The following is a 46408-nucleotide window of genomic DNA, read 5'->3' on the forward strand; positions in this document are numbered from 1 at the left end:
TAGACAATGCCAGCAATCAAAGCTCCGTAGGAGCGACCTGTAAATCAACAATACCAAAAGGTCACTCCTAAGGAGTTCTTTTTCAGATTAACTCTCATTTTCTATTAACAGAACGTTCCTACGGAACTATAAAAACTTAACCGATTTTTATGATTTGGTTGTGTTTATTTAATCCAAAATCATATTCCAATTCGATTTAATTTTCCGTAATTTTGTGGGTCTTATTTTTACTATGGCTACAACAACCGACATCGATATCAAGAAATTTCTTTTCGTTAAAAACGCGCACCTTAACAACCTGAAACACATAGATGTTCTCATCCCGAAGAATAAACTGATCGTGATCACAGGCGTCTCGGGAAGTGGAAAATCTTCCCTGGCTTTCGACACCATTTATGCCGAAGGACAGAGGCGTTACGTGGAAAGTCTGAGTTCTTATGCGCGCCAGTTTTTGGGAAAATTAGAAAAACCAAAAATTGATGATATCAAAGGTTTGGCACCGTCTATTGCGATTCAGCAAAAGGTGATCTCGTCCAATCCGCGTTCTACGGTTGGAACTTCTACGGAGATTTACGATTATATGAAGTTGTTCTTTGCGCGCGTTGGCAGAACTTATTCCCCTGTTTCCGGCGAAGAAGTGAAGAAAGACAACGTCACAGATGTGATCGATTTCATCAAGAATTCAAAGAACGATTCGACGTTTTTACTTTTGGCCCCTTTGACATTTGATGCTGATAATTTTGCGGAACAACTGAAGACGTTGAAAGTTTCCGGATTTACAAGATTGGAAGTGAACGGAAACGTGGCAGGGATTGAGGATCTGGAAAGTTTCGGATTTGTGCCAGAGAAAGATATGGCGATTAATTTGGTCATCGACAGGTTCAATTATGAGGAAGATGAGAGTTTCCTTCAGCGATTGGCAGATTCTATCCAGATGGCTTTCTACGAAGGTCACGGCTACTGTTCTTTGAAAAATACAGACACCGGAAAAGTACGGGATTTCTCGAATAAATTTGAAGTAGACGGCATTGTTTTCAATGAGCCGACTGTCCATTATTTCAGTTTTAATAATCCTTATGGCGCTTGCCCGACTTGCGAAGGTTACGGAAAAGTGATTGGAATTGATGAAGATTTGGTGATTCCCAACAAAAACCTGTCGCTTCACGAAGATGCAGTCGCGTCTTGGCGTGGCGAAAGTATGAGCGAATGGAAAAAGGATTTCATTAAAAAGAACAAAGACTTCCCTATTCATAAGCCTTATCACCAGTTGACCAAAGAACAAAAACAGTTACTTTGGAGAGGTGATAAAACGAAAACATTTCCAAGCATTGATAATTTTTTCAAAATGCTGGAGGAAAATCTTTATAAAATACAATACCGCGTGATGCTTTCCCGCTATCGTGGGAAAACACTTTGTCCAACTTGCGAAGGATTAAGATTAAGAGAAGAAACAAGCTGGGTGAAAATTGACGGTCATAACATTCAGTCGTTCATAGAATTACCTTTGGACGAATTTCTTCCATTAATCAAATCATTAAAACTCAACGAGCACGACAGAGAAATCGCCAAACGATTGACCTACGAAATCGAAACCCGATTGGAGTTTTTGACGAAAGTTGGTCTCGGTTATTTAACCTTAAACAGAACTTCGAACACACTTTCCGGTGGTGAAAGTCAGAGAATTAATTTGGCAACGAGTTTGGGAAGTTCGCTCGTTGGTTCGATTTATATTTTGGATGAGCCGAGTATTGGTCTGCATTCCCGAGATACGGAAAATCTGATTGGCGTTTTGAAACAACTTCGAGACCTAGGCAACACCGTAATCGTCGTAGAACACGATGAAGACGTGATGAAAGCAGCGGACCATATCATCGATATTGGACCGGAAGCAGGTTACCTTGGCGGTGATTTGGTTTTCAACGGCAACTATGAGGAAATGATGAAATCCGATACTCTGACCGCAAAATACCTAAGTGGCGAAATGGAAATTGAAGTGCCTAAAAAACGCAGAAAAACAAAAGAATACATCGCCATCAAAGGTGCGCGTCAAAACAATTTGAAAAATATCGACGTGAATGTTCCATTAGAATGTTTGACAGTCATTACGGGCGTTTCGGGAAGTGGAAAATCGACTTTGATGAAAGAAGTGATGACGAATGCGATCCAAATCCAATTGGGAATGGGTGGAAAAAAAGCGGATTATGACTCCGTGGACTTTCCTTCAAAACTGATTCAAAACATCGAACTGATTGACCAAAATCCAATCGGAAAATCTTCCCGTTCCAATCCTGTCACTTATTTGAAAGCTTATGACGACATCCGTGACCTTTTCGCAAAGCAAAAATCAGCGAAAGTTCAAGGTTTGAAACCGAAACATTTTTCCTTCAATGTGGACGGCGGACGTTGCGACGAGTGTAAAGGTGATGGTGTTATCACGGTCTCAATGCAGTTTATGGCAGACATCGAGCTGGAATGTGAACATTGCCACGGCACGCGTTTCAAGAAAGAAATTTTGGAAATCAAATACGATGAGAAAAATATTTCCGACATCCTTCATATGACGGTTGACGAGGCGTTGGAATTTTTCTCAGAAAACCACGAAGAAAAGATTGCGACCAAAATAAAACCTTTGCAGGATGTTGGTTTGGGTTATCTTCAGCTGGGGCAATCCTCTTCTACCCTTTCCGGCGGTGAGGCGCAGCGTGTAAAACTGGCATCTTTTCTTGTGAAAGGTGTGACGACGGATAAAACGCTTTTCGTCTTCGATGAGCCATCAACAGGATTGCATTTCCACGATATTAAGAAATTATTGAAATCGCTTCAGGCTTTGATAGAACTGGGACATTCGGTGGTTGTGATTGAGCATCAGCCAGATATTATCAAAACAGCAGATTACATCATCGACATCGGTCCAAATGCTGGAAAATACGGTGGTGAAGTTGTTTTTGCCGGAACGCCAGAGGATTTGGTGAAAGTGAAAGGTTCGGCTACGGCGAAGTATATTGCGGAGAAATTGTAATATTATCGTTTTATGAATATTGAAACATTTTCAGATTTGATAAAATTTCTACCAACTGAAATGAGCTCCTTTAGAATTAAAAAGAGTAATTGGAATGTTGCTTCACAAATGAAGATTATTAATGATATTTTTGAAGAAAATGAGTTTAAAAAAATTTCCCGAAGCGAAATTAGAGCCGAGAGGAAAAACTTAAATATTTTCGTAATTAAAACTTTAATGTGGGGATACCCTACGAAAGGAAGAGGTAATAATATTGAAAATCTTTTAGATGATGAAAACTTCAGTAAACTTCAAACACTTCTTCACAAATATTATAATATCAAAACGATACCTTACAATCTTTTAGTTTCTGATTTAAAATATTACAAAATAAAAGGATTAGGAATATCAACCCTTTCCAAATTTTTATATTTCTTAGACATTAAAATTGATGGCTACAAATGTGTAATTTTAGATGATAAACTTATTGATATAATTAACAATTCAAATTTCAAAGAAGTACAGCCTCTTAAAGGAATTACAAGAGAGTTTGCTTTAAAACAAAGTAAAAACAAACTTAACTACGTTAATTTCTTGGAGACAATAAATAATATTTCTTTGAAGTTAAATGTAGAACCTGAAAATGTAGAGATGTTTTTGTTTTTCTTCGGAAAAAGTCTATAATGAGACTTATCCACAAAAAAATGTGGATAACTACTAAACTTTAACATTCAGTTTACATTTCGTATGGTTTTTCTTTCTAAATTTACATCACTAAGATTAAGGAAATCGTTATGAAAACTTATCTATTGTCAATCAGAATCACTCAAATTTATTTGATATAAAAATCAAAGGATAGCACCGTCGGCTATCCTTTTTTGTTGTTGTTTAACTAAAAAAAATGAGATGTCTTTATCTACTGAACCGGCTCCTAAAGAGTCGGTTCTTTTATTTTCAATCTTATGATCCTTCGAGAACCTCAGGATGACAATTGTCTCTCATATAATTAAGTTGTCACACTATGTATTCGACTTCGATCAATATAAACTAAGTCGAAGTGCTTTACAAATCACAAAAAAAGACTGAATCTATCGACTCAGTCTCTTCCTTTTCATTTTTATGATTTACTTATTTGGAAGCATTCACATTGATGCCAATTTCGATGTCTTTGCTAATCATCCATTCAGCTGGGTCTGTTTCGTCTGTCCCGAATTTGATTCCCCAATCTGTTCTGTTCACCGTAAATCTCGCTTCTACACTCGCTTTACCTTCAGTAACAGTTACTTTTGCAGGGAAAGAAACGTTCAACGTTTTTCCTAACAATGTCAGGTTTCCGCTCACTGTTTTGTTGGAACCCGCTACAGCATCTTTTGGAAGTTCGCCCGCCAAGTCTACTACAGACGTGATCTTAAAATCAGAAGTTGGATTTTTGGTCACGTTGAAAAAATCTTCATTTTTCAAGTGTGCTTCCAGGTCAGCCGGCTTTTTGCCAGCCTCGGTTACAGACGCTGGGTTCACTTTCAAAGTCGTCATATCGATGACGAAATCTCCGGAAGTGACTGCATTATCAGCAACGGTCAATTCACCTGATTTCAAGTTCAAAGTTCCCCATCTTGGTGCGAAACCACCTTTGTGGAAAGCTTTCCAGTTGACGTTGGACGTTGCCAAATCTACTTTGTAAGCCTCTCCGGTTTTCGCCGCCACTTCTTGTGCATCTTTTACAGTTTCTTTTTTGTCATTACAAGCAGTGAACAAAAATGCTGCGCCTGCTAGTGCCAATACGGTTAATTTTTTCATAGAACATTATTTTGATTAAACTTTTTTAGTGCAGCAAAAATAAGACCTTAAACACAGAACAGACGTTGATGTACATCAAGAAACATAGCAACACCAATATTTGGGCAGCTTTATCCGCCTTCCACTCCCAATCTTTTTTGCTCACGATTTCAGTTAAGTTGAACCCGAAGTACTCGCAAAAAAGGATTTCCATTCAAGTCGGGCTGCGATAAGTCGCGCATAAATTTTAACATATCACCTTTATTGACAATTAAAAATACAAAATAAACATAAACAACTGATTATCAATATAATTAAATTTTAAATTAATTTCAAAATACATAAACATCGGCATCAAATTTGATTCTAGCCTTAACTTAATTAACATTTTTTTAACAAGCCTTAAATTCCATTATTTACAATGAAAAAAACTTTTGCAGAAAAATCAAATCTGTTGGTTTTTCTTGGGACTGCTGCCTTAATCACTACAGCAGTATTTTTTTTGAAATCCTGTAACAAAAAATCAGAAAAAGAACAGGCACAACTTTCAAACGATACCAATTCAGAAAAAATCGTCCCAAACTCAGCAAAAGTAATTTCAGCAAAACCATACGTTCCCGACGATCCGAACAAGCGCTATATTTATTTAACCTTCGATGACGGACCAAACCGAGGAACAAGCAACCTTTTGAAAATCACCAACAAATATCAAATTCCCATCACAGCTTTTGTCGTTGGAAAACACGCATACGACAGTAAAACCCAATCCAAGGAATTGAAAGAACTGGAAAATGACAAATTGGTTGAGATTGCCAATCACAGCTACACGCACGCCTTAAACCGATATTCCGAATTCTACAAAAATCCAGAAAATGTGATTCACGATTTTGACAGAGCAAGAGACAGTTTGAAATTCAAAAACAAATACGCCAGAACTCCCGGAAGAAATATCTGGAGAACAGGAAACATCAATAATACTGACATCAAAACTTCAAAAGTTGCAGCAGACGGATTACAAAAAGCGGGTTATGTTTTGGTAGGCTGGGATTTGGAGTGGAAACCAAACCACGCGATGAAACTGAAAGGCACTCACAAAGAAATGACAAAGCGCGTAGACAGCATCTTTTTCAACGATTTGGAAAAGACTTCACGACATTTGGTTTTTCTGACGCACGACCAATATCTTCAGGATGATGATTCGGTGAGGGAATTGGATTTATTCATTTCAGATTTGCAGAACAGCAATCGTTTTGAGTTCCGAAAAATCTCTGAGTATCCTAATATTAATGATATTTTGAAGTAATTTTTTAAACCACAAAGACACAAAGTTTTTGCACAAGGTTCGCAATTTTTATTCTTTAAGATTTAAATTGATTTTGTCATATTTTATATAGCAAAAAAACTTTGTGTACTTCGTGAAGACCTTTGTGTCTTTGTGGGTAATATTTAATCAAACTCTTTGGAAACTCCCAATCCAAACAAGGCAAAATCATAGATCGCCGGGTCCGCAGCATTGTATTTTCTAAGAATCAAATCCAATTCTTCCACTGCCTTCCAGTCGTTTTGTTTTCTGGTTAAGATCCCGAGTTTTCGGGAAATATTGGCAGTATGAACATCCAGCGGAACAGACAGAAACTTCGGGTCGATGTTTTTCCAAATACCGAAATCAACACCTTTTTTATCTTTCCGAACCATCCAACGCAGAAACATAATCAACCTTTTGGAAGCCGAATTTTTGTACGGCGAACTCACGTGTTTCTGCCCACGGTGTTCTTCGGAAATGAACTGATTTCGGAATCGCTCGATTGAATGGTAGAAATTGGATTCATCCTCATTAATAAGAAACGCATCTTCCAGACTTTCAAACTGCGAATAAAGACGTCTGAAATTCCTTAGAAAGAAAATAAAATCTTCGTGGTTGAAGGTTCTGTGAATAGCTTGCTGTGGAATCTTATCCAAATCAGAATCGGTGAAATTCATCACAAAATCGTACGGCGAATGGCCCATTAGCGCCATCATTTTATTGGCATCATTGATGATCGATTTACGATTTCCCCAAGCAATACTTGCCGACAAAAAGCCAGCAATCTCGATATCCTGTCTCAAAGCAAAGCGGTGCGGAATCTGAATGGGATCATCGGAAATAAAATCTGGCGAATTGTAGCGTTCTGCTTTTTCATTCAACAATTCGAAAATATCTTTTTCTTTCAAAATCATGCAACAAAAATACGGATTAGTTTGATCGCAAAGTCGCAAGAATTTATTGATAAAAGCACAAAAAAGTCGCAAACTTTCCGACTAGAAAACATTTGCGACTTAAAATAGTAATTTTTAAAAATAAATGCGCCTTTGCGATAAAAATTTGAACAAAATTACCTCCCAATCACTTCTGTAATTGGACTTCCGATGTTTCCACTTGGGAACTCGATGTGAAGTAAGGCGGAGATGGTCGGGGCAATATCGGTCATATTATAATCTTTATTGCTTTCGCCGTGTTTGATTCCCCAGCCCATAAAGATCAAGGGAATATGTGAATCGTAGGAATTCCAGACGCTGTGAGTGGTTCCTTTTTTAGCATATGAAGGCAACATGCCGTCGTGGGAAATGATTTGAATATCGCCACTTCTCTGCCAGTTGTAACCGTTGATGGCCCTGGTTTTTATAGGCTCTGGTATAGCAGATGAACCGATTTTCTTTAAATCAACTGCGTATAAAACCCTTTGATCTTTGTTCAGATTGTTGATGATCGTTGTTTTGATATCGTCTTCGTCCAGATTTTTTTCTTTGATCAGACTTTGATTCAGGTAAATTTGATAATTGTCGATTCCAAGAATGACTTTAGAATTTGCATATTTCTTTTCCAGTTCTGCACCCAGATTTTTTTCCAATCCATCATCATAGAAACCACCGAGGATCTTATTGGCTCTCAAGAATCCTTCGGCATTGGCACCACCGTGATCAGCTGACAGGAAAACCAGATAATTGTTCTTCCCTACTTTCTTATCCAGCATTTTGAAAAACGCAGCCAAGTCTTGGTCCAATCGGATGTAGGTATCTTCTACTTCTACGGAATTCGGTCCGTAAGAATGGCCAACATAATCCGTTGAAGCCAAATTGATTGCCAGAAAATCTGTCTCCTCGCCTTTTCCCAAAGCATAATGATCCAACGCCGCTTCCGCAAAAGTCAAGGTTAAAGTATTGCCGAACGGTGTAGTTCTGATGACGCCTTTTTTAGTCGTATAATCCGTTAACAGATTTTTATATGGGAAAACAGGTTCTTTCGCAGTTCCTACAGGATATTCCCATTCTACATTATCCGCTGTACTTTCTGTGTATTCAGAAATTGGCAAGCTAGTCTCCCAGCCGTTGGCCAATAATTTTTCAGGAACTTTCTGCCCGTTAAAATCAGTCACCCATTTTGGCAGTTCATTCATATAATAAGAACTCGTAATAAAATTCCCTGATGAATCATCGAACCAGAAAGCGCCAGTTGGATTGTGCCCGGCAGGCAAAATGGATGCGCGGTCTTTCAAAGAAACACCAACTACTTTTGATTTAAAATTACTGGCTATTCTCAATTGGTCTGTCATAGTGGTAGACCATAGGTTTTTGGGAGAATGACTTCCCATTTTTCTATTCTCAGAACCAACAGGATTGACGCCGTCATCTGTCGTACAATAGACATTTTTTCCGGTTTCTTTGTCTGTCCAGTCATTGCCGGCAATCCCGTGAATAGATGGAACAGAACCTGTATAAATAGAAGTATGGCCAATGGCAGTCACGGTCGGGATGTAAGGAATGTGAACATTATTAAGAGAATAACCTTCACCTAGCAGCCTTTGAAAACCACCTTTCCCGAATTTTTTCTCGAAGCGGTAGAGATAGTCCCAACGCATCTGGTCTACGACTAGTCCTACGACTAATTTTGGTTTCGCTCCAGAATTTAATTTTGTTTTCTGGGTATCTGGATTTTCACTGTTAAGTTTAATTTTTTGCGCATCTAGATTTCCAATCGCAAGGGCTGCAATCAGGAATATTTGAATTTTTCTGAACATTGAATGACTTTTTATTGAGCCCAAATTTACAGCTTTCAAAAGTTTTGGGATGTGAAATTTTATTAAAGTTTGCAAGACAAATGAATTTAAACACCAAGTCTTCCAAGTTTTTTTGGCCTTACCGAACTTATTTTCAAATTCACTAAAGGTGTTCACTCAGCAAAAACTGAGGTAATTACAAACAAAAAAGAACAGGAAGTTTCCCGTTCTTTTTTTGTGCTGAAGTTCTCTTCAATATTAAAACTTAAGATCGCCATTCACATCTCTTACAGCTTGTGCGGCTTCAGCAAATTTCAATTGTTCGTCCACTGTTAAAGTGATATTGACGATTTTTTCTACACCATCTTTCCCAATGATAGCAGGCACCCCAAGGCAGATATCGCTTTGTCCGTATTCGCCATCCAACATCAGTGAACAAGGGATCATTTTTTTCTGATCACACAAGATAGACTGAACCATTACGGAAACCGCCGCACCTGGTGCGTACCAAGCAGAAGTTCCTAGCAATTTGGTCAATGTTGCACCGCCAACTTTAGTTTCTTCGATGACAGAAGCCTTTTGCTCATCATTCAAGAACTCAGAAACTGGCACGCCATTTCTTGTTGCTTTGCTGAATAAAGGTAACATACCTGTGTCAGAATGTGCTGCAATGACCATTCCGTCAACGTCAGAAATTGGCGATTCTAATGCTTCTGCCAATCTGTACTTGAATCTGGCAGAATCCAAAGCACCACCCATTCCGATGATTCTTTCTTTTGGAAGTCCGGATGTTTTGTGAACCAGATATGCCATTGTATCCATCGGGTTGGAGACCACAATAATGATCACATCCGGCGAATATTTGACCAAGTTTTGAGTCACTTCTTTGACGATCCCTGCGTTGATACCTATCAATTCTTCTCTTGTCATTCCCGGTTTTCTAGGAATTCCAGAAGTGATTACCGCGACTTTGGAACCTGCAGTTTTGGAGTAATCTCCTGTTGTTCCAGTGATTTTGGTATCGAAACCATTAAGAGAAGCGGTCTGCATCAGATCCATTGCTTTTCCTTCTGCAAAGCCTTCTTTGATGTCTACCAAAACAACTTCTGCTGCGAAGTCTTTCATTGCGATGTATTCTGCACAACTTGCTCCTACTGCGCCTGCGCCAACTACGGTAACTTTCATAATGTTTTTATTTAATGTTTTTTTAGTAATAATGATCCCTTTGATCTGATTATCTACAATTTGTTAATTTAAAATTTGACTTTGTCTTGTTCGTAAATATAATAAAAGTTACAGAGCCTGAGAAAAATTTAATTCTAATATTTGTCATATTTTATTCCAATGCAAAACACATGATCAAATCTTGCAATTAGCGGACATGTTTACCTGCGATAGGTTAGCATTTTCTTTATGATCAAGCTGCGGTATTATTTATGACACAATATTGTACTAGATCGTCAAATGTGGTTCAGATTTCGTAAATTTGCTCTGAAAAAAATTGAAAACATGTCAGAAAACAACATAAAATCTATTGCAGTTTTAACTTCCGGAGGTGATGCTCCGGGTATGAACGCTGCACTTAGAGCTGTTGTAAGAACAGCAAACCACTACGACATAGACTGTTATGGAATCCGCGAGGGCTATAATGGTCTTATTGCTGGTGATGTTATAAAAATGGGACCTCGCTCCGTAAAAAATATTATCAATCAGGGCGGAACTATTCTAAAGTCTGCTAGATCCAAAGAATTCATGACTCCGGAAGGTAGAAAAAAAGCCTTCGAGCAATGTCAGAAATTAGGCATTGATGCTTTGGTCTGTATTGGTGGAGACGGCAGTTTCACAGGCGCAAAGGTCTTCAATGAAGAATTTGGAGTCAAAGTCATTGGTGTTCCCGGGACTATTGACAACGATATATTTGGTACAGATAAAACCATTGGTTACGACACGGCTCTTAATACCGCAATGGATGCTATTGACAAGATCCGTGATACGGCAACTTCTCACAACAGAGTTTTCTTTGTAGAAGTGATGGGACGTGACGCAGGCTTCATTGCCCTGAACAGTGGTATCGCAACTGGTGCACTTGACATCCTGATCCCGGAAAGAAAAGACAGTCTGGAAGATCTTTTCAGCACTTTCCGGACGGCAGAAAAAGTAGGCAAATCATCCAGTATTGTAGTCGTGGCAGAGGGCGAAGAATTGGCTAGCATCTATGATCTTGCAAAAGCCACCAAAGAAGAGTTCCCGAACTATGATATCCGTGTGGCAATCCTGGGACACATCCAGAGAGGCGGCTCACCCAGCTGTGCAGACAGAGTGCTGGCCAGCCATTTGGGCTATGGTGCAGTGATAGGTCTTATGGAAGGAAGAAACAAAGTGATGGTCGGTATGCAGGCTAACAAAATCACATATACAACTATTGAAGAAGCGATCAAAAAACACAACGAAATTGACAAGGATCTATTGAAAATAGCTGAGATTCTCGCTATGTAATTCTTTATTTTTTCGTACATTTATAAAACAAAAAAAACCTTAATATTTTAAATAATATGTCAACAATTAAAGTAGGAATCAACGGATTCGGGAGAATCGGACGTTTAGTTTTCAGAGCAATGACTGAAAGAGAAAACATCGAAGTTGTAGGTATCAATGACCTTATCGATGCAGAATACATGGCTTACATGCTAAAATACGATTCTGTTCACGGAACGTTCAAAGGAGAAGTATCAGTACAAGGTAACAACCTTGTGGTAAACGGAAAAACCATCCGTGTAACTGCTGAGAAAGATCCTAACAACCTAAAATGGAATGAAGTAGGTGCAGAGTACATCGTAGAATCTACAGGTTTATTCTTATCTAAAGAAACAGCGCAAGCTCATATCAATGCAGGTGCTAAGAAAGTAATCCTTTCTGCGCCGCCAAAAGATGATACGCCAATGTTCGTAATGGGTGTGAACCACAAAGAATTAACCAGCGATATCGCCATCTTCTCAAACGCATCTTGTACAACCAACTGTCTTGCACCTTTGGCAAAAGTAATCCACGATAACTTCGGGATTTCAGAAGGTCTTATGACGACTGTACACGCTACAACTGCAACTCAGAAAACGGTAGATGGACCATCTGCAAAAGACTGGAGAGGTGGTAGATCTGCGCTAAACAACATCATCCCTTCTTCTACAGGTGCTGCAAAAGCGGTAGGAAAAGTAATCCCTTCTCTTAACGGGAAATTGACTGGTATGTCTTTCAGAGTTCCAACTGCTGACGTTTCTGTAGTGGATTTAACCGTAAAATTAGACAAACCAACTTCTTACGAAGAGATCTGTACAGCGATCAAAACTGCTTCTGAAGGCGAATTGAAAGGTATTCTTGGCTATACTGAAGACGCTGTTGTTTCTCAGGATTTCGTAAGCGATTCCAGAACTTCTATCTTCGATAAAGAGGCAGGAATTATGCTGAACCCAACGTTCGTAAAATTGGTATCTTGGTACGATAACGAATGGGGCTATTCTAACAAATTGGCAGATATGCTTGTACATTCAGCTTCTTTGTAATCCAACTTATTCAATAAATACTGAAACCTTTCAATTCATTTTGAAAGGTTTTTTTTATTGATTAATGATAAAATTCACCATTACTTTTTCGAACAATAATTGTAATTTTATCAAAGATGGAAAAACCAATTTTACAACCTAAATTCAAAGATGCGCCACATTTCAAAAATTTTTGGGAAAGCGGAAATGGTAAACAGCTTATAGAGTTTTCCGGCGCGAATGTCAGCTTCAAAGATTTTGATCAATTTTCTCATTTCTTTTATGATTTTGATCAAATCGGAGATCAAGTGGTAAAAGACATTTACTTGACACAATCATATCCCGAAGCTTCAAGGCAGATTGAAACTTATATCAGGACTGGTATTTTTGAAAATCATGATATCCCTGAAAGTGTAAAAATACTATTTGGACAAACTCAATCTGTTCCGGACTGGGTAGATTTTAATTTAATAAAAAGCGGCGCAGAACTCTGTATGCGCTGCAATGTGGATTCCTTGATTTCACTCAGAGATTATTGTCTGATCGGCGGTTACGATTACGCCTATCTCAATAAACCATTGATCGTAACAGAAGCTTTGAAGAAAGGCGCAGTCAAACGTTTATCAGAGACCCTGGACTTTTGGTTGAATGTCACCAGAACCGACTCACTTTTAACCCATCAAAAGGGTTATGAATTCGCTATAAAAACCAGATTAATCCATTCCTATGCGAGACTTTCTATAAAAAAAAATGACAAGAACTGGGACACCAAAAACTGGGGAGAACCTATCAACTCTTGGGATATGATGGCAACTTACATCGGTTTCAGTTTGGTGTTTTTATACAGTCTGAACAAATTAGGAAATACCTATTCTCAACACGAAGAAAAAGGACTCTTTCACCTTTGGAAATACGTAGGATATCTTTTAGGAATTCCGGAAAATCTTTTACCTGACGATAAAAAACAAGCGACAGAATATTTTTATCTATGGACTTCTGTACAGCCACCATCTGACAAAGACTCCGTACTTCTGGCCCATTCTTTACTGAATGAATCTCTGGAAAATCCCATTCTTAAATTTAACTTTCAAAGAAAAAACCTCCGCTACCTACACATCTGCTGCACTTGGTTTTTATTAGACGATGAAGTCTGTGAAAGACTGGAAATTCCGAAAGTAAAAAATAGATACTTATTTCCGAAATCAAAAATCATATTCAATAAAATATATGAAAAAACTATAAGCCGAGAAGCAAGGATAAAGAGAGGAAACAAAGATCAGTTAAAAGTTTTGGAGGATTATCTGAACACGACAAAACAATCAAATTTCCATTAAAATATAATCAACAAATTTACAAGCTCAGGAAAAAATAATATTGGATTTTGATTTTAAAATTCCGTATTTTTGAGAATAATTTTGAAACGATGAGTACTATTGACGATAAGAAAAAAGCACTGCAGCTGGTGCTGGAAAAACTAGATAAAACCTACGGGAAAGGCACCGTAATGACTTTGGGAGAGGATTCTGTGGATCATACCATAGAGGTCATTCCGTCGGGATCATTGGGAATTGACTTGGCTTTGGGTGTTGGTGGCTACCCAAGAGGAAGAGTTATTGAAATCTACGGACCAGAATCTTCGGGTAAAACAACATTGACACTTCACGCCATTGCAGAAGCACAGAAAACGGGTGGCATTGCTGCGTTTATAGATGCAGAGCACGCCTTTGACAGAAGTTACGCAGCAAAACTGGGTGTAGATTTGGAGAACTTAATCATCTCTCAACCAGATAATGGTGAACAGGCGTTGGAAATTGCAGATAACCTGATCAGATCAGGCGCAATTGATATTGTGGTGATCGATTCTGTAGCTGCATTGACACCAAAGGCAGAGATTGAAGGCGAAATGGGCGATTCCAAAATGGGTCTTCACGCCAGATTGATGTCTCAGGCACTTAGAAAACTAACTGGTTCAATATCAAGAACAAAATGCACAGTGATTTTCATCAATCAGCTTCGTGAAAAAATTGGCGTAATGTTCGGAAATCCTGAAACCACTACTGGTGGAAATGCCCTGAAGTTCTATGCTTCTGTAAGAATTGATATCAGAAAAGCCAGTGCGCCAATTAAAAATGGTGACGAAGCAGTTGGAAGCCGTGTGAAAGTGAAAATTGTGAAAAACAAAGTAGCGCCACCTTTCAAAATGGCAGAATTTGATATTATGTATGGTGAAGGTATTTCTAAAGCGGGAGAGATCCTGGATACAGCCGTAGATCTTGCTGTGGTTAAGAAAAGTGGATCTTGGTTCAGCTATGAAGAAACCAAATTGGGACAAGGCCGTGATGCTGTAAAAGACCTCCTCAAAGACAATCCTGAATTATCTGAAGAGATTGAAGGTAAGATCAGAGAGATCATCAAGAACAAATAAATAGAATTAAAGGCTGTGAGATTTCACAGCCTTTAATTTTATTTGAAGATGTAAGTTAATCCTAAACTTAAAACCTGTTCTGATTTTTTCTTAGAAGTACCAGTGTAACCTACCTCAGATGGGCTATTTTTCAAATTAGGATACGTATTCGACATTCCGATGTCATATTTTAAGGCAAGCTCTAATTGCCTTTTATAGCTAAATCCCACACCTGCTCCAATTCCTAAATTAAATGAATTTGCTTTACCGTAGCTATTTTTTTCATATTCCGGCTTGTTGGTATTTTTCACCTTTTGATCTATCAGGAAATTAAATCTTGGACCTATCAATCCATAGAATTCAGATTCTGCTTCGGAAAAATAAGCCTTAAAATTAAAAGGAACACTGAGGTAATTATTAGCGTAAACAGCTTCATATCCAGGTCTGCCTTTTGAATCCTTCGCCTTTCCAGATTCTCCAGCTCCAAAATACAAAGCTTCTATTTGAAGGTAATACTGTTCTGCTGAACCAATTGGTGCCTGAGCGGTTACACCTCCCAAAACAGAAAATCTGGCTCCGGAAGGATTATGGGCATTTCTAACCCTGGAATAAGTTCCACCTGCAACCAAGCCAAACTCAGTTGACCTCAGATCAATCTGTGCCTGAGATAGTAAGGAAGAAAAAATGAATGATGCAAAAAGGATTTTTTTCATACTTGTGTTTTTATAATTATTTTTCTGTTTCAAAATTAAACAAAAAAATTGAGAAGCTCTATCTGAGCTTCTCAAAAAATATATTTAATAAACAATTTTAATCAATTGTATTATGCTAAAACTTTGGCTACGGTTACGCCGATCTCTGCTGGAGAATCTACAACGTGAATACCATTTTCTGCCATGATAGCCATTTTCGCTTGTGCCGTGTCATCATCACCACCTACGATTGCACCTGCGTGCCCCATTGTTCTACCTTTTGGTGCCGTCTGTCCAGCGATAAAGCCCACCACTGGTTTTGTAGAACCACTCGCTTTGTACCATCTTGCTGCTTCTGCTTCCAAAGATCCACCGATTTCGCCAATCATGACAACCGCTTCTGTTTCCGGATCATTAATGAACAATTCCAAAGCTTCTTTCGTCGTCGTTCCAATGATAGGATCTCCACCAATTCCGATCGCTGTAGAAACTCCGAAACCTGCTTTCACCACCTGATCTGCAGCCTCGTAAGTAAGAGTTCCAGATTTTGAAACGATACCCACTTTTCCTTTTTTGAAGACGAAACCTGGCATAATACCAATTTTTGCTTCGTCTGAAGTGATGATACCAGGACAGTTTGGGCCAATCAAACGGCAGTCTCTATCTTGGATATAATCTTTAACTTTTACCATATCAGCAACGGGAATCCCTTCTGTGATACATACAATAACTTTGATACCTGCCTCAGCAGCTTCCATTACAGCATCTGCAGCAAATGCAGGCGGAACGAAAATAATACTCACATTAGCTCCTGCTTTCTCTACAGCTTCTGCCACAGAATTGAAAACTGGCTTACCAAGGTGCTCAGAACCTCCTTTTCCCGGAGTTACACCACCAACAACGTTGGTTCCGTAATCGATCATTTGACCTGCGTGGAAAGTACCTTCGTTACCTGTAAATCCTTGTACGATAACTTTAGAATCTTTGTTTACTAATACTGACATTTTTTTATTGTAATTTATTGATTTTATAAAACTTTGATACTCGCAAAAATAACGATAATAATCCAAAAATTTATTGTAATCAATAATTTTTTAGATGAATAAAATATGATTTACTTCAGATTTTTGAGTTTGACTTCTTTTCTGAGGTAATCCCTGAATTCTTCTGCAATGGGACCGAAGTAAGTTCCTTTCTTAAGATTTCGATTGACTCCACTTTTTGCAAGAAGTACAGTTCCGCTTTCTACACGAACGCCGGAAGCCATTCCTACTTGTCCCCAGATCGTCACATCATCTTCGATGATGCAGCAGCCTGCAATTCCGGTTTGGGAGGCTATCAGACATCTTTTTCCTATGATGGTATCGTGCCCAATCTGGATCTGATTGTCCAGAATACTGCCTTCTCCAATGATGGTGGGATCTGTCACACCACGATCTATGGTACAACTGTTTCCTATTTCCACATTATTTTGGATGATGACATGGCCTACAGAAATCAGTCTGTCATAGTTTCCATTGAGTTTTCTGTAATAGAAGGCATCGCCTCCCAAAACTGTATTAGCTTGGATGATGACGTTATCACCAATGACTGTTCTGTCACCAATGACTACATTGGGAAAAATGTGACAGTTCTTCCCTATTTTAACTTCATTTCCAATGGTCACAGAAGGGTGAATGAAGGTTCCCGTACCTACTTCTAGGTCGTGCAGTTCTTCTCGGAAATTCGAGATTCGGGTGAAGTGCGTGTTGATTTTGTTAAAGTCTCTGAACGGGTCTTCTGAAACCAAAAGTGCTTTCCCGGCAGGACATTCTACTTCTTTATCAATTAAAATGATTGTGGCAGCGGAATTGAGCGCTTTGTCGTAATATTTCGGATGGTTTACAAAAACAATTTCTCCGGCTTTGACCATATGGATCTCATTGGTACCAAGTACTGGAAAATCCTCATCACCAACATATTTGGCGTTGATGATATCAGCAATGGTCTTGAGTTGTTGTGGCTGATTGAATGTCATAGTTGGATGTTAGAATTTAGACATTAGATTTTAGATTGCAATCGTGTTTGATTGAGGAACGTCGTTTGCAGCCCGACTTGAGCGGAAATCCTTTTTTGCTTTGACACTACGTGCTACTTGATCTGAAATCATCTGGCAAAAAAGATTGACTTCGTCGAACCACTTCGTTAGCTTTGGGAGCGGAAGGCGGATAAAGCTGCCCAAATCATGGTTTGTTTTAAAATTAAAAATGGAAGCATGAAGATCAACTTCAGACTTCCATCTCTATGCTTTGTTTTATTTTACTCTTTCAAGGTAAGATCCATCTTCTGTACTGATCTTGATCTTGTCACCCGGCTCTATGAAAAGTGGTACCATTACTCTGGCTCCTGTTTCTACGATTGCATTTTTCAACGCATTGGTCGCTGTATTTCCTTTTACACCTGGATCTGCTTCGATCACTTCTAGATAAACCGACTGCGGAAGTTCTGCAGAAAGTGGTGATTCGTCTGCTTCTTTCAAGATGATTGTAATTTCTTCGCCAGCTTTCATAAACTGAGCGTTTTCAATCATTTCTTTGTCAAGATAAAGTTGAGAAAAATCGTCGTTGTTCATAAAGTGGAAGCCATTCTCGTCATCATAAAGATACTGGAATTTTCTGGTGATGACTTTTACTTCGTCGATCTTGTGACCAGCAGAGAAGGTATTATCAAGAACTTTTCCGTTGGTTACAGATTTTAATTTTGTTCTTACGAAAGCAGGACCTTTACCTGGTTTTACGTGTAGAAACTCGATTACTTTGAAAATATCATTGCTGAATTCTATGCAAAGTCCTTTTCTTATATCGTTGCTTGTTGCCATTAGTTGTGTATAAACTTGTATTAATTTTATTATTCTTTGTTGGAACCGTAACCTTTTACAATACCACGAGGAGAATTCTGGATAAATGTGATGATCTCGTCTCTTTCCATTGTAGGAAGCATTTCCTTTTCTATGAATTCTATCGCTTGGGTGGTATTCATTTTCATCTGGAAAATTGCTCTGTATATTTTTTGAATTTCGAAGATTTTATCATTGGTAAAGCCTCTTCTTCTAAGGCCCACAGAATTGATCCCGGCGTAGGAGATAGGTTCTCTTGCTACTTTTACATAGGGTGGAATATCTTTTCTGATCAATGAGCCTCCGGAAATCATCACATGTTTTCCGATTTTTCCAAATTGCTGAACGGCCGAAAGTCCGCCCATTACTACAAAATCACCGATCTCTACGTGCCCTGCAATACCACATCCGTTTGCAATGATCACATTATCACCTACGATACAGTCGTGTGCAACGTGAGAAGTGGCCATTATGAGACAATTATTTCCAATTTTTGTATATCCTAAAGCTTTTGTACCACGGTTGATCGTCACACACTCTCTGAGTGTGGTGCCATCTCCAATGATCACCTGTGTGTCTTCACCATCAAATTTTAGATCTTGAGGCACTGCGCCTATCACTGTTCCGGGAAAAATTTTACAATTCTTTCCGATCCTCACATTTTCCATGATGGTCACATTGGGACCAATCCACGTATCAGAACCGACCGTTACGTTGGCACCAATCGTAGTGAATGGTTCTATTGTAACGTTTTTGCCGATCTTTGCTCGAGGATCTACTGCTGTAAGCTGGTGAATCATAAATTAATTTTTAGTTTTTGCGACTTGGGCCATCAGTTCGGCTTCAACGACTACGCTGTCTCCTACATAACCGTAACCCTGCATATGTACAATACCTCTTCTGATAGGCTCTATCAATTCTATTTTGAATATCAGCTGATCACCAGGAACTACTTTTTTCTTGAATTTCACATTATCCATTTTCACAAAGTAAGTGGAGTAATTTTCCGGATCCGGCACATTGGCCAAAACCAAGATCCCGCCTACCTGTGCCATTGCTTCAATTTGCAAAACGCCAGGCATTACTGGTTCTTTCGGGAAGTGGCCAACGAAAAACGGCTCGTTCATAGAAACGTTTTTCAGTCCTACCACGTGAGTTTCTGACAATTGTAAAATCTTATCAACCAAAAGAAACGGTGGTCTGTGCGGCAATAGTTTCATAATGCCATTGATATCAAAAACAGGTTCTGCCTTCAAATCAAAATCAGGAACATTTTTTCTCTTCTGCAATTTGTATTGTCTATTTAGTTTTTTTGCGAACTGTGTATTTACGAAGTGTCCAGGTTTGTTGGCGATCACTCTGCCTTTGATCCTTACACCTACCAATGCCAAGTCACCCACTACATCCAATAATTTGTGACGTGCGGCTTCATTGGGGAAGTTAAGGGTCAGATTGTCCAGGATACCGTTTGGACGGATCGAAACTTCATCTTTACCGAAAGCTAGTTTCAGTTTTTCTGTGGTTTCGGGTGTCAACTCTTTATCAACATAGACGATAGCATTGCTGATATCACCTCCTTTGATAAGATCTGCATCCAACAGCTGCTCCAACTCGTGCAGAAAACTGAATGTTCTTGCTGGTGCAATCTCATCTTTGAACTCGGAGAGATTTTTCATACTGGCATTTTGGGTTCCTAGAACTTTGGTGCCAAAATCTACCATGGTTGTAATTTCGTAATCGTCTGCGGGGATCACTGTGATCTCGGAACCTGTAGAAGGGTCGATGTAATTCATCACTTCCTTTACCACAAGATACTCTCTTGCCAGCTCCTGTTCTGTAACGCCTACTTTTTCAATCGCTTCTACGAAATATTTGGAAGAGCCATCCAGTATGGGTGGTTCTGCACTATTCATTTCGAGAAAGACATTGTCTACATCCATCCCCACCAATGCAGCCAAAAGATGCTCGCAAGTATGAATTTTGACGCCTAACTTTTCCAGAGTAGTTCCTCTTTCTGTAGTGGTTACGTAATTGACGTCAGCCTCTACCTGAGGGTGACCTTCGAGATCGGTTCTTACAAATACAAATCCGGTGTTTTCCTTGGCCGGTTTGATGGTAAGATTAACTTCTCTTCCTGTGTGAAGACCTATACCTGACAGGTGGATGTCTTCTTTGATCGTTTTTTGTTTATCACTCATTGTATTAGTTTTGAGGCGGGAAGAATACTTCTTTACTCCTGATACCTTTACTCTGATTTTTTATTTTCTAAATCGTTTATTCTCTTGACAATATCGGTAAAATTACGGAAATGTACATAGTTTCTTCTGTAATCGCTGTAATTGATTGCTGGAGAACCGTAGAGTGTTTCTCCGTCTTTTGCAGCTGAATTGACACCACTTTGTGCCTGTATTTTTACCTGATTTCCTATTTTGATATGACCTACAATTCCTACCTGGCCACCAATCTGATTCCAGTCGCCTATGATTGTAGAACCCGCAATACCGGCTTGTGCTGCTATCACATTGTTCTGACCAATTTTTACATTATGAGCAATCTGGATCAGGTTATCTATTTTTGTTCCTTTCCCAATGATGGTAGACCCGATCGTTGCACGATCTATGCTACAATTGGAACCGATTTCCACATCATCTTCAATAACCACATTACCAAGTTGCGGGATTTTTTTGAATCCTTCTGCTGTTGGCTGAAAACCAAAACCATCACCGCCAACAACCGTGTTGGAGTGGATCACGCAGTTATCTCCTACGATACAGTAATCATATATTCTTGCGCCACTGTCGATTTTGCAGTTTTTTCCAATCTTCACACCTTTCCCGATATAAACCTGTGGATAGATCTGTGTTCCATCCCCAATAGTGGCTTTTTCGGAAACGTAGGTAAATGCGCCTATGTATACATTTTCTCCCACCGTTGCTGTGTCATGGAAAAAAGATCCAGGCTCTATTCCTGTTCTTCTATCCTGCATTTCTTGATAAAGATTCATCAGAACCTGAAAGGACAGATAAGCATCCTCTACGGCTATGATGACTGGTTTGTATTCTTGATTATTTTGCAATAAACTTTCGGAAACAATAAGAACTGCGCATTCTGTATCATCCAGAAATTCTAAAAATCTGGATTGCCCGATGAAGGACAAATGTCCCTTCTCTCCGTTCTCGATCGGGGAAACGCCTGTAATCACAGTTTCGGGATCGCCAATGATTTTCCCGTTTATAAAATTTGCAATTTGTTGTGCAGTAAATTCCATAGTTTGCAAAGATAAATATTTTATTAATTATCTTTTAATTAATTATGACGATTAGGGAACAGTTTTACTGTAATTATAAAATTTCCCTTGGAAAATACACCATATATTTTTTCGTAGCATTTTCCATACAACCAAATAATATCTGATTTTCAGACTCTTCCAGCTTGAATTTGTTTCCATTTTTGTCCATCAGATAAATCGGCTGTTTTTCTGTATCATAAGGCAAAAGCGTTCTGGAGATCTGCCCAACCAATTCTTCTGCATTGGTAATATTAAAAAATTGATTTGTTTGATTGATTTTATCCTGAATAAATTCTTCTGGAAATGGTCTTGACGAAATAATACTTTTGGGGAAATCTCTATAAATCACCACCCTGCAAAGCCTTGCCAAGATAAAATCCGGATGCTCTGTCCACTCCTTTATTGCCTGAAAAACATCCATATCATCCAGCATCGTGAATCTTCTGATGTCTTCTTCTGTAGCCTCATCAAATTTGTTTTTAATCAAAAAATATTTCAGATTTGATGGCGCGTGCAACTCCACATTCTGAGAAACTAGGTACTTTGCTCTGTTTAGGATTTGAACCAAAACGTGCTCTGCCAAAGCCGCTGTTTTGTGGTAATAGACCTGCCAATACATAAACATTCTGGCAGTCAGGTAATTCTCAATGGAGTATATTCCTTTGGCATCAATAACGAGTTTTTCGTCGCTGACGTTCATCATAGAGATGATCCTTTCCACATTCACGTCGCCTTCGGAAACACCTGTGTAAAAGCTGTCACGCTTCAGATAATCCATCCTATCAACATCTAACTGCGAAGAAATCAACTGATTAAAAAACATGCGACGGTATTTACCGTTAAACATTTCTATTGCCAGGTCCAATTTCCCACCGAATTCTTCATTCAGTCGGGTCATCAATAAAATAGAAATTTTCTCGTGGTGCCAATCATCCATCAGCATATTCTCCAGAGCATGCGAAAAAGGACCGTGACCAATGTCGTGCATCAAAATGGCCAGCATCGCCGCTTCTTCTTCTTTTTTCGAAATCTTGATTCCCTTCAGTTTTAAAGTTTCCAAAGCTTTGAACATCAGATTCATCGCCCCTATAGCATGGTGAAATCTTGTGTGTTTGGCACCGGGAAAGATTAATGAAAGCAAACCGGTTTGAGAAATGCGTCTTAGTCTCTGGAAATAAGGATGTTCTATGACGTCAAACAAAATCTCGTGTGGGATTTTGATAAAGCCGTGAACGGGATCGTTGATGATTTTGAGTTTATTCTGCACCGTTTATAATTGATAGATGATTGTTGATGAATGATACAAAAATAGGGAAATTGAATCATTTTGATGAGAAATTAAAATGAATCTAAATTTTTTCGGAAGAATCAGAGATTTTATCTTTTTGAAAAATATTTTTAAATTAGCATAAATATAAGATCAATCCATTGAAAAAACTCATCATTCTATTATTAATATCATCTGGGCTACGTTCTATTGCGCAAGTAAAATCACCTCCAATCATTAAAAATCCTTTGCAAACTTCTGTAGGATCTACGATAAGTTCAAAAAAAGACATCCTTGTGGAAAAGGAAACAGTCAATCTTTCAAAATTTAAGACGCTTAATTTGCAAAAAATTACGCTGAAGAATTTGTCAGATAATACGAGTGAAACTTCTCTGGGAATGATGGTGCAATATGAAACTTTTGACCGTATTTCTAAAAAAACGTTGACTGTCGAGAAAAGTGAACTCTCAAAACTGGTTCACTCTCTTCAAACTATGGAACAGAAAGAAAATGAGAAGATTGGAAATTCTGAAAAGAAGTATAAGTTTGCTCTGAATAATAATATTGAGTTTGGAGCAGTTTATAAAGAAAGTTTAAAAACCTGGGTCAATTATTACATATTTCCTACAGAACATTACAGCCACAGCATCAATGAATTCAGTAAAGATGAGCTTAAAGAACTCATCAAGCTTTTGATAAATGCTGAAAAGGAATTGTAATTCTCAAACCAGAATCCGCAAACTCTTCGGCAAAACCTTGATAGAAATCGGGGATTTTATCTTTTTGAATTCGCCATCGATGTGCCAATTTCTGGTATTAACTTCAAATTCCACTTCTGAAACCGGAAGATAAGTGACGTAATCATCATCCTTTAAACGTTTTGTAAACATCCTGAAAGCGAAGAAAGGCGAATAGGTTAAAGGGAATTTCTTGACCAAAACCAAATCCACCAAACCATCACTTTTGCTAGCCATTGGCGCAATATATGCGTTGTTGCCGAACTGGCGTGTATTGGCAACGTTCACCATTAGATAAGTTCCGTTGTAGGATTGAAATTTGGAATCGGAAAATCTAATTGTGATTGGTTTGTAGTTAAAAAAAGTCTCGATGGAAACTTTGATGTAATTTTTGAAACCACGATTGGTCTTTTCAAATTCCTTCACCACTTTTCCGTCAAATCCGGTTCCGGAAACATTGATAGAGAAATGTTCATTGACTGTGAAAGTATCAATTTCACGGAATTTCTCGTTTTTAATTTTATCTAATAATAACGAGATATTTTTGCTAAAATGAGTTTCTCGTGAAAATCCATTGCCTGAACCAGCAGGAAAAACTGCTAAAATTTTTTCTGAATTAATGAGTTTCTTAGCCACTGTAGAAATGGTTCCGTCACCTCCTACTGCCACGAAAACGTCAACATCTTTCCAATGTTCATCTATAAAATCATCTGTATCTTGCAGAGATTTTGAGACCAAATACAATGGATTTTCCACTTTTTTTGACAGCTCGTCCAAAAATGGCTGGTAATTTTTTTTCGCTGAAAATGGATTGATAATGAAAGCTACATTCATAGGTTCAAAAGTAAAAATACTCTGAGAATTCCAGAGCATTTTGTTGATTTTTTTATAAGGAATTTTATTTTCATAGGGCTTCGAGAACCTCAGCCTGACAACCTACCAAATATGTCTTTGCAATAACCTATATCCTTTTATTATCAGCTTTCCAGTTTTTGATATTTTCCTTAATCTTCGACGCTGACCAATCATTTTTAATGACTTGATTCATTAATTCTACCAAATCTTCGTCCTGAGAAAACCGCAGTGCAAAGATCTGAGAATCGGCAAGTTGGTAAGGTAAACTTTCAAGCCTGTTGCCTGCTATTGTAAAGTATCGCAGTTTAAACTCATTGATGATAACGCGATCCTGTAATCCTAAAGCATAATGTTGTCTAAGCATAAAAGACAAGGTGATGATCAACACTATTGTGGCAGAAATCAGACTCCAAATCCAAACAAATTCTTCATTGATATTGATATTAAACCAAAGTTTATAAACCGATAACGCAAGCAATATCAAAGAAATTGGATAGAAAATAAAATGGTGCAAAGGATAAAATTTGCGGTAATTATTAAGATTTTGGTGGCTCATTTTATTTAATTTTGTATTGATTGATGAATTCCGGTTTTAATTGGTCTTTGATATCTTTGAAATTTAAAGTGATGTAAACCACGCCGGCTGCGTAAGCCGTAATCTCGTATTGGTTGTAAACGAATGTGATTTTATCCGGATCAAAAAAGAAGTTGTTGTTCGGTTCAATTGTATCAACTAGCAACATTTCTTTCTGCTCAGGTTCATCAAAATGGTTTTGAAGGATTTTGTTCCAAGTAGCATCTGTTGGGTTTTTGAAAATATCGTTTTGGGAAATCACTTTATTATTTTTCAAATCGAAAGTCTTATAACTTTCGAAATAATAACCGTGCGCGCCACCAGAGTACCCGTTTCCAGCATATTGCAAAGTGAGGATATTGTCCTTGTGGGAAATGAATTTCATTCCGGACATCTCTTCCCAGGTTTGTTTGAACTCCGGGAGATAATCCTGCGATTCATGCTTTGTCAAAGATTCTGCTTTTAATTTTTCAAGAACTCCTGACAAAGCATTCTTGGAATAATCTTTAGATGTGATGTTGGCAGGTTTGTAGATACTATCAAGAATTGTTTTATTGGTAATATCCGGAAACAACAAAATTTGTTTTTCGAAAGACAAAGTCAGTGTTTTTGAAATTTGTAGAGAATCCTGAACTCTCAAGGAATCGATTGCGAATTCTTTTTTTGTTTCTATACTATCGGATTTCGTATTTGAAATTGTGATGTTCTCCGTTTTATTACAGGAAAGAAGTAGCAATCCAAAGAATAAAATTGCGAATAAGTTTCTCATAACTATTTATTTTAAATTCTAAATTACTGACAAAATATATTTGATGGCCAAACCCGCAGCCCGACTTGAGTGGAGCTCTTTTTGTCATTGCGAGTGCAGGAAAGTTGTATGGATTGTCTCACGTCTTTCGCAATGGCAAAAAAGCGGGAACGGAAGGCGGATAAAGCTGCCCTAAAAATCATATCAAACAATGTCCGGAAATACCTAACAAAAAACCTTCCAAAATTGGAAGGTTTCATTATAACTTAAACGTCTATTCTTGCGTAGACGGCGTTCTTTTCTATAAATTCCCGTCTTGGTGGGACCTCGTCGCCCATCAACATGGAGAAAGTTGAGTCTGCTTCTACCGCATTATCAATCGTTACTTGTTTCAGGATTCTGTTTTGCGGATTAAGGGTGGTTTCCCAAAGCTGTTCAGGATTCATCTCTCCAAGACCTTTATAACGCTGAACTTCAACACCTTTTCCGTCTGGCGCCAATTCTAAAGTGAACTGTTCACGCTCTTTTTCGTTGTAAGCGTAGATCTTTTTATTTCCTTTTTTCAAAAGGTACAATGGCGGCTGCGCGATATAAATATAACCATTCTCAATCATTTCGGTCATAAAACGGAAGAAGAACGTCAAAATCAAAGTGGAAATGTGAGAACCATCGATATCCGCATCGGTCATAATGACGATTTTATGATACCTTAGTTTACTCATATTCAAAGCTTTGGAATCCTCTTCTGTTCCTACAGAAACACCAAGCGCTGTGTAGATATTTTTGATCTCCTCGTTGTCATACACTTTGTGAAGCATTGATTTCTCAACATTCAGGATCTTACCTCTCAGAGGCAAAATGGCCTGAAAATGACGGTCACGACCTTGCTTAGCCGTTCCACCTGCAGAATCTCCCTCGACAAGGAATAATTCTGACTCAGCCGGATCTTTGGAAGAACAGTCAGACAGTTTTCCTGGCAATCCAGAACCACCCATAGGTGATTTTCTCTGTACCATTTCTCTCGCTTTCTTCGCTGCCTGTCTTGCTTTCGCTGCCAAGACTACTTTCTGAACGATGATTTTTGCTTCGTTTGGATTTTCCTCAAGGAAGTTGGTTAGCATTTCGCCAACAATTTTGTCCACCGCACCGGAAACTTCGGAGTTACCTAATTTGGTTTTGGTTTGACCTTCGAACTGAGGTTCCATCACTTTTACAGAAACCACGGCTGTCAATCCTTCACGGAAATCGTCACCTGTAATCTCCACTTTTTCTTTTGCAGGAATTCCTAAGTCATCCGCATATTTTTTGAGCGTTCTTGTCAAAGCTCTTCTGAAACCGGCCAAGTGCGTCCCACCCTCGTGGGTATTGATATTGTTAACGTAAGAGTGCAGATTCTCTGTGAAAGACGTGTTGTAACGCATCGCTACTTCTACAGGAATGCCTTCTCTTTCGCTTTCCATAAAGATCACGTTTTCCATGATAGACTCACGGTTTCCGTCGATATATTCCACGAATTCTCTAAGACCACCTTCTGAATGGAAAATTTCTGATTCAAAACTTCCGTCTTCGTTTGGACGTCTCTCGTCTATCAATGTAATGGTAATTCCTTTGTTCAGGAAAGATAACTCTCTAAGCCTGTTCGCCAAGGTATCGTAGTTGTACACCAACTCTTGGAAGATCGTTCCGTCTGGCTGGAAAAATACCTCTGTCCCTCTTTCAGAAGTCGTTCCAATTTCCGCAACGTCAGCCAAAGCTTTTCCTTCAGAATATTTTTGTTGATATAGTTTTCCATTAAGGCTAACAGTTGCCACCAACAATGTAGAAAGTGCATTCACACAAGAAACCCCAACACCGTGAAGACCACCTGAAACTTTGTAAGAATCTTTATCAAATTTACCTCCAGCTCCAATTTTGGTCATCACCACTTCCAGCGCAGATTTCTGTTCTTTTTCGTGAAAATCAACCGGAATCCCACGTCCGTTATCCTTTACAGAGATGCTTTCACCTTCGTGAATAGTCACTTTAATAGTATCGCAATAGCCTGCCAGCGCCTCATCAATAGAGTTATCTACTACTTCATAAACCAAATGGTGAAGACCTCTCACGCCAACATCACCGATGTACATGGATGGTCTCAACCTCACGTGTTCCATTCCTTCTAGGGCCTGGATGCTACTTGCTGTGTATTCTTTTTGACTCATATTTTTTATATTAAAGATATAAGACTCAATCTTTCAAATAGTTAGAGAGAGAATATTTCTTTTTAATTTGTTAAATTCTTTTGTTAAAATGCTTACAAATATCGTGATTTTTTTCGAGATACGAAAGGATTAAATTGATGTGAAAAAGATAAGTTTTTAACAGGGAAGCTCAATGCATGAAATAAAAAAATCGAACTCAAATAGCTCGATTATTAAAATTAACATTGTATAAAATCACTCTATTCACTCAAAAACTCATCCACTTTCTGCGCACACTTCCGCCCTTCTGCGATAGCCCAAACCACCAGACTCTGCCCTTTCCTAGCATCGCCACAAGAGAAATATTTCGTCTGATTGGTTTTGAATTCTTTATCATTTCCGATGAGATTTCCTTTCGGATCGAGATCGATATCCAAGTCTTCCACCAAACCTTTATGCTCAACGTGCGTGTAGCCCAGAGCGATGAAAGCCAGATCGCAATCAATGACAAACTCTGAATTTGGTTTTTCTGTGTAGAGGTTCCATTTTCCGTCCGCATCTTTTGTCCATTCTGCTTCCACCAAACGGATTCCGGTCAGATTTCCGTTTTCATCTTTCACAAATTCTTTGGAATTGACAGACCATTTTCTATCCACGCCTTCCTCGTGAGACGAGGTGATATGCAAAGTCATCGGCATGGTTGGCCAAGGCATTGTGGCATCACGTTCCGTTGGCTGCATCGGTTTGTAATAAATCTGATAAACCACTTGCGCACCTTGCCGGTTTGAAGTTCCGATACAATCCGAGCCCGTATCGCCACCGCCAATTACGATAACTTTCTTGCCTTTCGCATCAAGATCGTTTTCATCAAATGAAATGCCGCTGACTTTTTTGTTGCTTTGGGACAAATAATCCATTGCGAAATGAACACCTTTTGCATCACGATTCGGAATCATCAATTCCCTTGGAACGGTACTTCCTAACGCCAAAACAACCGCATCAAAATTCCGGTTGAGTTCTTCTACAGAATAATTGACACCGACATTGACATTGGTTTTAAATTCGATCCCTTCTTCCTTCATCCATTGAACCCGGCGTTCTACGATATTTTTATCCAATTTAAAATCCGGAATTCCAAACCTCAACAATCCGCCGATTTCGGGATCACGCTCAAAAACTATAACCTGATGCCCCATTTGATTTAATTGATAAGCAGCAGCCATACCCGCAGGTCCGGAACCAACAACTGCCACTTTTTTATCCGTTCTGAATTTTGGAATAATTGGTTTCGCAAAACCTTTCTCGAAGGCAATTTCGATGATGTTTTTTTCAACCTCTTCTATCGCAACCGGTAAACTATTGATCCCCAAAACACAAGCGCCTTCGCAAGGTGCAGGGCAAATCCGACCTGTAAATTCTGGGAAATTATTGGTTGAAATCAACAATTGATAGGCCTTTTCCCATTGCTCCTTGTAAACCGCTTCATTGAATTCCGGAATCATATTCCCAAGCGGACAGCCACTTTGACAAAACGGAACGCCACAACTCATACATCTCGACGATTGTTTGTGAAGATAATCCCCGGAAATCGGTTTGTAAAATTCTTTATAATGCTGAACTCTTTCTTCCACAGGAAGTTTCTCCGGCAATTCTCTATCGTACAATAAAAACCCGTCTTCTTTTCCCATTATTTCAATTCATTTATTTTATTTTCAATCGCTTTTTTATAATCTCTCGGGTAAACCTTAATCATATGTTTTAGATTATTTTCGAAGTCACTTAACAAGTATGAAGCGAGTTCACTATTTGTCATTTCGAAATGCTCTTTAATCAAATCATTAATTACTAATTTATCACCATCCGTAACCTCTTCCAGATTTGCCATATCAGGATTAAAATTTTCTTCCAAAGACCGTTCTACATCCCAAACAAAGGCTATCCCGCCACTCATTCCGGCCCCGAAATTCCTACCCACGCCACCAAGAATCAACACCGTTCCGCCAGTCATATATTCGCAACCGTGGTCGCCAACACCTTCCACAACAGCCGTTGCGCCAGAATTGCGAACCGCAAAACGTTCGCCTGCCATTCCGGAAACAAAGATTTTACCCGAAGTTGCACCGTATAAAGCGACATTGCCGATGATGCTATTTTCGTGCGCTTTGATAACCGATTCCTTATCGTGAAAAACCGCCAACCTGGCTCCGGAAAGTCCTTTACCAAAATAATCGTTCGCATCGCCTTCGAGAATCATCGTGATTCCTTTGTTACAAAATGCCCCGAAACTTTGGCCAGCCGTTCCTTTAAAATTGAATTTCAGAGAATCATCGGACATTCCTTCTGAATGATATTTTTTGGTTAATTCGTGAGAGAGAATTGTTCCGACCGTTCTGTCTGTATTTTTAATTTGGAAATCAACTTCCGCCGTACTATTTTCTTCGATTGCTAACTTCGAAGCTTCCAGCATTTTCCAGGAAAGCGAGTCATCGATTCCGTGGTCTTGATTTTCATTTTTAATGATAGGCAAATCCGTTTCGGGCTTGAAAAGAATTGGACTTAAATCAATATTTTTATGTTTCCAGAATGAGATGTCTTTTTTCGTGGTCAAACATTGTGATTGCCCCACCATTTCGTCAATCGTTCGGAAACCCAGACTTGCCATTATTTCTCTCACTTCCATCGCCAGAAAAGTGAAATAACTGACCAGATGTTCCGGCTTGCCTTTGAACTTTTCCCGAAGTTCTTCATTCTGAGTTGCGATACCAACCGGACAAGTATTAAGGTGACATTTGCGCATCAGAATACAACCTTCCACAATCAATGCTGATGTGGAAATCCCCCATTCTTCCGCACCGAGCAAAGTAGCAATGACGATATCCCGACCAGTTTTGACCTGACCATCCACCTGCAAAGTCACACGCTGCCGGAGTTTGTTTTTAATTAAAGTCTGTTGCGTTTCTGCCAATCCCAGTTCCCAAGGCAAGCCTGTATGCCTTGTCGAGCTGATGGGTGAAGCGCCAGTTCCACCGTCGTAACCGGAAACCAGAATGTGATCCGCTTTTGCTTTTGCAACGCCGGAAGCGATTGTTCCGACACCGGCTTTTGAAACTAATTTGACCGAAATCCTTGCGTGGCGATTGGCATTTTTTAAATCAAATATCAATTGCGCCAAATCCTCAATCGAATAAATATCGTGATGCGGTGGTGGCGAAATCAAACCAACGCCTGGCGTAGAATGCCGGGTTTTCCCAATCCAATCATCCACCTTGAAACCTGGTAATTGTCCGCCTTCGCCCGGTTTTGCACCTTGCGCCATTTTGATTTGAATCTCTTCAGCCTCGGCTAAATATCTCGCCGTCACACCAAATCTTCCAGAAGCAACTTGTTTGATTGCCGAACGCAGATCATCTCCATTTTCATTAAGGACATAACGATTTTCGTCCTCGCCTCCTTCGCCCGTATTGCTTTTCGCGCCGATTCTGTTCATTGCAATCGCAAGCGTTGTGTGCGCTTCCCAGGAAATTGAACCAAAAGACATCGCGCCGGTTGCAAAACGTTTCAGAATGTGTTCCAATGACTCTACTTCATCCATTGAAACTGCTTCCCGGTCATTTTTAAAATCCATCAAACCTCTCAACAATGATGCTTTCTCGGATAACTGATTGACCGTTCTAGAATATTTTTTGAATAAATCATAACGGTCATTCCAGGTGGCCTGTTGCAATAGATGAACAGATTGTGGATTGAACTGATGGTATTCATTATCTGGCTTCCACTGATAAACACCGCCAGGCTCTAATACTTTTTGTGGGAGTTTTGTTCCGAAAGCATTGAAATGTTTCACCAAAGCTTCTTTGGCGATGTCATCAAATCCAACACCATTAATTCTGGATATAGCTCCTGTAAAACACGTATTGACGACCGCTTTGTCAAGACCGATAATTTCGAAAATCTGTGCGCCGTGATAAGATTGCAAAGTGGAAATTCCCATTTTTGAGAAGATCTTCAACAATCCATCACCGACTGCTTTTTTATAATTGTATTTTAATTGGTCAAGATCAGCGTCTTCACCAAATTCATTCTTATGAAACATCTCTCTGATGCTCGCCAAAGCCAGATAAGGATTGATAGCCGTCGCACCAAATCCCAGCAAAGCCGCAAAATGATGAACTTCCCAGACATCACCAACCTCCATCACCAAACCCACTTTCCTGCGAACGCCTTTCCGAATCAAATGATGATGGACCGCAGAACAAGCCAAGAGCGACGGAATAGATGCGTGACCAGAATCTATGGAACGGTCGGAAAGTACAATCACTTCAAAACCGTCGTCCACTGCATCTGTGGCATAACGGCAAATCCTGTCAATCGCTTTTTTAAGATTTCCCTCTTTTCCGTCAGATTTGAAATAAGTGTAAATGGTTTTGGACTGGAATTTTCCGGTATCAACACTTCTAAGTTTTTCTAATTGTTCATTATTAAGAATTGGATTATCGAGTTTTATGGAATGGGCAAAGTTTTTATCCTCTTGCAACAGATTTCCGCTGCCGCCAATAATCGTCGTGAGAGACATAACCAATTTTTCACGGATTGGGTCAATTGGCGGATTGGTAACCTGAGCAAATAATTGTTTGAAATAAGAACTCAAATGTTGTGGCTTCTCACTGAGAACAGCCAATGGTGCATCGAAACCCATAGAGCCAATCGGTTCCTTTCCGAGTTCCGCCATTTCTTTGATAATGACATCCAAATCTTCTCTGGAATACCCAAAAGCCTTTTGATATTTGAAAATATCTTCAGACTGCAACTTATTGAAACGGATCTTCGGACTCGGTAATTCGTTAATATTGATATTCATTTTATCCAACCAATCTCGGTACGGTTGCGAAGTACAAATCTCCTTCTTCACTTCTTCATCACTGATGATTTCACCTTTTTTCATATCAACCAAGAACATTTTACCGGGTTGAAGCCGCCCTCTTTTGATTACCTTTTGCGGGTCAACCGGTAAAGCGCCAGACTCAGATGCCATAATCACACGATCATCCGACGTCACACAATACCTGGAAGGGCGAAGCCCGTTTCTATCCAAAGTCGCCCCAATAATCTCACCGTCTGTAAAAGAAATAGAAGCCGGGCCATCCCAAGGCTCCATCATACAGGCGTGGAATTCATAGAAATCTTTTTTATAAGAATCCATCTGATCGTGACCATCCCAAGCTTCCGGAATCAGCATCATCATCGTATGCGGCAGCGACCGGCCAGCATGATAAAGCAACTCTACCATATTATCGAGGTAAGAAGAATCCGACTGCCCTGGTTTTGTGATTGGCAGGATCATATCCATTTCCTGAGCGGTAAAATTGGGACTTTCAAATGTTTTTTCAGAAGAACGAAGCCAATTGAGATTACCGCCAATTGTATTGATCTCGCCATTGTGTGCTAAAAAACGGAAAGGCTGTGCCAAACTCCAAGTTGGATCCGTATTGGTTGCAAAACGAGAATGCACCATCCCAAAAGCGGAACGAAGCCTGGGATCTGTAAGGTCTTTAAAGTAATGCCGGATCTGAACAGACCGCAATTGTCCTTTATAAATCAATTTTTTACAAGAAAAAGAAGCCACATAAAAACCAATAGGATCATTGCTGGTGACACTGGTAATCTGATGTGAAATATAATTTTTGAAGACAAAGAGTTTTCTTTCAAAATCTTTATCCGTTTCCACATCGTAAGGACGCTCTATGAAAAGCATCTCCATGACAGGCTCTACGCTTTTCGCCAAATCACCAAGATCAATGTTACTCACCGGAACTGGACGGTAACCCAAAATTCTGAATCCTAATTTTTCCGCAGACTGCTCAATAATTTCTTTGCATTCCTGTCGGATAAAATTATTTGCTGGAAAAAAAAGCATCCCGAGTCCGTAATAACCTGGCTCCGGAAGATCGATTCCGTAATTAAGCGCTTCGTCGTAAAGCAATTCGTGTGGGATTTGGATTTGAATTCCCGCCCCGTCACCCGTATTACTTTCATAGCCTGTTGCCCCACGGTGCTCCATATTCTCCAGCATCGTAATAGCATCGCTAACGATTCTGAAACTTTTGACACCTTTTATATGAGCCACAAAACCGACGCCGCAGGAATCAAATTCGGTTTCTGGGACGTAAAGTCCATGGTATTTGGGATTTAAATTTTGAGAAATTTCCTTAGCTCCTTTCATCTTCATTCATTTTGGATATTAACAAATTTAGTAAAAAGAGAAATAAAAATGATTTTAAATTACCAAATCGTCAATTATATAAACTATAATTGAAATTAAAAACATTTAAACACATTAATTTTTATCAATAATTTACAATAATTTAATATTAAATAAACATTTGTTAATATTAAATTAATACAAACTAAACATAAACAACTCACAATCAAACCCTTATTTTATTTTATTAAAAACACAAGTCGTACATTAAGATCAAATTGCTGCAATTTTAAGAATTGATAGCCAAATAAAATAATCCCCGTAAAAAGCACGGACCAAAAAGGCAGAAACTATTTCTATATTTAAAAGTACCCGATTCAGAAAGGGGCAATATCAAAAATAACACATCAAGCTATCAAACCATTCATAACGCCCGAAAATATCAAAATTGCGAAATAGTTATCTTTTAAACATTATGAATACACATTAAACAAAAAACCCTGCTTTTACAAGCAGGGTCGTTAATTTTTACAAGACAATCTTTAAACCAACTTCATCCAAACATTTTCATCAATTTTTTCAACTTTTACTAAGTTTCCTTTCGTTAAAGTTTTAGAAGCTTTATCCCATTTTTTTCCTGAAAGTTTACTTAAAGTTTTCACTTCGGCTAAAGCAATTTGCTCGCCTGATTTCAAAATATCAAGAATCAAATGCTCATCTTCTCCCAACTCAATCTGAGGAACTGTTTTTTCAGGTCTCATTTGCGGGAAGAATAACACTTCCTGAATTGATGGATTATTGGTTAAAAACATAATCAGCCTGTCCATTCCTATTCCTAAACCTGAAGTTGGCGGCATTCCGTATTCCAAAGCTCTTAAGAAGTCTTCGTCTATAAACCCTGTTGCTTCATCATCACCTTTTTCAGCTAATTTTAGTTGCTCTTCAAAACGTTCTCTTTGGTCAATTGGGTCATTTAATTCTGAATAAGCATTGGCGATTTCTTTTCCGCAAACCATCAATTCAAAACGCTCCGTTAAACCTTCTTTGCTTCGGTGTTTTTTGGTTAAAGGCGACATTTCTATTGGATAATCGGTAATGAAAGTAGGCTGAATAAAGTTTCCTTCACACTTTTCGCCAAAAATTTCGTCGATTAATTTTCCTTTACCCATCGTTTCATTCACTTCGATTCCGATAGATTTAGCAAAATCAAATAGTTCCTGCTCAGACTTTCCAGTGATGTCAAAACCTGTATATTTCAAGATAGCTTCGGTCATAGAAACTCTTGGATAAGGTGCTTTCCAGCTGATTGTATGCTCTCCGAAAGTTGATTCTGAATTTCCATTGACGGAAGTTGCACAGAATTCAAGTAATTTCTCGGTGAAATCCATCATCCAGTTGTAATCTTTGTAGGCTACATAAATTTCCATTGCGGTAAATTCTGGATTATGGGTTCTGTCCATCCCTTCATTTCTGAAGTTTTTAGAGAATTCATAAACGCCATCAAATCCACCAACGATCAATCTTTTCAAATACAATTCGTTTGCGATTCTTAAATATAAAGGAATGTCTAAAGCATTGTGATGCGTAATAAACGGTCTTGCAGCAGCTCCACCAGGAATTGACTGCAAAATTGGCGTTTCCACTTCAAAATAGCCTGCTTCATTGAAAAAAGTTCTCATTGCATTGAACAGTTTTGTTCTTTTCACGAAAATTTCTTTCACTTGAGGATTCACCGTTAAGTCTACATAACGCTGTCTGTATCTCATTTCCGGATCGTTGAACGCATCGTGTACCACTCCATTTTCATCTGTTTTTGCTTGTGGTAGCGGACGCAATGCTTTGGTAAGCAACGTAAAATTTTTAACCAAAACTGTCTTTTCTCCCACCTGAGTTGTAAACAAATCTCCTTCTATACCGATAATATCACCGATGTCTAATAAGTGCTTGTAAACGTCGTTGTATAAAGTTTTGTCTTCTCCAGTACAGATTTCGTCACGGTTAAAATACACCTGAATTTTACCTGTAGAATCCTGCAATTCAGCAAAAGAAGCCTTACCCTGAATACGGCGAGACATCAATCTGCCCGCAATCTTCACCTGTTTACTTTCAGAAAAATTCCTTTTTATAGACTCTGTAGTATCTGTAACCGTGTATTCTTCTGCCGGGAATGCGTTGATTCCCAAGTCGTTCAGCTTCTGCAGTTTTTCGCGACGGATGATTTCTTGTTCTGATAGTGACATTTTTTATTATTTAAAAGATGCAAATATAGTGTATTCAAAATAATTGATAATTGCTGAAATCACAACCATAATAAGTTATATTTTTTATTTTTAATCATAGTTACAATTTAACATAATAAATTTTTTGTTTTTTATTGGTAAATTACTATTATATTTGGTTTGTTAGAAAATAAGTAGATTAATTTTCAAACTAAAAACACATTTTTATGAAAAAAAGAATACTATCCATGTTGGTGGTCGTATGTGCTATATCTAATGCTTACTCACAAGCAGGCGTTGGCATCGGAACCACAAGTCCTGCACTCACGCTTAGCATAAAAGACAGCAATACCGGAATACAGCACAACAATGCGAATAAAATCTCAATCGTAAGCAACAGCGCCAATGCAATTACAATAGATCAGGCTAATATTGGCATCAACAATATCAATCCCACAAAAATCCTGGATGTTGATGCAGGAAACGATTATATTAGAATCACTAATCTCCTGTCTGTATTTAATCCTAACTCATTTCTTCCCTATCCATTGAAACAAAATCCTGCAAACGGAGAAAGTGGCTTTATAGATGACGCAAATGTATATATTGGAGCACAGGTGATGCGTCTGGTGGTGAAACCGGATGTCAACATTGCCGGAAGTTCTTATGGTATTGTGGAAACGCCTTTAAGATTTCAATTTAATCCGCAATCTTCAACACCCAATGCACCTGCTTCTACGCCTAATTATATCAATGACATCAATGGTTCTTCATTTTTATATGGTCAAAATTTAGCCGCCGGCAACGGCACACTGGCCAGAACAACTGACCAGATACAACTTCCCGCTGGTGTTTATAGAATCACTTTAAAATTGGTTTCAAGTTTTACCGGTCACAATAAAAATAACTCCATCGATATCAAATTATCTGTAAATAATGGTGAATATTCTTTCGCAAACGGCGTCAATTACGGTGATGGAAACCAATTGAAAACAGGATATTTTGCTGAAACCGTTAATTTATCCACGCCAAGCAAGCTGGATTTCATCTATGTCAAGCAATCCGGACCAAACAGCGCAAGCTCACAGTCTAATCTTTCCCCATATTATTCTGATAATGTGATGAGAAGCATTATACTTATCGAACGATTAAAATAAAAAAAGTGATAACAATGAAAAATATATACACAATACTTTTCGCAGCCACAGCCATTATTTCACAGGCACAAGTAGGAATCAACACATCCAATCCACAGGTAACCTTATCCATTGGTGATGATAACAGCGGACTTGAGAGGAATCAGGAAGATGTTCTTTCGCTAGTGACAGCAAACGCAAACCGTTTAAAAATTTCACAAAACGGAAATGTCGGCATAAACAATGAAACACCTGCAAAAATACTTGACATCAATGCCAACAATGATTTTATCAGGCTTAATAATTTAAAAACTCTAACTTCCTCTGATCCATATTATCTTGTTTATAACAAAACTAATGGAGATGTGTATAAAATGCCAATACAGCCAAAAGCAGGACAAATTCTTCGGGTTCCTCTGGTTGCAAATAATTATACCGCAAATTCTGCATCCAGCATTCAGTTTAATACGGGTGGAACCAATATACCTGCTCCTTCGGGTCTGACTGCTTTTCCAAATTACATCAACACCATCAGTGATGATTTTGTGAGTTATCCTGTAACAATCGCAACCAATGAAATTAATAATATCCCTCCCGGAACCTATAAAATTATTCTCAAATTATGCGGCGGATTCCTGAATGGAAATGACAACCAGCGAGTCGATATCGGAATGACAACTTCCACAGGAGGTGGTTTCGTAGATTATTCCTTTTCGGAAGGGATTATTTCTAATTGGTCCAATACCGATGCTACCGATAAAACAGGTTATTTCACGGATGTCATAAAATTTACGGCTCCCAATAATTCCATCAAATTTAAAATAGACGTCAAGGATAGTCCTTTTAATATGGAATTCTCTTATAGCGAAATACACAGAAACATACTAATATTAGAAAGATTATAAAAATGAAAAAAATATATACACTCGGTTTTATCGCATTGATTTTTTCCGCCAAATCACAGGTCGGAATATATAAAGAGAGTACTGGTAATTTTTCAACCCCAAAAATTACCCTTGCCATAGGTGATGACGATACCGGAATCCAATGGAACTCTGTGAACAATATTTCGCTCACTACAAACAATTCACCAAGAATCACAATTGATGCTAACGCCAATGTCGGGATCAATCAAACCAATCCAAATTATAAATTGGATATTGATGCATCCAATGATGCCCTGCGAATGATGAACCTCAAAGATCAATCCGCCAATACATTTACCCAATTTTTGGCAATAGACAAAATCACAGGAGAAATAGGCGTGAAAACAAATCCTTCTTCTCTGGGACAATTTTTACGTTTGCCGATAGTTGACGAAGTATATAACGCCGGCTCAACTACCACGTTGAATTTTTCCGCAGCAAGAGAGCCTGCGCCCAACAATTCTGAAAACTACATCAATACAATTTCCGGCATTTTGGTCAACGATGTCGCAAATACAGTAACACTGCAGGAAGGTGTCTATTCTATCAACCTAAAAATTGTGGGTATTTTTAAAGGTCTGAATGACAATAACCAAGTAAATGTACGCTTTACCGTAAACGGAAATCTCTATGATTACCAACCAGGAATCATCTATGGTTATGCTGGCGAAAATGCAGACAGTTTTAACAATGGTGAAGCCAATGACAGCAGGAAAACAGGTTATTTTCAGGAAACGCTTATTGTGCCTGCCTCTGGTGCCACTATTTCCTTCGCTCTGGATGCGATCAACAATAATTTTCACTTATATCAATCGTTCATTCCTTCGGGCTCTACAGGGAATTCCTCGCGTACAGTTCTTACAATTAATCGTTTGAAATAAAAATTTAATTTTAATGTAACACCTTTCGGAATTGCAGAACTCTTGAAAGGTTTCAAAATAATTGCCTTATATACTACAAAATCATTTGTTTAATAGATTTCAAAACCACCCTTTCCTTTTTTCTTTAGGAATGAATGTCCAAGCCAGAATCCGGCTGATTTTCTGACCTTGCGCCATATCGATGGCTTTGAATTCTGGGACTTTGAGGTTTTTCAACAAGGTCGTGAGCTGGTGGAGGTTGTCTTTTTTGGAAACCAAAGTGGTGAACCACAAAACCTGCGACTTGAACTGGACACTTTCGTTGATCATTTTCTTGATGAAAGCTTCCTCGCCGCCTTCGCACCAAAGCTCGGACTGATTGCCGCCGAAGTTGAGAATTGGTTTTTGAATTTTGTTGTTTCTTAGATTTTTGGTTTTTCTGCGATTGCCCTGCAATGCGTCTTCCGCGGACTCGTGGAAAGGCGGATTACACATCGAGAATGAGAATTTGTCTTCTGGCGATATTATATTTGTAAAGATCAAATCACAATCTGGTTGGAATTTCAAGTGGATACCTTTTGACAAGTCCGGATTGCTGTCTAAAATCTTCTGCGCGTTTTCCAGAGAATCTTTATTAATATCCGTTCCCAAAATTTTCCATCCGTATGAACTATTGGCAATCACGGGATAAACGAGGTTTGCACCGGTTCCGACATCCAAACCTGTGACCAAATTTCCTGTTGGAATCTCGCCATTTTCTTCCGCTAATAAATCTGCCAAATAATGAACATAGTCTGCTCTGCCAGGAATCGGCGGACAAAGATTACCTTCCGGAATATCCCAATCTTTGACATTGTAATATTTCAAAAGTAAAGCTTTATTGAGTAATTTGACCGCTCGTGGAAGGCTGAAATTAATTGTCAAAGTGTCGTAATCGTTTTTGAAAACGTAATGTTTGAGTTCGGGAACTGATGCAATCAATTCTTCGAAATCGTAGGAATTGCGGTGGCTATTTCTTGGATGAAGGCTGGATTTATCGGTCATTATTTTGAAGATAAAATATATTGTGCCATCAATTTTGCATTTTCTTTACTGAAGCCGTGAGCAGGCATTGGTACGTCGCCCCAAACGCCAGAGCTTCCCTTGATGATTTTACCGGCCAACATTTCTATATTTTCTGGTGTGTTCTCATATTTTGCAGCCACTTCTTTGTAAGACGGACCAATCATTTTCTCATCCATCTTGTGGCAACCCAAGCAATCTGCACCTTCTATGAGCGACTGACCTTCGGCAACAGGATCCGTAATGACTTTTGCTACCGGAGCTTCTTCCTCCACTAACACCTCTTTGTTTCCTGAATTTTCTGATTTGGAGCAGGAAAATAATGTGAGTAAAACTGTTGCGATCAATATTCTTTTCATTTTTCAACTTTTGCCCAAATATAAATAAAAAAGACATCCTAAAAAAGGATGTCTTTGTATGATAATTATTAAAATTAGATTATTTTTTAATGATTACTTTCTCACTAAAATCGACAGCAAGGCCAGTGCCTTTCACCACGTAAATACCGTTTGGCAAAGAAGCTACATTGACTGTACTGTTATCAGATAAATTAAGATGGTCTTCCAAAACCAGTTTGCCGGAAGCGTCATAAATCTTAACCATCGTTTTCCCTAAAGTAGCAGACCCACTTTTGATATGAATCTCGTTCTTAGCAGGATTAGGATAGACCACAAATTGATCTTTCTGCACATCTGCCACTGCAAGATTACACTCTGCAGGCACCGTGAAATCTTCAACCTGATCATTCATCCCGGCTCCGGTACCTATAATAGATCCCGATGCAGCATTGACACCCAAACCTCTTTTAGCAAAGACATTCCAGATCATGCATTTGTCTGCACCACCCGTCATTGCGAGATCTGCCGCAATAATTGCATTTCTGCCTTTCACAAATGTAGGACTACAGCCCTGTAATTTCAGACCATTCATAACCAACTGTAACACTCTTCCGCTTCCGGAATCCGGTGCCGCAATAACGTCTGACGCATAACCATATTTCTCAACCATTTTCCAGTGAAGATCCCAAAGCATTGTGGCCCATATAAAACCAACAGAATGCACGTTGACAGCAGTAACGCCATTAGAAACATAAGTCATCCCATTGGTATTGCCATAAGTATAAGCGTTGATTTCGGGATCTAAAGAATACTGAGCCGGTCTTATTCCCGTACCTTCAATAGGTTCATTTATAGCAAACGTCCCAATTCCTCTTGGTATGGATGCGTTATCACCAGGGCGATTGGTGAGCATCAAAGCGAAGAAATCAGACCATCCTTCTCCCATCTGCTCATTATCAGAACTTGTACTTAGACAAGAGTAGCCATTACCAGTATTTCTGTTGGAAATCCCGTGACCATATTCGTGAGCCACGATTCCGTTGTCCAAACTGCCATCTATCCAAATACTTTCGTCCTTGATATTTGCATTCACTGCAGTAGTGTTCAATTTTGATTTTATTAATTCACCTTCGGTATTTTCTACCAGAACTCCAGGAATCGTTACGGTATCATCTGTGCCTCCCATATTGCCAACAGCTGGAGAATCTGCAGCATTGTACACAATAACGCCTAATGCGCCTTTATCCTGAGCACTTTTGAATTTCACTGTGAAATTACATTCACCCCTTTCTATCAGCGCTATTTTACCGCTTAGATTGGTATTGCTTAATGTTGTACAACCTTTGATCGGCGAAACCAAAACGACATCAGCAGTTACAGGATTGGTAGAAATATCTGGACCGAAATCTGTATTGATACCAACAACAGGATTTCTGCCTACCAACTCGGAAGGTGCATTGTAAGAAAGGAAATTTTGAGATTTTGGACCCCAAAGATACATCTGCATTCTTGGCACGCCGCCATCTGCAGGGGTAGAAAAGTTAGCATTATCTGTTCCGCCGCCATCGCGTGCTTCTGCTCTCACGTAGTCATTACCAGCTCCACCTTTCCCAAAATTATTCATTTGGAAATTTCTCGCAGATTCTGTAAAACCGTATTTATAAAAAATATCATGCATTTTGTTGTTCATATAGAACAACTGGGTGATTGCCGCATTGGTATATTGTGCCGGCGGTGTATTGACATCCAGAGGAAAATCAAACAATCTGGTGCTACCGCCTTCTGCAACATCTCCAACAACATTTGTATTGGTATAATCTGTATAAGCATAGGCATTATTACCGCGTGTGTAAGTATAATGTGTGGTTCCGTCCGAATGCCATCCTTCCGGAGAAGCATCTAACAGCCAAGGGTTGGAAACCAAAGATCTGTTACCAAATGTCGGCGCTTCCAATGGCAATTCGAAAACCCGGTACGAAGCATTATCAGGTGCTAAAATCCCATTGCTCGCTTTTGGCTGATCTGCATTTTGTTCCAATTTTAAAGAAGCTATTCTTTCAGGGCTGGTGTAGGAATGCTTATCAAATTTACAAGAAACCAAGAGATTATTTCTTTCAAGAATATCTCCGTTGCTGGCATTTACCAAAACATTCCAATAGTTACTGCTATCCGCTTCCTCGAAGTTAATTTCGTACGCTAAAACCAACTGATTATCTTTTTTAAAATAAACGGTTTTGCTCAGAATACTATTTTCTTTTCCGCTTTCAAAGGTATATTTTGGACTGTTTTTAAGTTTAAGGTTTTTAAGAACAGAATCAAAAGCCGCATTGGAACTGATTCCCTCTCTTTTTGAACTAACCGTTACAGATGAAAGATCTGAAAAATTATCTGAAAAATGAGAAACAGCATTATCCCTTATCAACGCAGATGAAATGGCGTTAAAAACAGGAATCCCGTCATAAGTCTGCTGCACATTAACAACAGTTCCCTTCAAACTTTCTGACCGATCAGAATTCGTTATTTTTATTTCGCTTGCTGTAATCTTCTTGTATTTCTGATTGGTAGAAATATAATTCTTCACAACAGACTCATAATTCTGAGCCTGAATAAATGAAAATGCAAAAAAAGCGGCAATGGTAATTCCGCGGTTGAGAGAATTGATGTTCTTCATATCATATCTATTTTATTAATAAAGCCAGCAATTTAGGTATTATTAGACATAATAAACACACTATCCCCCAAAAATTTGCAAAAAACACAACAATATCAGAAAACAAGTACAAACAACACGGAAAGAACAAAGAACCAAAAAATCCAAAATGTAATTCGTATTTTTGCAGAATGGTAAAAATTGGCAACATAGAACTTCCGGATTTTCCGCTTTTATTGGCTCCAATGGAAGATGTGAGTGATCCACCTTTCAGAAAATTGTGCAAAATGCATGGTGCAGACCTGATGTATTCGGAATTTATTTCTTCGGAAGGCCTGATCCGTGACGCGATAAAGAGTCGAAAAAAATTGGACATTTTCGATTACGAAAGACCTGTCGGTATTCAAATCTTTGGTGGTGATGAGGAAGCCATGGCCATGTCTGCCAGAATTGTTGAAACTGTTGAACCAGATATTGTCGACATCAATTATGGCTGTCCCGTAAAAAAAGTGGTTTGTAAAGGTGCCGGAGCAGGCGTTTTGAAAGACATTGATCTGATGGTTCGATTAACGAAAGCCGTCGTGAAATCTACCCACTTACCCGTTACAGTAAAAACCAGATTAGGTTGGGATAATGACTCTATCAATATTGATGAAGTAGCCGAAAGACTGCAAGATGTCGGGATCAAAGCCTTGACGATCCATGCCAGAACACGTGCTCAGATGTACAAAGGCCAAGCAGATTGGGAGCATATTTCCAGAATCAAAAACAATCCGAATATCGAAATCCCGATTTTTGGAAACGGCGACGTAGACTCTCCCGAAAAAGCACTGGAATATAAAAACAAATATAATTGTGACGGCATCATGATCGGCCGTGGTGCGATTGGCTATCCTTGGATCTTCAATGAGATCAAACACTTCTTCAACACAGGAGAACATTTGCCAGAACCCAACATTTCTGAAAGACTGGAAGCGGTTAAAAACCATGCACTCTGGTCCGTAGAATGGAAAGGTGAAAGACCAGGAATCGTTGAAATGAGACAGCATTACAGCAATTACTTCCGTGGAATTCCGCATTTTAAAGAATTTAAAACCAAGTTTCTTCAGGCCTTAACACTGGAAGAAATTGATGATATCATCGAGGAAACCAAACATTTTTACACTGAAAATATGTTCTGATAAGGCATCAATTATCCTCAGAAGTTCGCGATGAACATACAATCTAAACCCTTTCAGCTTTTGAATCGCTGAAAGGGTTTTTTACAAATACTTTTGTTAATTTTGTAACGTTACAGGTTGTTCATTCAACTTATTAAATCAAGAAACTTAAAAATGAAAAAAATACTTTTACTCTCGGTTCTTGCGATGGGTTTTTCTAAGGCTCAGTTTTTTGAATCTACGGAAAAATTTACCAAAACAGATTCCCTGAAAGGTTCTAACACAGAATTCAGAAACTTTTGGGACGTCAAAAAATACGACATCATTTTGGAAACTGATTTTGATAAAAAAAGCATCAAAGGAAGTAATAAAATTAGCCTTACGATAGAAAAAGACATCAAAAACCCAACATTCCAGATTGATCTTCAACATCCAATGAAAGCGCACAATATCACCGCCAGCTTTCCTATCGCGACTAAAAAAGTGGATGGCGATTTTATTTTTTTATCAACAAATAAAAATTTCAAAAAAGGAGAAAAATTCACCATCGACATTGGGTTTTCCGGAAATCCAACCATCGCCAAGCGCGCACCGTGGGACGGCGGATGGATCTTTACCAAAGACAAAAACGGAAATCCCTGGATGACAGTTGCGGATGAAGGAATAGGTGCAAGCATCTGGCTTCCGACCAAAGATATCTGGAGTGATGAGCCGGACAACGGTGTCACTTTCGAGATCATTACACCAAAAGACCTTGTGGGCGTTGCCGGTGGAAGATTAATCAAACAAGAAAATAGGGGTGACAAAAAATCCTGGCTTTGGGAAGTGAAGAATCCTATCAATGATTACTCGATCATCCCATCCATCGGAAAATATGTCAACTTCAAAGATAGCTTTGATGGTGAAAAAGGGAAACTTGATCTCGACTATTGGGTTTTGGATTACAACCTGAACAAGGCAAAAAGACAATTCGAGCAAGTAAAACCGATGATGACATCCTTCGAAAGTTGGTTTGGCCCGTATCCTTTTTATGAAGATTCTTACAAATTGGTAGAATCCCCGCATCTTGGAATGGAGCATCAGAGCAATGTGGCGTATGGAAATCACTATGCGAATGGCTACCTTGGGACCGACCTCTCGGGCACAGGAATCGGTTTGAGATTCGACTACATCATCATTCACGAATCCGGACACGAGTGGTTTGCTAATAACATCACCGCAAAAGACCAGGCCGATATGTGGATTCACGAGGCTTTCACAGATTATTCGGAAACTTTATACATAGAAAGTCTTTGGGGCAAAACCGATGCTGACAAATATCTGCAAGGATTGCGAGATAAAATAGCGAATGACAAACCGATCATCGGGCAATACGGCGTGAGAAATGAAGGCAGCGGCGATATGTACTACAAAGGTGCAAATATGATCCACACCATCCGGACAGTAATGGATCAGGATGAAAAGTTCCGTCAGATCCTAAGGGGTCTTAATAAAGATTTCTACCATCAGACCGTTACAACCCAACAGATCGAGAAATATTTTTCTGATAAATCCGGAATCGATTTGTCTTCAATTTTCAACCAATATCTGAGAACGGTAAAAATCCCTACGCTGGAATACAAACAAAACGGAAAACAATTGACCTACAAATGGACCAACGTGATTCCCAATTTGAAGCTCCCAATCAGATTGGCAGACGGACAAGAATTGAAACCTACGGAACAAGCGCAAACCGTCCCATTGAAATCTGACAAAGCGGTAGAGTTCAACAAGAATTATTACATCCAAGTCAAACAAGTTCAGTAAGATTTCATTACATTTATTCTATTAAAACCATTTCAAATTTATCTTTGAAATGGTTTTATATTTAACACGAATTAAACATTCAAAAAA

35 protein-coding genes are annotated in these 46408 nt (G+C 38.8%); 13 read left to right on the forward strand and 22 right to left on the reverse strand.

All coding sequences use genetic code 11. From position 1 onward, the window contains the following. Positions 1 to 232 precede the first annotated feature (232 nt). Both uvrA and F564_RS0112555 read left to right on the forward strand, forming a co-directional pair. Complete coding sequence (uvrA, locus tag F564_RS0112550) at positions 233 to 3019, forward strand: excinuclease ABC subunit UvrA (protein WP_028122953.1); 2787 nt, start codon at positions 233 to 235, stop codon at positions 3017 to 3019. Between the two features lie 12 nt (positions 3020 to 3031). Beyond that, a complete protein-coding gene (locus F564_RS0112555; protein ID WP_028122954.1) occupies positions 3032 to 3682 on the forward strand; it encodes an 8-oxoguanine DNA glycosylase OGG fold protein in 651 nt (216 codons plus the stop codon). Positions 3683 to 4126: 444 nt separating this feature from the next. Here F564_RS0112555 and F564_RS0112560 read toward each other — a convergent pair whose 3' ends face one another. Further along, positions 4127 to 4795, reverse strand: a complete 669-nt coding sequence (locus tag F564_RS0112560) for a YceI family protein (RefSeq protein WP_028122955.1) — start codon at positions 4793 to 4795, stop codon at positions 4127 to 4129. Between the two features lie 400 nt (positions 4796 to 5195). On the opposite strand from F564_RS0112560, the gene F564_RS0112565 reads away from it, so the two are divergent. Further along, positions 5196 to 6077 carry a polysaccharide deacetylase family protein gene (locus tag F564_RS0112565; protein WP_028122956.1) on the forward strand — a complete coding sequence of 294 codons (882 nt, stop codon included), beginning with the start codon at positions 5196 to 5198 and terminating at the stop codon, positions 6075 to 6077. A 143-nt stretch (positions 6078 to 6220) separates the two neighbouring features. On the opposite strand, the gene F564_RS0112570 is transcribed toward F564_RS0112565, so the two are convergent. From F564_RS0112570 to F564_RS0112585, 3 genes are all read right to left on the reverse strand, one after another. After that, positions 6221 to 6985, reverse strand: a complete 765-nt coding sequence (locus tag F564_RS0112570; protein ID WP_028122957.1) for a TIGR02757 family protein — start codon at positions 6983 to 6985, stop codon at positions 6221 to 6223. A gap of 161 nt (positions 6986 to 7146) precedes the next feature. Then, positions 7147 to 8829 (reverse strand): alkaline phosphatase PafA, encoded by a 1683-nt coding sequence (gene pafA, locus F564_RS0112575; RefSeq protein WP_028122958.1) that lies wholly within the window; start codon positions 8827 to 8829, stop codon positions 7147 to 7149. Between the two features lie 237 nt (positions 8830 to 9066). Beyond that, on the reverse strand, positions 9067 to 9993 hold the full coding sequence (locus F564_RS0112585) for a malate dehydrogenase (protein ID WP_028122959.1): 927 nt from the start codon (positions 9991 to 9993) through the stop codon (positions 9067 to 9069). 324 nt (positions 9994 to 10317) lie between these two features. On the opposite strand from F564_RS0112585, the gene pfkA reads away from it, so the two are divergent. The 4 genes from pfkA (at position 10318) to recA (ending at position 14769) form a co-directional block, all read left to right on the forward strand. Next, the gene (gene pfkA, locus F564_RS0112590) at positions 10318 to 11304 is read left to right on the forward strand and encodes a 6-phosphofructokinase (protein WP_028122960.1); all 987 of its coding nucleotides are present in this window, start codon (positions 10318 to 10320) and stop codon (positions 11302 to 11304) included. Between the two features lie 56 nt (positions 11305 to 11360). After that, positions 11361 to 12365, forward strand: coding sequence for a type I glyceraldehyde-3-phosphate dehydrogenase (gap, locus tag F564_RS0112595; RefSeq protein WP_028122961.1), 1005 nt, complete (start codon positions 11361 to 11363; stop codon positions 12363 to 12365). A gap of 116 nt (positions 12366 to 12481) precedes the next feature. Next, complete coding sequence (locus F564_RS0112600) at positions 12482 to 13678, forward strand: oxygenase MpaB family protein (protein ID WP_028122962.1); 1197 nt, start codon at positions 12482 to 12484, stop codon at positions 13676 to 13678. A gap of 89 nt (positions 13679 to 13767) precedes the next feature. Further along, positions 13768 to 14769, forward strand: coding sequence for a recombinase RecA (recA, locus tag F564_RS0112605; protein WP_028122963.1), 1002 nt, complete (start codon positions 13768 to 13770; stop codon positions 14767 to 14769). Positions 14770 to 14807: 38 nt separating this feature from the next. Here the strand turns inward: recA and F564_RS0112610 are convergent, their stop codons facing one another. The 8 genes from F564_RS0112610 to F564_RS0112645 form a co-directional block, all read right to left on the reverse strand. After that, positions 14808 to 15461 carry a porin family protein gene (locus tag F564_RS0112610; RefSeq protein ID WP_028122964.1) on the reverse strand — a complete coding sequence of 218 codons (654 nt, stop codon included), beginning with the start codon at positions 15459 to 15461 and terminating at the stop codon, positions 14808 to 14810. A gap of 110 nt (positions 15462 to 15571) precedes the next feature. Further along, positions 15572 to 16444, reverse strand: coding sequence for a succinate--CoA ligase subunit alpha (gene sucD / locus F564_RS0112615; RefSeq protein WP_028122965.1), 873 nt, complete (start codon positions 16442 to 16444; stop codon positions 15572 to 15574). A 110-nt stretch (positions 16445 to 16554) separates the two neighbouring features. After that, positions 16555 to 17457, reverse strand: coding sequence for an LpxD N-terminal domain-containing protein (locus F564_RS0112620; RefSeq protein ID WP_028122966.1), 903 nt, complete (start codon positions 17455 to 17457; stop codon positions 16555 to 16557). Between the two features lie 276 nt (positions 17458 to 17733). Further along, a complete protein-coding gene (efp, locus tag F564_RS0112625; RefSeq protein WP_028122967.1) occupies positions 17734 to 18297 on the reverse strand; it encodes an elongation factor P in 564 nt (187 codons plus the stop codon). 29 nt (positions 18298 to 18326) lie between these two features. Beyond that, entirely contained in the window at positions 18327 to 19115 is a 789-nt protein-coding gene (lpxA, locus tag F564_RS0112630) for an acyl-ACP--UDP-N-acetylglucosamine O-acyltransferase (protein WP_028122968.1), read from the reverse strand. A gap of 3 nt (positions 19116 to 19118) precedes the next feature. Beyond that, complete coding sequence (locus F564_RS0112635) at positions 19119 to 20513, reverse strand: bifunctional UDP-3-O-[3-hydroxymyristoyl] N-acetylglucosamine deacetylase/3-hydroxyacyl-ACP dehydratase (protein WP_028122969.1); 1395 nt, start codon at positions 20511 to 20513, stop codon at positions 19119 to 19121. A gap of 47 nt (positions 20514 to 20560) precedes the next feature. After that, positions 20561 to 21583 (reverse strand): UDP-3-O-(3-hydroxymyristoyl)glucosamine N-acyltransferase, encoded by a 1023-nt coding sequence (gene lpxD / locus F564_RS0112640; protein ID WP_028122970.1) that lies wholly within the window; start codon positions 21581 to 21583, stop codon positions 20561 to 20563. 73 nt (positions 21584 to 21656) lie between these two features. After that, positions 21657 to 22871, reverse strand: a complete 1215-nt coding sequence (locus tag F564_RS0112645) for an HD domain-containing protein (RefSeq protein WP_028122971.1) — start codon at positions 22869 to 22871, stop codon at positions 21657 to 21659. A gap of 161 nt (positions 22872 to 23032) precedes the next feature. On the opposite strand from F564_RS0112645, the gene F564_RS0112650 reads away from it, so the two are divergent. Next, positions 23033 to 23590: a hypothetical protein gene (locus F564_RS0112650; RefSeq protein WP_028122972.1), complete on the forward strand. Its 558-nt coding sequence runs from the start codon at positions 23033 to 23035 to the stop codon at positions 23588 to 23590. Positions 23591 to 23593: 3 nt separating this feature from the next. On the opposite strand, the gene F564_RS0112655 is transcribed toward F564_RS0112650, so the two are convergent. From F564_RS0112655 to lysS, 7 genes are all read right to left on the reverse strand, one after another. Further along, entirely contained in the window at positions 23594 to 24481 is an 888-nt protein-coding gene (locus F564_RS0112655) for a diacylglycerol/lipid kinase family protein (protein WP_228373903.1), read from the reverse strand. Between the two features lie 88 nt (positions 24482 to 24569). Next, positions 24570 to 25019 carry a DUF6526 family protein gene (locus tag F564_RS0112660; RefSeq protein ID WP_028122974.1) on the reverse strand — a complete coding sequence of 150 codons (450 nt, stop codon included), beginning with the start codon at positions 25017 to 25019 and terminating at the stop codon, positions 24570 to 24572. A gap of 1 nt (position 25020) precedes the next feature. Beyond that, positions 25021 to 25806 (reverse strand): RsiV family protein, encoded by a 786-nt coding sequence (locus tag F564_RS0112665; RefSeq protein WP_028122975.1) that lies wholly within the window; start codon positions 25804 to 25806, stop codon positions 25021 to 25023. Positions 25807 to 26051: 245 nt separating this feature from the next. Next, on the reverse strand, positions 26052 to 27986 hold the full coding sequence (gene gyrB / locus F564_RS0112675; RefSeq protein ID WP_028122976.1) for a DNA topoisomerase (ATP-hydrolyzing) subunit B: 1935 nt from the start codon (positions 27984 to 27986) through the stop codon (positions 26052 to 26054). A 239-nt stretch (positions 27987 to 28225) separates the two neighbouring features. After that, positions 28226 to 29653, reverse strand: coding sequence for a glutamate synthase subunit beta (locus F564_RS0112680; protein WP_028122977.1), 1428 nt, complete (start codon positions 29651 to 29653; stop codon positions 28226 to 28228). Then, a complete protein-coding gene (gene gltB, locus F564_RS0112685) occupies positions 29653 to 34185 on the reverse strand; it encodes a glutamate synthase large subunit (protein WP_051259668.1) in 4533 nt (1510 codons plus the stop codon). The genes F564_RS0112680 and gltB overlap by 1 nt, the downstream gene beginning before the upstream one ends. Before the next feature lie 521 nt (positions 34186 to 34706). Beyond that, positions 34707 to 36404, reverse strand: coding sequence for a lysine--tRNA ligase (lysS, locus tag F564_RS0112690; protein WP_028122979.1), 1698 nt, complete (start codon positions 36402 to 36404; stop codon positions 34707 to 34709). A gap of 206 nt (positions 36405 to 36610) precedes the next feature. On the opposite strand from lysS, the gene F564_RS0112695 reads away from it, so the two are divergent. From F564_RS0112695 to F564_RS0112705, 3 genes are read left to right on the forward strand one after another with little or no spacing between them, the layout of a single operon-like run. Then, positions 36611 to 37540 (forward strand): hypothetical protein, encoded by a 930-nt coding sequence (locus tag F564_RS0112695; RefSeq protein ID WP_028122980.1) that lies wholly within the window; start codon positions 36611 to 36613, stop codon positions 37538 to 37540. Between the two features lie 14 nt (positions 37541 to 37554). Continuing rightward, on the forward strand, positions 37555 to 38424 hold the full coding sequence (locus F564_RS0112700) for a hypothetical protein (RefSeq protein ID WP_028122981.1): 870 nt from the start codon (positions 37555 to 37557) through the stop codon (positions 38422 to 38424). 2 nt (positions 38425 to 38426) lie between these two features. After that, the gene (locus tag F564_RS0112705; RefSeq protein WP_028122982.1) at positions 38427 to 39326 is read left to right on the forward strand and encodes a hypothetical protein; all 900 of its coding nucleotides are present in this window, start codon (positions 38427 to 38429) and stop codon (positions 39324 to 39326) included. Positions 39327 to 39425: 99 nt separating this feature from the next. On the opposite strand, the gene rlmF is transcribed toward F564_RS0112705, so the two are convergent. The 3 genes from rlmF to F564_RS0112720 form a co-directional block, all read right to left on the reverse strand. Further along, positions 39426 to 40349 carry a 23S rRNA (adenine(1618)-N(6))-methyltransferase RlmF gene (rlmF, locus tag F564_RS0112710; RefSeq protein ID WP_034981541.1) on the reverse strand — a complete coding sequence of 308 codons (924 nt, stop codon included), beginning with the start codon at positions 40347 to 40349 and terminating at the stop codon, positions 39426 to 39428. After that, entirely contained in the window at positions 40349 to 40726 is a 378-nt protein-coding gene (locus F564_RS0112715) for a c-type cytochrome (protein WP_028122984.1), read from the reverse strand. Before F564_RS0112715 ends, rlmF begins: the two co-directional genes overlap by 1 nt. A 79-nt stretch (positions 40727 to 40805) precedes the next feature. Then, a complete protein-coding gene (locus F564_RS0112720; protein ID WP_028122985.1) occupies positions 40806 to 43376 on the reverse strand; it encodes a T9SS-dependent M36 family metallopeptidase in 2571 nt (856 codons plus the stop codon). Positions 43377 to 43546: 170 nt separating this feature from the next. Here F564_RS0112720 and dusB point away from each other — a divergent pair, with 170 nt between their 5' ends. Together dusB and F564_RS0112730 are read left to right on the forward strand one after the other, a co-directional pair. After that, a complete protein-coding gene (gene dusB, locus F564_RS0112725; protein ID WP_028122986.1) occupies positions 43547 to 44536 on the forward strand; it encodes a tRNA dihydrouridine synthase DusB in 990 nt (329 codons plus the stop codon). A 153-nt stretch (positions 44537 to 44689) separates the two neighbouring features. Then, positions 44690 to 46321: a M1 family metallopeptidase gene (locus F564_RS0112730; protein WP_028122987.1), complete on the forward strand. Its 1632-nt coding sequence runs from the start codon at positions 44690 to 44692 to the stop codon at positions 46319 to 46321. The last annotated feature ends 87 nt before the right edge of the window (positions 46322 to 46408 follow it).

Origin of the sequence: Epilithonimonas tenax DSM 16811, from assembly GCF_000428485.1 — a bacterium.
Taxonomy (GTDB): domain Bacteria; phylum Bacteroidota; class Bacteroidia; order Flavobacteriales; family Weeksellaceae; genus Epilithonimonas; species Epilithonimonas tenax.

Bases quoted from the DNA above. Each gene is read 5' to 3' on its own strand.
- uvrA (WP_028122953.1), top strand. From the start codon at position 233: ATGGCTACAACAACCGACATCGATATCAAGAAATTTCTTTTCGTTAAA.
- F564_RS0112555 (WP_028122954.1), top strand. From the start codon at position 3,032: ATGAATATTGAAACATTTTCAGATTTGATAAAATTTCTACCAACTGAA.
- F564_RS0112560 (WP_028122955.1), bottom strand. From the start codon at position 4,795: ATGAAAAAATTAACCGTATTGGCACTAGCAGGCGCAGCATTTTTGTTC.
- F564_RS0112565 (WP_028122956.1), top strand. From the start codon at position 5,196: ATGAAAAAAACTTTTGCAGAAAAATCAAATCTGTTGGTTTTTCTTGGG.
- pafA (WP_028122958.1), bottom strand. From the start codon at position 8,829: ATGTTCAGAAAAATTCAAATATTCCTGATTGCAGCCCTTGCGATTGGA.
- F564_RS0112585 (WP_028122959.1), bottom strand. From the start codon at position 9,993: ATGAAAGTTACCGTAGTTGGCGCAGGCGCAGTAGGAGCAAGTTGTGCA.
- pfkA (WP_028122960.1), top strand. From the start codon at position 10,318: ATGTCAGAAAACAACATAAAATCTATTGCAGTTTTAACTTCCGGAGGT.
- gap (WP_028122961.1), top strand. From the start codon at position 11,361: ATGTCAACAATTAAAGTAGGAATCAACGGATTCGGGAGAATCGGACGT.
- F564_RS0112600 (WP_028122962.1), top strand. From the start codon at position 12,482: ATGGAAAAACCAATTTTACAACCTAAATTCAAAGATGCGCCACATTTC.
- recA (WP_028122963.1), top strand. From the start codon at position 13,768: ATGAGTACTATTGACGATAAGAAAAAAGCACTGCAGCTGGTGCTGGAA.
- F564_RS0112610 (WP_028122964.1), bottom strand. From the start codon at position 15,461: ATGAAAAAAATCCTTTTTGCATCATTCATTTTTTCTTCCTTACTATCT.
- sucD (WP_028122965.1), bottom strand. From the start codon at position 16,444: ATGTCAGTATTAGTAAACAAAGATTCTAAAGTTATCGTACAAGGATTT.
- F564_RS0112620 (WP_028122966.1), bottom strand. From the start codon at position 17,457: ATGACATTCAATCAGCCACAACAACTCAAGACCATTGCTGATATCATC.
- efp (WP_028122967.1), bottom strand. From the start codon at position 18,297: ATGGCAACAAGCAACGATATAAGAAAAGGACTTTGCATAGAATTCAGC.
- lpxA (WP_028122968.1), bottom strand. From the start codon at position 19,115: ATGATTCACCAGCTTACAGCAGTAGATCCTCGAGCAAAGATCGGCAAA.
- F564_RS0112635 (WP_028122969.1), bottom strand. From the start codon at position 20,513: ATGAGTGATAAACAAAAAACGATCAAAGAAGACATCCACCTGTCAGGT.
- lpxD (WP_028122970.1), bottom strand. From the start codon at position 21,583: ATGGAATTTACTGCACAACAAATTGCAAATTTTATAAACGGGAAAATC.
- F564_RS0112655 (WP_228373903.1), bottom strand. From the start codon at position 24,481: ATGCTCTGGAATTCTCAGAGTATTTTTACTTTTGAACCTATGAATGTA.
- F564_RS0112660 (WP_028122974.1), bottom strand. From the start codon at position 25,019: ATGAGCCACCAAAATCTTAATAATTACCGCAAATTTTATCCTTTGCAC.
- F564_RS0112665 (WP_028122975.1), bottom strand. From the start codon at position 25,806: ATGAGAAACTTATTCGCAATTTTATTCTTTGGATTGCTACTTCTTTCC.
- gyrB (WP_028122976.1), bottom strand. From the start codon at position 27,986: ATGAGTCAAAAAGAATACACAGCAAGTAGCATCCAGGCCCTAGAAGGA.
- F564_RS0112680 (WP_028122977.1), bottom strand. From the start codon at position 29,653: ATGGGAAAAGAAGACGGGTTTTTATTGTACGATAGAGAATTGCCGGAG.
- gltB (WP_051259668.1), bottom strand. From the start codon at position 34,185: ATGAAAGGAGCTAAGGAAATTTCTCAAAATTTAAATCCCAAATACCAT.
- lysS (WP_028122979.1), bottom strand. From the start codon at position 36,404: ATGTCACTATCAGAACAAGAAATCATCCGTCGCGAAAAACTGCAGAAG.
- F564_RS0112695 (WP_028122980.1), top strand. From the start codon at position 36,611: ATGAAAAAAAGAATACTATCCATGTTGGTGGTCGTATGTGCTATATCT.
- F564_RS0112700 (WP_028122981.1), top strand. From the start codon at position 37,555: ATGAAAAATATATACACAATACTTTTCGCAGCCACAGCCATTATTTCA.
- F564_RS0112705 (WP_028122982.1), top strand. From the start codon at position 38,427: ATGAAAAAAATATATACACTCGGTTTTATCGCATTGATTTTTTCCGCC.
- rlmF (WP_034981541.1), bottom strand. From the start codon at position 40,349: ATGACCGATAAATCCAGCCTTCATCCAAGAAATAGCCACCGCAATTCC.
- F564_RS0112715 (WP_028122984.1), bottom strand. From the start codon at position 40,726: ATGAAAAGAATATTGATCGCAACAGTTTTACTCACATTATTTTCCTGC.
- F564_RS0112720 (WP_028122985.1), bottom strand. From the start codon at position 43,376: ATGAAGAACATCAATTCTCTCAACCGCGGAATTACCATTGCCGCTTTT.
- dusB (WP_028122986.1), top strand. From the start codon at position 43,547: ATGGTAAAAATTGGCAACATAGAACTTCCGGATTTTCCGCTTTTATTG.
- F564_RS0112730 (WP_028122987.1), top strand. From the start codon at position 44,690: ATGAAAAAAATACTTTTACTCTCGGTTCTTGCGATGGGTTTTTCTAAG.